This is a genomic window from Hyphomicrobiales bacterium (assembly GCA_002869065.1).
Taxonomy (GTDB): Bacteria; Pseudomonadota; Alphaproteobacteria; order Rhizobiales; family Rhodobiaceae; genus Rhodobium.
Window position 1 is genome coordinate 1 of the sequence record PKTR01000007.1, and the last position, 57,671, is coordinate 57,671.

Genomic DNA, 57,671 nt, shown 5'->3' on the forward strand with positions numbered 1-57,671 from the left:
AAAGGCGGGCGGCTGGGCCATCGGCGGCACGAAAGGCAAGGCGCGTGGCGTCAGGTCGAACGGCTTTGGTGCCATCGCCGGCTTCGCCATAGCCGGAGCCGCCATCGGCCTCGGCTGCTGCAGGAAGGCGGGCGGCTCGGCCATCGGCGGCACGAACGGCAGGGCACGCGGTGTGAGATCAAACGGCTTGGGCGCCATCACAGGCTTTGCCATCACAGGAGCGGCCATCGGCTTCGGCTGCTGCAGGAACGCCGGCGGCTGAGCCATCGGCGGCGTAAACGGCAGCGCCCGCGGCGTCAGGTCAAACGGCGTCGGCGCCATCGCCGGCTTTGCCATCACCGGAGCGGCCATCGGCTTCGGCTGCTGCAGAAACGCAGGCGGCTGAGCCATCGGCGGCACGAACGGCAAGGTCTTGCTGAACAGGAAGCCGGGCGCACTCGCCGGCATCGGCGGTTTCACAAGCGCACCGGTGATCCGCCGCAGCGAAACCCGGCGGTTTGCCGACGCGGAGCGTTTCGATGGCACCTTGAGGAAGCGCTCGCCATAGCCAACCGCAAGGAGAGCCGCCGCCGGCACACCGAACTGCCGGATAAGCGTAATCCGCACCTGCTCCGCGCGACGCTGCGACAGCACCTCGTTGAAGGCCGCCGGCCCCGCCGCATCCGTGTGCCCCTCGATCAGAAACAATTCACCGGCATTCCTGGCAAGCATCGCCTTGATGGCATCCGACGCCGCCTTCAGCGCATCGCGCGAGCGCCGGTTCAGCCGATCGGATCCCGAGCGGAAGAACACCCCCGACAGATCGAGAACCGGATAACGATCCCGCACGGCATCGTTCCTGATGATTTCGGCCAGCATCGCGCCCGGCATCGGCGACGCATTCGCGGCCTTGGTCAGCCCCGCGACGATCGAGCTTGCATCGGCGGTTGCTGCAAAAGCAGGCGCGCACGACGCAGCGGCAATGCCGGCGCCAAGCGCGACCCCATAAAAGACATTGGGAATAAAAACCCGTCCTGTCATACCGTTCCCCCTCGCGTTCACTCTCGGAACGCACGAAAAGAAGATACGGACGCCAGGGCGGCTGGCGCCTGCGAAATAGCGGCAAGTGCGAATAGAACATTACCATCGATTCGTGTCGCCGCGACCAAGCGTCACGAAACACGCCGATGTCAGAACCGGGCCAGCGCAGCTATCTGGCGCACGAAACCCGCCCCCTCTCACTGAAATCTGCGGGGGAAAACGCATCAACAAGCTGAAATATTTGAATGAAAATCGATTAACTGAATTTGGGCTAATGCGATCCCGGCGACGCCGGGACCGCTTGTTTCGTCACCAAAAGACTCAGTCGAGCACCTTCGTCAGCGTGAAGACGCCGCGCATTTCGCCGACGCTGAAACCACGCGCCTTGTCCTGCGGATAGAGCTCGGCGAGCTTTTCCTCGGTCATCGCGTTTACCTCGGCGCCGCCGTGACAGTCGAGACAGACTTCACCGGTCGGGATCGCCTTGACCAGATGGAAGACACGCTTGCCGCCTTCTTCCACGATCCCGGCCTTGGCCATGGTCTCGGCCTTTTCGCCGCCGGCCTGACGGGCGAGGAAATCCTCGATCGCCGCGGCCGTGAAGGCATCGGGGGCGTTCTTCGGATTGCGCAGCTTGTGGCTCGAGCGCGCCACGGTCCAGCCGGAGCTTGCCGAAACCTTGGCAGCGATTTCCGGCGCCTCGGTATTGCACACGCTGATCGCCTTGACCGGCCCGCCTTCCTTCAATGCCGTCTTCAACGCACCCTTCAGCGCGCCGCCGAATTCCATGATCGCCGCCTTGCCTTCCTTGCCGAGCGCCGCAGTGTCCTCTGCAACCGCCGGAACAGTCAGCACCAACGCCGCCACTGCGGCCGCTACAATCTTGCGCATCATTTCTCCTCCAGAATAGCCAACCGGCAGATGCCGGCCACGTCGTGTCCCGCGCGAAGGATACACGGGAATTTCGGCATGCGAAGTCGGCCATGGGGAAAAACGCCGGCGGCATTGTCGCATCAGGCGGCGTCGGGCTGCTCCGACCATTGCTTCCACGTCAAGCTTGGGCCGCCTTCGCTTTGTCCGCCGGCAGCCGCGCGAGCAGAACACCGCCAGCGACGATTAGGATCGAACCGGCAAGCGTGACCCCGGTCGGGATCTCGCCAAAGAAGACCAGCCCGATGAAGCCGCCGAAAATGATCCACGAATAGGTTACCGGCCCGACAACAGAGATCGGCGCCCGACGGAAGCCGAGGATCGTCAGATATTGCGCGAAGATGGCAAACGGCCCGAGCGCGAGAAAGGCGAGAGCCGACACGCTCAACCCGCCCTGCCAGTTGGCGAGTGCAGGCGCCGCCATGATCAGCATCCCGAAGAAATTGACGAAAAAAAGCACCGAGAGCGGCCGTTCCGCGAGTGAAAGCAGCCGGATCAGCACACTTTCGAAGGCAATCAGCAGGGCGCCGAGAAAAGCGAGCCCGGCGGCGGCAAGATAGGCCCTGTCGAGAGCCGGCCCGCCGGCAAAGGCGCCATTGCCGAAGGCGACGATAGCTGCGCCCGCGCCGCAGATCGCGATCGCCCGCCAGTGGCGCGCGGTCACCAGTTCGCCGAGAAACACGATGCCGAGGATCACCGTCAGGAAACCTTCGGTCAGCCCGATTGCAGACGCATCCACCACCGGCATCAGCGCCGTCGCCTGAATAGTGCAGACGCCGCCGAGCGACCCGCAGGCCGCCCGCGCCGCGTGGGTCGCCAGACGCCGGGGCGAAACCCGAAGAACCGGCACGGCGTGCAGGGCCACCAGGAACGAGACCACCGCAAAGCCGCTCACATAGCGCAGAAACAGGATCTGATAGGGCGAGTAGAAATTGCCGGTGAGCTTGCCCGTCGCGTACTGGAAGCTGAATAACGCCGTGCTGCCGGCAACGAACAGGATCGCCGCGAGGTAATTTTCAGAATTCGGTTTTGTCATTCTGCTAGTCTGCACTCCGCACACGCCAAGACTCCGACATTTCCAATGCTGGACTAGCCCTGGCCGCGACCGTACACAAACGCGTTTTTCACGCCCTTGGATGAGAAAAACTTATGCAAAACACATCGAGTGTCGCGGCCACCATGCCCCTGCGCGCAATGCGCGCCTTCGAGGCGGCAGCACGGCTGGGCAGCATCAAGGACGCCGCCGATGCGCTGGGCGTCACACCCGCTGCCGTCAGCCGCCAGATCCAGACGCTCGAAGCCTGGCTGGAAAGCGACCTGTTCCGCCGTAGCCACAACGCCATCGAGCTGACCGAAGCGGGTGCCGCACTGTTCGCCGATATCTCACCGCCATTGGCGGCGCTGGCAGCTGCTGCCCGACGCGCGCGGCGCGGTACGAACGAGGTGGTCGCAGCCATCGGCATCACCTTCGGCACCCGCTGGCTCATCCCCCGTCTCGGCGATCTGCGGGCGCGTCATCCAAACATGCAATTGCGCCTCAGCACCCGCGACACCGGCCTTGCCGAGCCGCCGGACATGGAAGCCGATGTGGAAGTGCGCTACCGGCGCGAACCGGATCGGCACGCTGGCGATGTGCCGCTATTCGCCGATCACAGCATCCCGGTCTGTGGCCCCGCGCTGCACGCAGCCCTCGCCCAAAATCCTGCCGACGACTGGCGGCGCCACCCGATTGTCAGCGCAACGACCGATGATTGGGACTGGCGGAGCTGGTGCCGGGCAGCGGGTGCAGATTTCGACCGGCTCGATGCGGCCCACCGCCTCGACACTGACAACGCCGCGACCGAGGCTGTCATCGCCGGGCTCGGCATCGCACTCGTCACGGTGCCGCTCGCGCTCGACGCCTTGCACAATGGCCTACTTCATCCCGTCCCCGGTACCATCGCGGTCCATCTTGGCACCTATTGCCTCACCACCCGCCGCCGTGAACCGCGCGCAAGTGTACGCGCCTTTGCTACCTGGCTCGAAAAAGCCGCCGCAAAAAGTGCCGCCGAGACACACGAGTTTCTGAAAAAACGCGGCATCACTTGCCTCCCGGATGGTCCGCCGGAGGCTTGAATTCAGGTACCGGGGAGTCTTCGGCGGCCACCGTCACCCGGCGTCCGCAAACGCCGCGAGATCGACCGGCCGGCGCCGCGACCCCCATGTTCCCGGCTCGGCTTCGAACACCCCGGCAACCGTCGTGCCGCATTGCGGACAGACGCCGCCCTCGCCCATGCGATAGGCGCCGATCGTATAGCCGTCGCGCTCGATCAGCCGTTCGCCGCAATGCGGACAATAGGTAGACTGGCGTCCGACATCGCGGACATTGCCGGTATAGGCGTGATGAACGCCGTTCTTCAGCGCGATCCGCCGCGCCCGCGCCAGCGTCGCGAACGGCGTCGGCGGAATGTCGCGCATGCGGTAGTCGGGATGGAAGGCGGAGAAGTGCAGCGGCACGTCGGGCCCAAGCTCCTTCACCACCCACCGCGTCATGACGTCGAGTTCCTCGTCGGAGTCGTTGAGGCCGGGAATGAGCAGCGTGGTTATTTCGAGCCAGACATCGGTCTCGTGGTGCACATAGCTGAGCGTATCGAGCACCGGCTGCAGCTCGCTCTTGGTGTGCATGCGGTAGAATTCTTCCGTGAAGCCTTTCAAATCCACATTCGCGGCATCCATCACCGAGAAGAAATCCGGCCGTGACTCATCCGTCAGATAGCCGGACGTCACCGCCACCGTTTTGATGTTGGCCTCGTGGCAGGCCGCCACGATATCGCGGGCATATTCAAAGAAGATGATCGGGTCGTTGTAGGTGAAGGCGACAGAGCGGCAGCCAAGTTCCTTTGCCGCCCGCGCGACCGTCTCCGGCGTCGCCATCGACTGCATGCGGTCCATTTCACGGCTGCGCGTGGTGTCGTGGTTCTGGCAGAAATTGCAGGCGAGATTGCAACCCGCCGTGCCGAGCGAAAGGATCGCCGTGCCCGGCAGGAAATGATTGAGCGGCTTCTTCTCGACAGGGTCGATGCAAAAGCCCGACGAGCGGCCATAGGTGGTCAAAACAATCTGATCGTTGAGCCGCGCCCGCACGAAGCACAACCCGCGCGCGCCCTCTTTGAGCTTGCAGTAACGCGGGCACATCTCGCATTGCACCCGCCCGTCATCGAGCATGCGCCAATAGTCGGTCGGCACCACACCGGCCCGTTCCGACGGCTCCAGTTGCACGAATTCTGTCATGATGGACCTCCCGCCGCGGTCTTCTTCTCTGGACCGGTCCGGTGGAAATCAGTGCCTCCACCCCCCATATATGGGGAGAAATTCCTTGTTTCCCAACACTGGAACCTGGCGGCGCGGAAAACAAGAAAGAAAGCCGGCCAAAAACAAATTCTGATTTTCGGTTTTTTACCGGTTGGGCATCATTTCATGCCTAGGCTGACGATTATGGCGAACGAAACCGACATCCAGATTGTGAGGGCACCGCAGGTCGCCGGGTACTTCTATCCCGACGATACCAAGCGTTGCGCGACCATGGTCGAGGCCGATCTTGCGGCGGCTGCCGATATCGGGATCAGCCATCCGAAGATCATCGTCGCGCCCCATGCGGGCTATATCTATTCCGGCCCGATCGCCGGCACCGCGTACCGGACTCTGGAAGACAGCGCGGACACGATTTCGCGCGTCGTTCTTGTCGGTCCGGCCCATCATGTCCCCTTCGAGGGCCTGGCGACCAGCAGCGCCGACGCCTGGGAAACCCCGCTCGGCACCGTGCCGATCGATCGCCAGAGCATCCGCAAGCTGCAGGCCGTCGAATGCTTCCATGTCTGCGACAAGGGCTATGCCAACGAGCACAGTCTCGAGGTTCACATCCCGTTCCTGCAGACCGTGCTGAAATCCTTCTCGCTGGTGCCGATTCTCGTCGGCAACGCCACCGCCGATGCGATCTCCCAGGCGCTCGACATCATCTGGGGCGGTCCGGAGACGCTTATCGTAATTTCTTCCGACCTCAGCCACTTCCATGAGGTCAATACCGCCCGCGCCCACGACACCAAGACGCGCCACGAGATCGAAATGCTCAAGGGCGAGTCGCTGACCGGGCGCGATGCCTGCGGCTATCGCGGCATCGCGGCTGCGCTGAAGCAGGCCCGCAAGCGCGACCTGCGCGTCACCGCGCTCGACGTGCGCAATTCCGCCGATACGGCCGGCACCCCCGACCGGGTCGTCGGCTACGGCGCATTCGCGATGGAATACGCGGCCGACGCACATCTCTGCGCCGCCGACCGCACCACGCTGGCAAATGCCGCCTACCGGGCGCTGGAAGAAGCGATCGCCACCGGCAAGCCGCCGGCCCTGCCCGCGGAGACCCCGTCGTCGCCCGCACTGGCCGCCATCCGCGCGACCTTCGTCACGCTGACCATCGGTGGCCATCTGCGCGGCTGCATCGGCAGCGTCGCCCCGCATCGTCCGCTACTCGACGATGTCATTGCCAATGCCTACCGCGCCGGTTTCGCGGATCGACGCTTCTCGCCGTTGACCATGGACGAACTGAGCCGGCTCGACATCGACATTTCGATCCTGTCGCATCTGCGGCCGATCACCTTCGAAAGCGATCGCGACCTGATCGCCCAGCTTCGCCCCGACATCGACGGGCTGGTCATCGAGGACGGTGACCGCAAGGCCCTGTTCCTGCCGAGTGTCTGGAAAAGCCTGCCCGAGGCGGACAGTTTTCTCGCCCGCCTGAAAGCAAAGGCCGGCCTGCCGCCGAGCCACTGGTCGGACAGCCTGCGCGCCTACCGGTTCACAGCCGAGTATTTCGAGGCGGCCCGGCCGGCACCCACCACCGCTACGCCGCAGATCGCTGCGGGCGATCCGGCAGAAACCGCGCACTCTCTTTGATCACGAAGTCGCGTAGCGCTTCCGCCGCCGGCATCATCTTCTTGCTCTTGCGCTCGACCACGAACCACTGCCGCACCACCGGCAGGCCCGTTACGTCGAGTTCCGCCAGCCGTGCATCCGACAATTCATAGGCGACCGTGTGCGCGGAAATGAAGGCAATCCCGAGCCCGGCCATCACCGCCTGCTTGATCGTCTCGTTGGAACCGATCTCCATGCCGACCTGCGGCTGGATGTCGGCTTCCGCCAGCCGCCGCTCCATCAGCATGCGCGTGCCCGAACCCGGCTCGCGCACCAGAAACGTCTCATCGGCCAGGTCGCTCAGCGCGAGGCTGCGACGATTTGCCAGTGGATGGTCCGGCGCTGCGATAATGATGTGCGGATGGTCGCCAAGCACCGTCCGCTCGACCTCCAGACCCTCCGGTGGACGCCCCATCACGGCGATGTCGACCGCATCCGTTTCGAGCGCCGACAGGATCTCGCCGCGGTTGCCGACGATGAGCCGCACATCGATATCGGGATGCGCCCGGCTGAAGGCGCCGAGCGCGTGCGGCGCGAAATATTTCGCCGTGCTGACCACGCCGACTGTCACACGGCCGCCGCTGAGCCCTTGTAATGCACTGATAATATGGCCGCATTCATCAAGCGACGCATCGATGCGCGCCGCTGCATCGAGCAGCGCCTGACCGGCCTCCGTCGGCTGGAAGCGGTCGCCGACACGCTCGATCAGCGGCAGTCCGGCCGCCGTTTCGAGCACCCGGATCTGCGTCGTCACCGCAGGCGGCGTAACGTAGAGAGCACGCGCCGCGCCGGTGATCGTACCGGTCTGCACGACCTGCTGCAGAGCACGCAATTGCTTGAGTGTGAGACCACGCATAGTTTTCACATTTTTTTAAAGGCAGAACACATTTATTAAATTTACTTTCCCAGAACCTGTCGTCAAGGTCTGCCGGCATGGCGCCGAAAAGACGCCTCCTGTCGCGATTGCAATACGTCACATCGTATTTCAGGCAGGAATAAAATATACGCAACGTCAGGGAATGGTCTGGCGACAAGCGGCACGCACGTATTAGCCGGGCCTCCATGATCCGGCATGCGTTGACGGGAGGACGATGAGATGGAAGGCATGGTCAGCCTTAAAGAATATCTCGACCAGTGGGCAGGCGCTGACGAATTGCGCAAGGGCATTGCGCAGACGATCAAGGGCATTGCCGCCGGCGGTCACGCGATCTCCGAGCTGATTTCGGCCGGCCCGCTGGCCGGTGCGCTTGCCGAAGTGCTCGGCGAGAACATCGGCGGCGACGCGCAAAAGGCGCTCGACCTGCGCTCACACGATCTGATGCTGGAAATGCTGGCCGACACGCCGGTTGCCTGGTTCGGCTCCGAAGAGGCCGACGATCCCGTCGCCATCCATCCCGACACCGGCACAGTGGTCGTCGCCATGGACCCGCTCGACGGCTCATCCAACATCGACACCAACGTCTCCGTCGGCACCATCTTCTCGATCCTGCCGGTGCAGCCCGATTCCGATCGCGGCCCGCTGACCGACCTGCTGCAGCCGGGCACCGAGATCCTCGCCGCCGGCTTCATCGTCTACGGTCCGCAGACCGCGCTGGTGATCAGCCTCGGCGAAGGCACGCTGATGTTCACCCACGACCACAACAGCGGCAAATTCTTCATCACCAACGACCGCGTCGACATTCCGCGCGAGAAGAAGGAATACGCCATCAACGCGTCGAACTACCGGTTCTGGGAAACTCCGATCCGGACCTATATCGACGATTGCGTTGCCGGCGTCGAAGGCCCGCGCGAAGCCAACTTCAACATGCGCTGGGTCGCCTCGCTGGTGGCCGAGGTCTACCGCATCATGGTTCGCGGCGGCATCTTCCTGTACCCGCGCGACCGCCGCAAAGGCTATGAGGACGGCCGCCTCCGCCTCGTCTACGAATGCAATCCGATTGCCTTCGTCGTCGAGCATGGCGGCGGTCATGCGACCGACGGCGAGCACCGCATTCTCGAGATGAAGCCGACCGAACTGCACCAGCGCAGCCCGCTGGTCTTCGGCTCCGTCGACAAGGTCGATCTGGTTACGCGCTACCACAAGGAACCGCATGCCATCGCAGAGCGCTCGCCGCTGTTCGGCAATCGCGGCCTTCTGCGCAGCGGCGACTGAGGTCATCGCATTGGATTTCGGCCGCCGCGCCGCGATGTGCGGCGGTCGCAGCAGAATAATCAACGCCTCCGCGAGACCGACAAGGCATGGAGGCATTCCGGGTAGAGAAACTTCGAGGGACGGGAACCATGTCCACCAAGCATCCGATCATTTCGATCACCGGGTCGTCCGGCGCGGGAACGTCGTCCGTCAAGGCGACCTTCGAGCAGATCTTCCGCCGCGAAGGCATTGACGCAGCCTATATCGAGGGCGACGCGTTCCATCGCTTCGATCGTGCCGGCATGAAAGCCGAGATGCAGGCGCGCACCGAGGCCGGTGACCAGACCTTCAGCCATTTCGGCCCTGAGGCCAATGAGCTGCAGAAGCTGGCGGAAGTCTTCCGCACCTATGCGCAGACCGGCGGCGGCGAAACCCGCCACTACGTCCATGACGACCGCGAAGCCGACCTGTACGGCGTGCCCCCGGGACACTTCACCGACTGGACGCCGCTGCCCGAGAACACCGACCTGCTGTTCTACGAAGGCATGCACGGCGCCGTCATCACCGACAATGCCAATGTCGCCGAGCACAGCGACCTCAAGATCGGCGTCGTGCCGGTGATCAATCTCGAGTGGATCCAGAAGATCCACCGCGACAAGGCGGCCCGCGGCTACACCACCGAAGCCGTCACCGACACCATCCTGCGCCGCATGCACGACTACGTGAACTACATCTGCCCGCAGTTCACCGAGACCGACATCAACTTCCAGCGCGTTCCGACAGTCGACACCTCCAACCCGTTCGTCGCCCGCTGGATCCCCACCGCCGATGAATCAATTGTGGTTATCCGCTTTAAAGACCCGCGCGGTATTGATTTCTCCTACCTCCTGTCGATGATCCACGACAGCTACATGTCGCGTGCCAACTCGATCGTCATCCCCGGCGGCAAGCTGGATCTCGCCATGCAGCTCATTCTGACGCCGCTTATTCTGAAACTCGTCGAACGCCGCCGCCGCGCAGCCTGATTCTCGAGGGAGCGAAACCGCAATGAAGACCTTCACCGAAAGCTATGTCCGCGCGCCTGCAAGCGAAGGCGCCGCCGGCACCGCCGTCGACCAGCGCACCATGGCCAACGCCCTGCGCGCACTCGCCTTTGACGCCGTGCAGAAGGCCAATTCGGGCCATCCGGGCATGCCGATGGGCATGGCCGACGTCGCCACCGTGCTGTTCACCAAGTTCATGAAGTTCGATCCGAAGGCGCCGAACTGGGCCGACCGCGACCGCTTCGTGCTGTCCGCCGGCCACGGCTCGATGCTGCTCTACGGTCTCCTGCACCTGACCGGTTATGAGGACTTCACCCTCGAGGAACTGCAGAACTTCCGTCAGCTCGGCGCCAAGACCGCCGGCCACCCGGAATTCGGCCACGGCGCCGGCATCGAAACCACCACCGGCCCGCTCGGCCAGGGCATTGCCACCGCCGTCGGCATGGCAATTGCCGAAAAGATGCTCGCCGCGCGCTACGGCAACGACATCGTCGACCACCACACCTATGTGATCGCCGGCGACGGTTGCCTGATGGAAGGCATCAGCCACGAGGCGATCGACCTTGCCGGCCACCTCGGTCTCGGCAAGCTCGTCGTGCTGTGGGACGACAACTCGATCTCGATCGACGGCGCGACCTCGCTGTCGACCTCGATGGATCAGATGAAGCGCTTCGAAGCCGCCGGCTGGTCCGTGCGCGCGGTCGACGGCCATGACGCCGAGGCCATCGAAGCCGCGATCGCCGCAGAGCAGATGAGCGACAAGCCCTCGCTGATCGCCTGCAAGACGGTCATCGGCTACGGCTCGCCGAACAAGCAGGGCACCGCTGCCACGCATGGCGCACCGCTCGGCGACGACGAAATCGTCGCCACCCGCGAGGCCCTCGGCTGGCCGCATGGCCCGTTCAAAATCCCGGCCGACGTGCGCGATGCCTGGCTCGCTGCCGGCGCCGCCAGTGCCGAAGATCATGCCGCCTGGAGCGATCGCGTCGCCGCCATGTCGGCTGACCAGCGCACCGCATTCGAAGATGCCATGGCCGGCAAGATCCCGGGCACGGCCGACGATGCGCTCATCGAACTGCGCGCCAAGTTCGCCACCGAAGCACCGAAGCTGGCCACCCGTCAGTCGTCGCAGAAGACGCTGGAAGTGCTGGTGCCGGCAATGGCCAACATCGTTGGCGGCTCCGCCGACCTGACCCATTCGAACCTGACCGTGGTCAAGGGCCAGCCGTCGGTCACGCCGAGCGATTTCTCCGGCAACTACATCCACTACGGCATCCGCGAACACGGCATGGCAGCGGCCATGAACGGCATCGCACTGCATGGCGGCATGGTGCCCTACGGCGGCACTTTCCTGGTCTTTGCCGACTACTGCCGTCCGGCGATCCGCCTTGCCGCGCTGATGAACCAGAGGGTCATCTACGTCTTCACCCACGACTCGATCGGTCTTGGCGAAGACGGCCCGACCCACCAGCCGGTCGAGCATCTGGCCAGCCTGCGCGCGATTCCGAACCTCAACGTCTTCCGCCCGGCGGACGCGGTTGAGACCGCGGAAGCCTGGCAGGCAGCGCTGCATGCCGACGGCACTCCGTCGCTACTGGCACTCTCCCGTCAGGGTCTACCGACGCTGCGCGCCGCGCCGACCGACGAGAACCTGACGCAGAAGGGCGGCTACGTCCTCAAGGACGCCGAAAACCGCGACGTCACGCTGATCGCCACCGGCTCCGAAGTCGCTCTGGCGCTTGCCGCCTCCGAGCTGCTCGCCAAGGAAGGCGTCAAGGCCGCCGTCGTCTCGATGCCCTGCTTCGAACTGTTCTACGCCCAGGATCAGGCGTATCAGGATGCCGTTCTCGGCACCGCGCCGCGTGTCGGCGTCGAGGCCGCCATTCGCCAGGGCTGGGATCGTGTTCTCGGCTGCGAGGGTGCCTTCGTCGGCATGAACGGCTTCGGCGCCTCGGCTCCGGCCGGCCAGCTCTACGAGCACTTCGGCATCACGGCGGAAGCCGTTGCCGGCGAAGCCCGCAAGCTTCTCGGCTAAGTCCGTCTGCGACATGCGGAACGCCCCACGGCGCTCCGCCGCCGGCCAACGCGAAACGGCCGGCACGGAATAAATTCGCCAAAACCCGTACCGTCCCGGATTGGACGGATGCGTTTCAGGCGATAGATATGGACCCGATGGGGCGGCCGCCCCGTAACCGACAAAGGGAGAGTAGCGATGGCTCGCATTTCGCTCCGCCAGCTTTTGGATCATGCTGCCGAATTCGGCTATGGCATGCCGGCGTTCAACGTCAACAACATGGAACAGGTGATCGCGATCATGGAGGCCGCCCGCGCGACCGACGCGCCGGTCATCCTGCAGGCGTCGCGCGGCGCCCGCTCCTACGCCAACGACATCATGCTCGCCAAGATGATCGAGGCGGCCGAGATGATCTATCCGGAAATCCCGATCTGCGTGCATCAGGACCACGGCAACTCCGAATCGACCTGCCTCACCGCCATCCAGCACGGCTTCACCTCGGTGATGATGGACGGCTCGCTCGAGGCCGACGCCAAGACCCCGGCGTCCTACGAATACAACGTCGACATCACCAAGCGCGTCGCTGACATGGCCCACTGGGTCGGCGCTTCGGTCGAAGGCGAACTCGGCGTTCTCGGCTCGCTGGAAACCGGCGAAGGCGAGAAGGAAGACGGCCACGGCTTCGAAGGCAAGTTGAGCCACGATCAGCTCCTGACCGACCCGGATCAGGCCGTCGACTTCGTCGCCAAGACCAAGGTCGACGCGCTGGCGATTGCCATGGGCACCTCGCACGGCGCCTACAAGTTCACCCGCCAACCGGACGGCGATATCCTTGCCATGAACGTGATCAAGGAAATCAACCAGAAGCTGCCAGACATCCACCTCGTCATGCACGGCTCGTCGGCCGTTCCGCAGGACCTGCAGGACATCGTCAACGAGTTCGGCGGCGACATGCCGCAGACCTGGGGCGTGCCGGTCGAGGAAGTGCAGGTCGGCATCAAGTACGGCGTGCGCAATGTCAACATCGACACCGATTGCCGCCTCGCCATCACCGGCCAGGTGCGCCGCGTTCTGACCCAGAACAAGGCCGAGTTCGACCCGCGCAAATATCTGAAGCCGGCTCTCGAAGCCATGCAGAAGCTGTGCCACGAACGCTACGAGCAGTTCGGCGCCGCGGGCATGGCCTCCAAGATCAAGGTCATCCCGCTGTCGCAGATGGCCAAGCGCTACGCTGCCGGCGAGCTCGACCCGAAGATCGGCGTCGCCGCGGCCGCCGAATAAGGCTTTACGCAAACTGAGTGTCCCGGCCTTCGGGCCGGGACGCGACGGTCAAAGAACCGGGCTGCGTCCGATTCCCCGGGCGCGGAAGAGAAAATGATGTTTCGCGCCCGCCGACCTGCCACACCGACAGGTTTTAAGGGCGACGATCGGGAGGTGACCCCATGACCAGCGCATTCAAGATCGCTCCGTCCATCCTGTCGGCCGATTTCGCCCGCCTTGGCGAAGAAGTCGCGGCCATCGACCGCGCCGGCTGCGACTGGGTCCATGTCGACGTCATGGACGGCCACTACGTACCCAACATCACCATTGGTCCCGACGTCGTGAAGGCGCTGCGCCCGCACACCGACAAGGTGATGGACGTCCACCTCATGATCGCCCCGGCCGATCCCTATCTCGAGGCTTTTGCCAAAGCCGGCTCGGACATCATCACCGTGCATGCCGAAGCCGGTCCGCATCTCGACCGCTCGCTGCAGGTCATCCGCGGGCTCGGCAAGAAGGCCGGCGTATCGCTCAACCCTTCGACGCCCGAGAACGTCATCGAATACGTCCTCGACCGCCTCGACCTCATTCTGGTGATGAGCGTCAACCCGGGCTTCGGCGGCCAGGCCTTCATCCCGTCGGTGGTCGAAAAGATCCGCCGCATCAAGCAGATGATCGGCGACCGCCCGATCGACATCGAGGTTGATGGCGGCGTTTCGCCGGCAACCGTCGCCGAGGTCGCTGCTGCCGGTGCCAACGCGCTCGTCGCCGGCTCCGCCGTCTTCAAGGGTGGCACCGAAGATCACTATCGCGCCAATATCGAAGCGATCCGCGCTGGCGCGGAAGCCGCTGTTCGATAAGGCGTCGGGGGAGCGTCGGGCGGCCATGCCGACAAACGTCAGCCGCCCGGCTGCCCTCCTCTTCGATGTCGACGGCACCATTGCCGAGACCGAGGACGCGCATCGCCGCGCCTTCAATCAGGCCTTCGCCGATTTCAACATCGACATTGTCTGGGACCAGAAGATGTACCGCTCGCTGCTGGCCGTTGCCGGCGGCAAGGAGCGCATCCGCCACTATCTCAGCAAACACGAACCAGAGCGGATCGCGGCGATTTCCCCGCAGGTCGATGACCTGCACGCGGTCAAGACCCGCCACTTCCGTGATCTGGCCGCCGCCGGCGCCATCGCGCTACGCCCCGGCGTCATGCGGCTGATGGCCGAGGCGCGAACTCATGGCATTCCGATCGCCATCGCGACCACCATGACCCGGCCCTCGCTCGAAGCGTTGTTCACGCCGATTCTCGGCCCCGGCGCGCTCGACCGGTTCTCCGCGATTGCCACCGGCGACCGTGTCGAAGCGAAGAAACCCGCTCCCGATATCTACCTGCTCGCGCTGTCGACCCTTGGCCTTGCCGCCACCGACTGCGTCGCGCTCGAGGATTCCCATATCGGCGTGACCGCCGCCCGTAGTGCCGGCCTTCCGGTGATCGCGACGCCATCGCTCTACACCGACCATGACGATTTCAGCGCCGCAACGACAGTGCTATCCGATCTCGGCGAACCCGGCGCCCCCTGCCGCCACATCGCCGGCAAGGCGTTCCCCGGTGACATCGTGACAGTCGACGCGCTGACCGCCTGGATGGGCGCCTGAGAACCGCCACAAGCCGTGATACACTTCCGCGACTCGCCCCTTTCAGGAGCCTGCCGCGTGTTGAACCATCTTCCTTTCCAGATCCGCCTCGCCGCAATTCTCGGCATCGCGCTCGCCGCGCTCACCTTCGCTGCGCCCGCTAATGCCGCCTCGCGCGACGCGGTCGAACGCGATTTCCGCACCTGGTTGGAGCGAGAGGTCTGGCCGGATGCAAAGGCCAAGGGCGTCTCGCGCGCGACCTTCCAGAAAGCCGTCGGCGATATTCGGCTGAACTGGAAACTGCCGGACCTCGCGCCTCCTGGCTCGAAGCCGAAGCCGAGCGGCGGCGGGCAGGCAGAGTTCGGCAGCCCGGCCCCCTATTTCAGCCAGAAGCGGCTCTCTGGCCTTGCCAGCGCCGGTCGTGCCCGCATGCAGAAATGGGACACGACGCTGACGGCGATCGAAAAGCGCTACGGCGTGCCACGCCGCATCATCGTCGCCATCTGGGGCCGCGAGTCAGGCTATGGCGGCGCGAAAATCCCCTATGACGCGGTCGAATCGCTCGCCACCCTCGGCTTCATGGGCGCCCGCAAGAAGTACTTTTACCCCGAGCTGATCGCCGCGCTGCAGATCCTCGAGGAAGAGCATATCGGCCACGCCCAGCTGAAAAGCTCCTGGGCCGGCGCGCTCGGCCAGCCGCAATTCCTGCCCTCGAAGTTCCTGCTCTACGCGGTCGACTTCGACGGCGACGGCCGGCGCAACATCTGGACCTCGGTGCCCGATACGCTTGCCTCCATCGCCAACTACCTGCGCGCCCATGGCTGGCAGCCGGGCCGCGACTGGGGTTTCGAAGCGGTCATCCCGACCTCCGTCTCCTGCTCGCTCGAAGGCCCGGATCTCGGCATGACGGTTGCCGACTGGGCGGCGCGCGGCGTTACCCGCGTTGCCGGGCGAAAGTTCCCGTCGGGCGAGCTCGGAAAAACCGGTTTCCTGTTGATGCCGGCCGGTCGCGCCGGCCCCGCCTTCATCGCCACGCAGAATTTCTACACGCTGAAATATTACAACGAATCAGACCTTTACGCCCTCTTCATCGGCCACCTCGCCGACCGTTTCTATGGCGACAAACCCTTCGTCACGGACTGGAAACCGGTCAGCGGCCGCTTCCGCCGCGCCGACGTGCAGGTCATGCAGAAACGGCTGATCAAGAAAGGCTACGACGTCGGCGGCGCCGACGGGCTGGTCGGCTTCAAGACCCGCCGTTCGATCGGCGCCTGGCAGGAGAAAAACGGCCGCGCTGCGACCTGCTTCCCCGATTCCGACGTGGTGAAGGCCATCCGCTGAGGGGAAGGTTTTCAGTCCGGAGCCAGTTGGTGCGCACTGCCTTCGCGCCGTGCCCTCCCCGTCACCCCGGACGTGATCCGGGGCCTATTGCCCCTCTCAGCATGGTATGCGGGGAGAGGCTCCTGCACGCACTCTGCCCCACTCACCACCGCTTCCGATCTCGGCAAACGCCATCGGATGCCGGATCAAGTCCGGCATGACGGCGGAAAGGTGATCGACAGAATGGAGCTCCGTTCTATTCGGAAGCGCCTTCCCCCTACCTTTTCGCCCCGAGAAGCGCGGCGGCGATCGCCGAGCACAAGGTCGCGGCGGCGTAGAACCAGATGCCCGGCAGGGTGACGGCCGCGGCCAGTCCCGTCGTCTTGGCGGCAAAGATCGCCAGCGCCACCACCATCACGTCCATCATCGACCATTTGGAGACGGCGGCGAGCGCACCGAGCGAGCGTCCGCGCCCGTTGCCGAAGGCTGTGAAGAACAGAAGCACCAGCTTGAAGGCGGGAAAGACGATTGAAAAGGCGCCGATGACGACCGCCAGAACCCAGTCGTCACCCTCCGCGAGCCCCGAAACGATCTGCAGCAGCGTCGGCGTTTCCTCGAAGAAATAGAGCTTCTCGAACCGCGCCAATGGCAGCGTCAGCCCGAGGCCGAACGAAAACGCCGCAATCAGCAGCAAGAGGGGAAGCACCAAGCGCATGTCGTCTCTCTCCGATTCCGCTTGCGATGATCTTGCCAGACCTTGCCCGCCATGTGACACAACGAAAGACGACAGACCAGCGAGGAGCCGCCCGCATGTCGACCGGAACGCATGAATACGCCGACGATCCGCGCAACGCGAATATCCTGATTTCCGTCAACGGCGATTTGGTGCCGCGCGACAAGGCCGTCGTCTCGGTGTTCGATTCGGGCTTCATCCTGGGTGACGGTGTCTGGGAGGGCCTGCGCGTCGTCGATGGCCGCATCGCCTTTCTCGATGATCATCTCGACCGGCTCTATGTGGGGGCAAAGGCGCTCGATTTCGACATCGGCCTGACAAAGGCGGAAATGGCCGCCCGCCTGTTCGACTGTCTGGACGCCAACGGCATGGACGGCGACGGCGTCCATATCCGCCTGATGGTGACGCGTGGCGTCAAGGCGACGCCCTATCAGGACCCCCGCGTGACGATCGGCGCGGCGACCGTCATCATCATCCCCGAATACAAGAACCCGTCGGACGGCGTCACAGCCAATGGCGTGCGCCTCTACACCGTCGCGCAGCGCCGCACCGCGCCCGACATGCAGGACCAGAAACTCAATTCGCATTCGAAGCTGAACTGCATTCTCGCCTGCATCCAGGCGACCAAGGCCGGCGCCGACGAAGCGCTGATGCTCGACCCCGACGGCTGCGTCGCGACCTGCAATTCAACCCATTTCTTCATCGTCAAGAACGGCGAGGTGTGGACCTCGGACGGCGTCTACTGTCTCGGCGGTATCACGCGCGGCAACGTCATCCGCGTCTGTCGCGAGGCCGGCATCCCGGTCTATGAGAAGCGCTTCACCCTGTTCGACGTCTATGGTGCGGACGAAGCCTTCGTCACCGGCACTTTCGCTGGGCTCGCCCCGGTCGTCGAGGTCGATGGCCGCACGATCGGCGAGCGCACCGACGCGGACGATGCAACAGGGCCGGTGACCCGCCAGCTGCGCGCGCTCTACAAGGACCTCGCGCGGCGCGAGGCACGCGGCCGCTGACGCCATGCTCTCGATCCGCGACCTCAGGACCAAGCTGCTGACCGTCCCCGCGCTCGACGTGGAAGCCGGCGAATGCGTCGCGATCATGGGGCCGTCGGGCTCCGGCAAGAGCCTCATCCTGCGCGCCATTGTCGATCTCGATCCGAACGAGGGAGATATCACGCTCAATGGCGACAGCCGCGCCGACTGTCCCGCGCCTGAATGGCGACGGAAGGTCGGCTATCTGGCAGCGGAAAGCGGCTGGTGGGCGGATACGGTCGGCACCCACTTCGCCGACAAGGAAGCCACACTTCCGTTCCTTGAGGCTCTCGGCCTGAAAGAAGAGGCGTTTTCCTGGGAACTGACGCGGCTCTCGACCGGCGAAAAGCAGCGCCTCGCGCTCGCCCGCATGCTCGCCGGCCGGCCACCGGTGCTGCTGCTCGATGAGCCGACCGCAGCACTTGATCCCGAAAATGCCGGCAAGGTCGAAAGGCTGCTGCAATCGCTCGCCGACGAAGGCACGGCCATCGTCATCGTCACCCACAGCCCGGATCAGGCGACGCGCCTCGCCTCGCAGATCTGGCGCGTCGAGGGCGACAAGCTGTGCCGACAGAACGGCGACCAGGCAAGCGCGGAGACGGCCTGATGGACAGCACCTATCTCCCGCTCACCTATGTCGACGTGGCGATTGCCGCCGGTCTCGTGATCCTCAATGCCGCGCTCTCGATCGCGCTGGAGCTCGGGCTCGCCCGCCGCCTGCTGCTTGCGGCGGCGCGTATGACCGTTCAGCTCGTCCTCGTCGGCCTCGTACTGAAAACCCTCTTTGAGATTTCCTCGCCCTGGCTAACGGCGGCGGCGGCGTTGTTCATGGCGCTGGTCGCCGGGCGCGAAATCCTCGCGCGGCAGGAAACGCCTCTGTCCGGCAGCTGGGGATACGGCATCGGCACCACCAGCATTCTGATCGCCGGCTCGCTCGTCACCATCTTCGGCCTCGTCGTTCAGATCGGGGAAGATCCCTGGTACGCACCGCGCTACGCGCTGCCGCTGTTCGGCATGATCCTCGGCAATGGCATGACCGGCATCGCGCTCGGCCTCGACACACTGACCGCGCAGGCCCGCCGCGAACGCGCCGCCATCGAGGCCAATCTCTGCCTCGGCGCCACCCGCTGGCAGGCGATGCGCCCGTTCATCCGCCGCGCCCTGTCGACCGGCATGATGCCGATCATCAACGCCATGTCGGCGACAGGTGTGGTCTCCCTGCCCGGCATGATGACCGGCCAGATCCTGTCCGGCGTCGCACCGACCGAAGCCGTCAAATACCAGCTTCTGGTGATGTTTCTGATCGCCGGCTCGACGGGCCTCGGCGTGCTCGGCGCGGTCTACGCGACGGCATTGCGCCTGACCGATCCACGCCACCGCCTGCGCCTCGACAGGCTCAGGGCAAAAACCGAATAGGACAGCGGAGACAGACAAATGAGCGACGACGCCATCCGCATCGCCATGTGGTCCGGACCGCGCAACATCTCGACCGCGATGATGCGCTCCTTCGAGAACCGCCCCGACGCCATCGTCGTCGACGAGCCGTTCTATGGCGCCTATCTCGCCGAAACCGGTCTGAACCATCCGATGCGCGAGGAAATCCTCGCCGCCCACGAGACCGACTGGCAGAAGATCATCGACAGCCTGCTGGCGCCGCTGCCCGCCGGGCGCACGGTCTTCTACCAGAAGCAGATGCCCCACCACATGGTGGTCGATATCGGCGACGAATGGCTCGATCCCCTGCGCCACGCGTTCCTGATCCGCTCGCCGGAAGCGGTGCTTGCCTCCTACAGCATCAAGCATGCGGAGGTAGGGCTCTCCGATATCGGCTTCGTCGAGCAGGCAACCATGTTCGAGCGCATCGCCGAGCGCACCGGCAAGGCGCCGCCGGTCATCCTCGGCCGCGATGTGCTGGAAAACCCGCGCGCAGCCCTCACCGCCCTGTGCGGGACCCTCGGTATCCCGTTTCGGGAGGAGATGCTCGCCTGGCCGGCAGGCCGGCGCAACACCGATGGCGTATGGGCCGCGCACTGGTACGGCTCTGTCGAGGCCTCGACCGGTTTCGCGCCGCCGATGCCGGAAGCCGGCTACGACGACCTGGACGACCGGTTGAAAGCGATCGCCGACGAGGCCCGCCCCTATTTCGAACGCCTCGCCGCCTATCGCATTCAGGTCTGACGCCGCCGGGCCGACCAAGCGTCCAGACACCGCCGGATACGCCCATTCCCTTGGCTTTCGCGGCTACGACTGCTACTGCTGGCACTGCAGGGGTGCAACTTGTCTTTCAAAGGGACGGAGACAAACGCATGGAATCCCTGCTTCCTCTTATCATTCAGCTCGTGTCCGGCGCCGTCGGCGGCAACGTTGCCGGCGCGCTGTTCAAGAACATCAATCTCGGTACGCTCGGAAACTCGATTGCCGGCATCGTCGGCGGCGGGCTCGGCGGCCAGATCCTTTCGGCCGTGCTCGGCGGCGCCATGCCGGCTGCCGGCGGCATGGATGTCGGCTCGATCGTCAGCGCGATTGCCGGCGGCGGCGTTGGTGGCGGCGTGCTGATGGCGATCATCGGCATCATCCGCAAGGCGATGGCCAAGTAACCACGGCAAACACAATCACGCGCACAACGAAAACGCCGCCCGAAGGCGGCGCTTTCAGATACGAATGCGGAAAATCACCCGGACGGGATCGTGCCGGACAGTGCCCGGCATTGTCCCGTCCGTGGGATCAGAACGCGGCGCTGGCCTTGCGTCCGGCGATCTCGTCGAGCTGTTCCTGCTCGTGCGCCTCGTGCTCCAGGCGTTCCCGTTCCTGGTCGCGCTCGTGCAGGATTTCGATCTTCTTCAGTTCCTCGACCGCTTCGGCAAGCAGATCCTGCGCGGCCTCAAGCTGTTCATCGAGATCGTGCACCGAGGTGAGCAGATTGTCGCGCCGCTGCCGGGCCGCCTTGGCGAAGGTCGGATAGGCGAAGTGGCTGACATCGTCGATGCCCGCCCGTTCCTGTTCGGCGATGATCTGGTCGTCAAGCTCCGCAGCCATGCGCGCGAATTCCGCCTTCATGGTTTCGATCTGCATCACCTGGCGACGTTTCTCGTCGACCTGGAACTTCTTGAGCCGAATGAGGCTTTCTCTTGATTTCATTACTCAGTACTCCCCGAAATCCAGGCCATGTTACCCCGCAGTGGTTGCCAAAAGGTTGGCAAGCTGCTGATAGCCCTCTTCAAGGCGCGTAACCTCGTCTTTTCCTTGGCCCAAAAACGCTTCGAGCGGCCCGTTGAGGCGGATCGCTTCATCCACTTCCGGGTCCGATCCACTGCGATAGGCGCCGAGTCGGATCAGTTCTTCCATATCCGCATAGGTCGCCAGGAACCGCCTCGCCTCGCGCAGCAGGTCGCGCCATTGTTCCGGCGTCGCACCCGGCAGGGTTCGCGATACCGACTTCAGCACATTGATCGCCGGATAGCGGCCGCGCTCGGCGATCGCCCGCTCCATCACGATATGACCGTCGAGAATGCCGCGCACCGCATCGGCAATCGGCTCATTATGATTGTCGCCCTCGACCAGCACCGTGAAGAGACCGGTGACGGCACCACTCCCGCGCCGGCCGGGCCCCGCCCGTTCCAGCAGCCGCGGCAGTTCGGTGAAGACGGTCGGCGTATAGCCTTTCGACGTTGGCGGCTCGCCGGCTGCAAGGCCGATCTCGCGTTGCGCCTGGGCGAAACGGGTGATCGAATCCATCATGCACAGCACATTCTTGCCCTGATCGCGGAAATATTCGGCGACCGACAGCGTCAGATAGGCCGCCTGGCGCCGCATCAGCGCTGGCTCGTCCGACGTTGCGACGATCACCACGGCGCGCCCGATGCCCTCTTCGCCGAGATTGTCCTCGATGAACTCCTGCACCTCGCGGCCGCGCTCTCCGATCAGACCGATCACCGAGACGTCGGCGTCCGTATTGCGCGCCAGCATCGACATCAGCACCGACTTGCCGACGCCGCTGCCGGCGAAGATGCCCATGCGCTGACCGTTGCAGCAGGTCACGAAGGTATTGAGCGCCCGCACACCGAGGTCGATTGCCGCACCCACGCGCGCGCGTTCATGTGCAGGCGGCGGCGCGGCGCGCAGCGGATAGGCATCCGCGCCCGAGGTCAGCGGCCCCTTGTCGTCGATCGGTTCGCCCATCGCATTGATGACGCGGCCGAGCCAGGACGGTGACGGCCGCACATTGGCTTCCCCGCTGGTGATGATCGCCCGGCAGCCCATGCGCACGCCTTCGAGCCGGCCGAATGGCATGCACAATGCGCGGTCGTCGCGAAAGCCGACCACCTCGGCCAGCATGCGCGGCCCATGCGCCGGCTCGACCGCCAGCCGCGACCCGACACTCATCTCATGCAAGGGGCCGGCAACTTCAACCAGCAGCCCCTGCACGCCGACGACGCGTCCGAAGACTTCGGTCCCGCGGAGTGATTCGATTTCGTTGATGACCGATTCCACGATTTCCCCGAATCAGAATTGCGCTCGATGGTAACGCTTCATTTACGCCTTTCGTCAAACATACCTTACCGAGGGCTTAACAAAGGAGGTCTCCCGGTAACCATCCCATGGCTCCAACTCGTGAGTCATTTGAATCACTTAGAGTGATTTATAAAGCTCTGGAACGCGTCGCTTTACGTTACGAGAATCGTCGCTGAATCAGGACTCTGGGACAAAATGCCGAGAAACCGCCTTAAGGCACTTCCACCGCGAATCAGATTTTGTTAACCATTGTGTCGTAGCGTTTCAAATCAGGTTGACAGGGATTTTTTCGCAAACACCGGGCATCACGCGGCAGCGGGTGCTTGAAGGAATGCGTTTGAGGGGATTGGCATGCGCGTACTGCTAATCGAGGACGACAGCGCCACCGCCCAGAGCATCGAACTGATGCTCAAGTAGGAGAGCTTCAACGTCTATACGACCGACCTCGGAGAAGAAGGGGTCGATCTCGGTAAGTTATATGATTACGACATCATTCTGCTGGATCTGAATCTGCCGGATATGTCGGGTTATGAAGTTCTTCGGACGCTCCGTGTCTCGAAGGTCAAGACACCGATCCTCATTCTGTCCGGCCTTGCCGGCATTGAGGACAAGGTTCGCGGCCTCGGCTTCGGCGCTGACGACTACATGACCAAGCCGTTCCACAAGGACGAGCTGATCGCCCGTATCCACGCGATCGTGCGTCGTTCCAAGGGGCACGCCCAGTCGGTGATCAACACCGGCGAGCTCACCGTCAATCTCGATACCAAGACTGTCGAGGTCAACGGCCAGCGTGTGCACCTGACCGGCAAGGAATACCAGATGCTGGAGCTTCTCTCGCTCCGCAAGGGCACCACGCTGACCAAGGAGATGTTCTTGAACCATCTCTATGGCGGCATGGACGAGCCCGAACTGAAGATCATCGACGTCTTCATCTGCAAGCTGCGCAAGAAACTGGCAGCGGCAACCGGTGGCAAGAACTACATCGAAACGGTGTGGGGACGTGGCTATGTGCTGCGCGAGCCGGACGAAGACGCGGTTCGCGAATCCGCCTGAACGGAGGGCGCGAACACCGAGTTACAAAAACGCCCGTGCCTTCTCTGATGAAGTACGGGCGTTTTCGTTTGGCCACGGTCGGGAGCCCCAGCTGGGGAATTTGCCGCCATTTTTTCAGGGCTTGTTGAGCGAAACTCGAAATTCAACTTGATTACGCCACACTTGTCCCGCTAAATCGGGTTCATCGAATTTCGGCCCGACCGGCTCTCCTGTCACCGTCGAAAACTTCCGGTACAGGATACCTAGCGCTCCCATACCAGAAATCGATCTCACGCTCAGGGTCACGAGGATCAGGAGCATAACTACCTACTTCCTGGAAAGGGAACACTATGCAGAACGGAACCGTTAAGTGGTTCAATGGCCAGAAGGGCTATGGCTTCATTCAGCCGGACGACGGCGGCAAGGACGTTTTCGTCCACATCAGCGCCGTCGAGCGCGCCGGCCTCAACGGCCTCAATGACGGCCAGAAGGTCGCCTTCGAAGTTGTCGCCGACCGCCGCACCGGCAAGTCGTCGGCCGACCAGCTTCAGCTCGTCGACTAATTTTCCGTACCGGTCGGCGTTGCCGACCGAATGACGGACAAAAAACAAAAGCCGCAAGGGATCCACCCTTGCGGCTTTTTTGTTGTTCCGTTCGCCCGCCGAACAGGCGCGGCGCTTATTGGCGCCGCAGCGTCGCCAGGTTCGCGGTCGCTGCTGCCAGACGCGACGTCGCCGATGACGGAGACGACAGCGACGACGCCGGCGTTGCGGCGGGCTTGGCCGGTGCAGCAGCCGGTTTCGCCGGTGCGGCACCGAGTGTTCCCGTCGCACGTACCGCCGGTCGCGGCGTGACCGCACCGCCGGCCTTGCCGTGATTGACCTCATAGAGGCCGCGTTTGTTCTGCGCGGGCACGAACGAGTCCGTGAGGCCAACAACCGTCTCGGCCGCGCCGAGCACCAGGAAGCCGTCATCGGGCATCTGCTTGCGCACCCGGTCGAGGATCTCGACCTTGGTCGGCTGGTCGAAATAGATCAGCACGTTGCGGCAGAAGACGATGTCGAACTGGCCGAGCGAGCTGAACGATTCAAGCAGGTTCAGCTTGCGCCACTGAACCATCGAGCGCAGCTCCGGCGAGATCTGCCACATATCGCCCTGCTGGGTGAAATATTTCAGCAGCATCTGCACGGGCATGCCGCGCTGCACTTCGAACTGGGTGTAGATCCCGACCTTCGCCTTTTCCAGAACGTCGGTCGACAGATCCGTGCCGATGATCTCGACCCGCCAGCCGGCCAGCTTCGAGGCATGCTCTTTCAGGCTCATCGCGATCGAGTACGGTTCCTGGCCGGTCGAGGCCGCGGCGCACCAGATGCGGATCTTGCGGCTCGACGCACGCTCCTTGAGCATGTGCGGCAGCATGGTCTGGTTGAAGTGCTCGAACGGGGTCTTGTCGCGGAAGAAGAACGACTCGTTGGTCGTCATCGCCTCGACGACAGCGTCCTCGAGCGCCTTCGCGCCATGCGACTTGATCTTTGCGACCAGCTCGCTGACCGAACTGAGTCCCTGCTTGCGCGCGATCGGCAGCAGCCGGCTTTCGACCAGATACTGTTTTTCGTTGGCAAGAACGAGACCGGACCGCGTTTTCAAAAACGTCTTGAGGAATTCGTATTCCGCCGGGGTCATTAGCGACCTCCCTGCAGAACGCGCATGATCTTCGGCCCGATATCATCGAGCGGAAGAACATCGCTGCACACGCCGCTATTGGCCGTCGCGCCGGGCATGCCCCACACGACGCTGGACGCTTCGTCCTGCGCAATCACGCTACCGCCGCCCGACGAAATCACGCCAGCGCCTTTCGCGCCGTCGCTGCCCATTCCGGTCAGAACGACAGAAAGCACTGCGCTGCCATAAGCGCGCGAGACGGATTCGAACATCGGATCGACCGCCGGCTTGCAGAAATTCACCGCCGGTCCGTCGTTCAGACGAATGATATTGCCATGGTCGCCCTTGGCCAGAAGCATATGCTTGCCGCCCGGCGCCACATAGATGCGCCCCGCGATCACGGATTCACCGTCTTTGCCCTCGGCAGCAGGACGACCCGCCGCCTTCATCAGATGCTCGGCCAGGATCGCCGTAAACGTCGGCGGCATGTGCTGCGTGACGAGCACGGGAATGTCGCCGATCGCCCGGCCGATGACACCGAACAGCTTGGTCAGCGCCTGCGGACCGCCGGTCGAGGAACCGACCACCAGGATCCTCGGCTTAACGCTCGAATAGGGACGCGTCGCGAAGCCGCCCGAGCGGGCGACCGCGGGCGCTGCGGCAGCCGCATGAGCCGCGGCAGGTGCCGCACCACCGGGGCGCGCGAAACGCGACGTCGGCGCAGCAGCCGGCTGAGCTGCGTGGCCGGCGCCGGCCGGCGCGCCGCGATGCATGCGACGACGACGACCACCGAGCTGGCGGATCTTTTCCAGAAGGTCGCGACGGAAATCGGTCGAGGTGGTGATGCCGCTGTTCGATTCCGGTTTCGGGACATAGTCCTGCGCGCCGAGCGACAGAGCCTTGAGGCTGACCTCGGCGTTCCGACGCGTCAGCGTCGAGGCCATGATGACCACCAGATCGCGCTTTTTCTTGAGCAGCAGAGGCAGTGCGGTCAGGCCATCCATTTCCGGCATTTCGACATCGAGAACGACGACATCGGGGTTGGCGCGCTCGACATCCTCGACCGCAGCGCGACCATTGCGATGGGAGGCGACGACGGCCATTTCGGCATTCTCGTCGATCCAGCGCGACAGAAGCCCGCGAACCACCACGGAATCATCGACGACCATCACACGGATGGGGTCCGTCACAACCCCGGTGGTGGCAGTAACGTCTCTAGCGGGCAAGCTCATCGTGGAACCCCTATCGTCAGATCAAACCGACTTCTTGAAATTTCGCCTCGACGATTTCGCGATCGAAGGGCTTCATGATGTATTCGTTGGCGCCGGCACGAATGGCCCGCGCAATATGGGCCACGTCGTTCTCGGTGGTGCAGAAGACCACCTTGGGTCCCTCGCCGCCCGGCTGCTTGCGCAGATTGGTGAGAAATTCCAGGCCGTCCATGACCGGCATGTTCCAATCGAGCAGGATGGCGTCCGGCATGTCGGCCTTGCACTGATCGAGAGCCTGCTGGCCGTCGGCCGCCTCGCTGATGGAAAAATCCAGATCCTCGAGAATACGCCGTGCCACTTTCCGAATGACGCTGGAATCGTCGACCACAAGGCAATGGGTCATTGACACTTCTCCTTAAGACCGTCTTACGCGGCCATTGACTGTACGAAGCCTTAGGCGGCGACCGGTTCGGTCATTGTTTCAAGCAGTTGAGCGACATCGATGACGACCAGCAACTGACCGTCGAGACGATGGACACCGCTGGAAATCATTGCCCAGCGGGAATCCAGATTGGCCGGACGCGGTTCGCGTTCGTTGACGTCGAGGTCGAGCACTTCGCCGACCGAGTCGATGATCAACCCGTAGGACTCGCCCTTGAACTCGATGCCGACGGCCATCGTGTTGGCGCCGCGCTCGCGCGGCGGCAGGTTCAGCCGGCGACGCATGTCGATCGCCGTGACGATCCGGCCACGCAGGTTGAGCACGCCGGCCACTTCCGGCGAAGACAACGGGACGCGGGTCATGCTGTCGGGCATGAACACGTCATGGACCTGGGAAATGGGCAGCCCGAACAACTGCTCGGCGATCATCACAGTCACATACTGGATGGTCGAGGAACCGCCCGCGGTGTTTTCGTTTGCCTGGCTCATGCGGCCACTCCAAGCTCGATATTCGTGACATCCTTGATCGCCGAGATGAGACCCGGCCGGTCGAATTTCGCGACGAAGTCGTCAAAGCCGACATCCCGCCCGCGTTCGATCGATGACGGCGTGCAGACTGCCGAAACCGCGATGACCGGCAGATGCGACCAGCGCTGATCGCCACGGATGGCCTCGGCAAAGGCGTAGCCGTCCATCTCCGGCATCTCGACATCGGTGACGATGACGTCGAAGCGGCGCCCGTCTTCCATCCGTGAAAGCGCTTCGGCGGCCGACGATACCGTGGTGACGCGATAGCCGGCGGCCTTGAGGACCGGAGCCAGCATGTCGCGGAAGAACGGCGAGTCGTCGACGTAAAGCAGCGACTGCCCTATCGGCATCGCGCGCGTCTCGTTGCGCTGGAACCAGTCCGGGAAGGCGAGCGGCAGGTAGTGGCCGATATCGATCACTTCCGTCGCCTTGCTCTTGATGACGGCGGAACCGAGGATACCCGGCGTGTCGGACTCGACCTCGATCTGCAGGCGATCCTCGACGATGTCGACGATCTCGTCGACGACCAGGCCCATCGAACGGCCGGAGTCGGAGAACACCAGCATCGGCTGCGTGCCTTCCGAGCGGCGCGTCATGCCCGGATTGACGTAGACCAGCGGCATCAGCGAGCCACGGTACTGCACCAGGTCGCGACCGTTCGAATGCTCGATCTTGTCGATATCGAACTCTTCCAGACGCGTGACCAGCGACAGCGGCACCGCTTTCGGCTCTGGCGAACCGGCGCGGAACAGGAGCAGCGAGAGCTGTTCGTAACCGTCGTTGACCGACAGTTCCTCTTCCTTCGTCTCCGCGTCCTCGACGCTTGCTCCGATCTGCGCCGACAGATGCTGCGCCACCCCGTTCGGATCGATGATCATGATCACCGAACCGTCGCCGAGAATGGTATTGCCGGAGAACATCGTGATGTTGCGCAGCATCGAGGTCATCGGCTTGACGACGATTTCCTCGGTGTGGAAGACGCCATCGACGACGATGCCGAACGACTGGCTGCCGACCTGCATGACGACGATGAAACCGGTGTCCTCATCGATCTCGATGTCTTCGGCCTCGCCGGATGCGATGCCCAGCATGCGCGACAGGTGCACCAGCGGCAGCAGCTTGTTGCGCAGCCGCAGAACCGGCGTATCCTTGATCCGCTCGATGCGGTGCTCCGACGTCGCCTGAACGCGGACCAGTTCGACCACCGAAAGCTGCGGAATGGCGAAACGGTCGCCGGAGGCCTCGACGATCAGCGTCGAAACGATGGCCAGCGTCAGCGGGATCTTGATGATCACGGTCGTGCCCTTGCCGGGCACCGACTTCAGATCGATGTTGCCGCCGATCACTTCGATGTTGTTGCGCACCACGTCCATGCCGACACCGCGGCCGGAGACGTTGGTAACATTCGCCGCGGTCGAGAACCCGGCCGCGAAGATGAACTTGTTGATCTGCGATTCCGACAGCTTCTCGAATTCGGCTTCGGTCGACAGACCGTTGGCGATTGCCTTCGCCTTGATCTTCTCGCGATCGAGACCGCGACCATCGTCGGCGACCTCGATGATGATGTGACCGCCTTCATGATAGGCCGACAGGGTGATGGTACCCTTTTCCGGCTTGCCGGCGCGCACGCGATCCTTCGGCATCTCGAGACCGTGGTCGGCCGAGTTTCGGACCATATGGGTCAGCGGATCCTTGATCAGTTCCAGCACCTGGCGGTCGAGCTCGGTATCGGCGCCGACCATGTCCAGTTCGATTTTCTTGTCGAGTTCCTGCGCCAGGTCGCGGACGATGCGCGGCAGCTTCTGCCAGGCGTTACCGATCGGCTGCATGCGCGTCTTCATGACGCCTTCCTGCAGTTCCGCAGTCACGTTCGACAGCCGCTGCAGCGGTACCTTGAACTCGGAGTCCTCATGCCGGCGAACGATTTCAAGCAGCTGGTTGCGGGTCAGCACCAGCTCCGAAACCATCGTCATGAGATCTTCCAGCGTCTCGACATTGACGCGGATCGACTGGCTCGAAACGCTCGCCTTCTTGGCGCCGCCGCCGTCGCGCTTTTCGCGCGCATTGGCCGCCGCACTCGGTGCGGGAGCGTCCACCTTGGCCGCCTCCTCTTCCGGCTCGGGCTCGGCGGGAGCACCAGCGACCGCATCGTTGTCGACCTCGGTTTCCCGGAAGGCGCGCTCCAACTCGTCGAGCGAGACCTCGCCCGGACGCAATCCGCGCTCAAGTTCCTGGTAGACGAGTTCGCCGACACTGCTTGAAGCATCGCCGTCAGCGGCTTCAGCGTCCGCATCGGCGGCCATTTCCGCTTCCGCTGCATCCGCGCTTTCGGCTTCGGCCTCCATGGCGCCTTCTTCGGCCAGCGCCATTCGCTCCAGCTCGACAATCAGGTCGCGGTCGTTGCCTTCCGGCTCGACTCCCTCATTGGCTTCGAGCTCACCCAGCAATTCCTTGATTCGATCAAGAGAATTAAGGATCAGCGACACCGCCGTCGGGGTCACCGGAGCGCCGTCCCGGAACTTGCCCATCAGCGTCTCGGCCGCATGTGCAATCGCTTCCAGCCGGGGAAGACCAAGGAACCCGCAGGTCCCCTTGATCGTGTGCACCAGGCGGAAGATGTTATCCAGGATCTTTGCGTTGTTCGGTTCCTGCTCGAACTTGACCAGTTCGACGTCGACAACATCAAGACTTTCGGCAGTCTCGGTCAAGAATTCTCGGAGGAGATCGTCCATTTTTCTTTGCTCTCGAAAGGGCCAGGGGACACCGGGAGTCTTCTCCCGGGGCTCTCATGACCGAGTTTCGGAGCCAAGAGTTAAGATAAGTTGAAAGACAAACGCCGAAAAAGAATAAATACCCCAATCAATTCGAAACAGATCGTGCAACAACCTCAACGGATTCTCCAACAAGCTCGACCGACAGCGTCATGTTACACGATCGCGCCAGCATTCCGGCATAGACCGGCTGCACGATGTGAGCGTCGAGTTGCTCGAGCTCTATGTCGCCGGCGAGCTTGGCGGCAATGTCGGCGGGAACCCGTGCGTTGGGGCCGGTGCAGACCAGACGGAAATTCGGCGCGCTCGCCTCGCCTTCGATGGTCAGATCGATATTGCCGCCGCGCGGGATCGCCGAACTGGCGATGAGGATGAGATTGAGCAGCAGCTTGACCCGGTTCTTCGCCATCAGAACGCGCTGCGCTGTCCAGGTGAGCGACGGCTTTTCGCCTTCCATCAGGCCCTGAGCGACCTTTTCGGCGTCGCCCGTGTCGATTTCCGCGCCTGCCGACCCCGCCGCGCCGAACGCCAGACGGGCGAACTGCAGCTTGTTGGAAGCCTGCTTGGCGCTCTTGCGGATGAGCTCCATAGCGAAGCCCTCCATCTCACCGCCGCTGTCCTCTTCGAGCACTTCCAACCCGTTATTGATCGCGCCGACCGGGCTGATGATGTCGTGACAAACCCGACTGCACAGGAGCGCAGCGAGATCGAGCGGGGAAACGTCAGTTGCCTTGACCATCACAAAAAGCTCCGGGAATACGTCGAATCAACAGCTCTCGATATGCACAAAGGCATACACAAGGCGCCCGACACTGCAAGCCGAGCAACAATGCCGACGGCGCCGACACGAAGACGAAAGCAGACAGGGATCAGCGCGGAAGACTGTTCTCGAGCGCCGGCCAGCGATGTTCGCCATCGCGGGCGAAGGCACTCGCATCCATCTTCCAGATCGTGCGAGCCGACGGCGAGAGAAAGAAATAGAGCCGCTGCTCATGGATCGTCCAGACATGAGGATTGCCCGGCGCCACGGACCCTCTAGCAACAGCCAGTGCGTCATACCCGCCAAACCGCGGCTTGTAGATATCCGGAGCGGACTGGAACGCCTCCATGTTGCCCTTGTTGGCGAACCGCCAATAGGCACCTTCGAAGGCGATCTCGAAATCCGACGATCCAAGCCGCGGCTCGCCGTCGACGAAATAGGCGACCGGATCATAGCCGTTCAGGGCAAGTCCGGTCATCGGATCGACCACGATCCGCTCGGTGGTGACCGCTCTCGCCACCCCGCCGATGACAAACAGCGCAAGCACGGCCAGCAAAATCCGCGCGCTATGCAACGCCATAGTCCACCCCTGCCGATGGCCGCGACATCCCGGCCCCGTCTTTGCCCGATTTCGACTACACTCTTGCATCGATTCGGCTCCCTCGCCTTCACGATAGACCCTAACCGGGCAACGGTGAGCCTTCGGTTAAGACCGCCGACGGCAGTCGTTCAGCATCGTTGCGATCGACCCCGGCAAACGACGAAAAAAGGACGTCCCGATGCGAAACCGTGTCCGCAGCTCCCTCTTCGCACTGGTGGCCCTTGTGTTGGCCGCGGCGACCTTGGCGCCGGCTCATGCTCAGGGCGTACAGGGCAAGTACTCGACCAACGAACTCGTCGACTCCGGCCACCGTTTCTTCGGCGGCGTGTCCGGCGGCCTCGCGACGCTGATCGAAAAGATCGTGGAAAAATACGGCCAGCCGAACGGCTACATCCTCGGCGAAGAAGGATCGGGCGCCGTCGTCGGCGGCCTGCGCTACGGTGAAGGCACCCTGTTCACCCGCGATGCCGGCCAGCACAAGGTCTTCTGGCAGGGCCCCTCGCTCGGCTGGGATTTCGGCGGTGACGGCGCACGCGTCATGATGCTGGTCTACGAACTGCCCTCGATCGACACGATCTACCGCCGCTACGTCGGTGTGAACGGCTCGGCCTACGCGATTGCCGGCTTCGGCATGACCGTGCTCGCCGCCGACAACACTTACGTCGTTCCGATCCGGGCCGGCGTCGGCGCCCGCCTCGGCGTCAATATCGGCTATCTGAAATTCACTCCGCGCGCGACCTGGAACCCGTTCTGATCGGCGCTCGCCGCAAGAGCTGGATAGTCACGAAGGCTGGCAAGTTGCCGCAGGAATGGGTAGGTTCGCTCGCAGACGCGACGTCGTCCGCGCGATCATCGGGCGGGCGCCACCCGAAAGGGGCCGGAACGGAGACTGAGGCGTGATCCAATCCGCAATGTATTTTGCTCTCGGCTTCCTCGTCTGCGGGTTGCTGGGCCTGATCGTTCTCCATTTCGTCTGGCGCCGCACCGTGCGCCTTACCTCACGCCGCATCCACGCCGCCGTGCCGACCGAGATCAGCGACATCCGCGCTGAAAAGGACCGCATGCGCGCCGAGTTCGCGCTCGCCACCCGCAAGCTGGAAAAGCTGCTCGACGCCGAGAAGGAAAAGAACGTCCGCCAGCGGCTCGACCTGACGGCGCGCGATGAAACCCTGCGGGCCATCGTCGCCGAACGCGACGCGAAAGCCGAAAGCGCCGGCGAACTGCTCGGCCGCGAGGAGGAACTGCGCCGCACCCTGCGTTCCCGCGAGGACGAGCTGCTGCGCAATACGAGCAAGCTGCGCGAAGTGGAGCGCCTGCTCGACCAGCGCTCGAAAGAACTGGAGGCCTACCGCGAAACGCTGCACGGCCAGGCCGGCGGCCGCGAAAAGGTCGAAGCGCTGTCGAAGGAAACCGACACGGTTTTGCGGCTGCAGCAGGAGCTCACCGAACGGTCCAGCGAGCTGGAAACCCTGCGCAAGCGCCTCACCGAGCAGGAAGAGGAAAACGCGACGCTACGCATCGGCCTTGTCAATCAGGACCTGACGTCCAAGGCAGCGGCACAATCCGAGGCATCCGAAGCGCCGAACGCGCCTGCCGACAGCACCGCCGAGGCCATGCCCGACAAGCTTGAGCAGGCCAGCCTGTCGGCCCGTATTTTCGAACTCGAGGCCCGCAACGCGGAAGCCCATGCGGAAATCGAGCGCCTGACCATCGAACACGAACAGACGATGGCCATGCAGACCAGCGGAAGCGATCCGGCGCTTCAGGCGCTGCGGGGCGACAAGGCGATGCTGGAAAGCCGGCTCGCGGATCTCGCCGCAGAGCGCGACCGGCTGCTTGCGGAAAACGCCGAGCTACGGGCCCGCGGTTCGCTTGCCGCCGGACCGGCCGACATCGAGATCGCGGCCGAGAGCGAAACCCTGCGCGACGAGTTGAAGGACATCGCGGCAAGCGTGGCGCATATGACGGCGCTGATCGAAGGCGAAGGATCGCCGATCACCGCCCTCGTCGACCAGGCCGGAGGCGATGTGAGCGCGGCCAGTATCGCCGCACGCATTCAAAAGCTGCGTGACAAGGTCGACGCCGATCGCAGCGCGTCCGCCGGGTAGAGCGGAAACCGATCGCCGCGCGCCTCGGCACCGCCACCAACAGGCCTACCACTCACCCTCGGTCGGGATATTCAGCACCGTTCCGCAATGCTTGCAGTGGACGGAATCCGGATCGTGCCGGTTCAAGCCGCATTGCGGACAGGCGTAATTGACCTTGTGCGGCCGGAAAATCGTCTGGACGAGCCGCAGAAACAGCGCCACGCCGAACACCATGATGACCACCGCGACCGTGCGTCCGAGCGTATCCTCCATGGTGATATCGCCGAATCCGGTGGTCGTCAGCGTCGCCACGGTGAAATAGAGCGCATCGAAATAGTTGTTGATATCGGGGTTCCGACGCGCTTCGACGACGTAGACGATGGCCGTTGTCACGAACACGAAGACAAACAGATTGATCGACGACTGGATGATCTCTTCGTTGCGGCGGAAGAACGCGGAAATCTTCCGCAGTTCGTGCAGCACGTGATAGGAGCGCATCAGGCGCAGCATCCGCACCACGCGCAGGAAGGCGAGGTTATCGAGCAGAAGCGGCGCGATCAGCGAGAAGATCACGACAAGATCGACCAGCGAGGAAAACCGGAAGAAGAAGCGGAGCGGACGGTTCGCAACGATCGCACGGGCGACGAAGTCGATCATCAGGATACCGGCGATCGGCAGATCGACCACATGGATCGAGGCATTCGGCTCCATCATCGACGACACGATGAAGAAGGCGACGGTCACCAGATCGAAGCCAAGCAGCAGAAACCGAAAAACGCGTGCTTTGGTGTCGGAGCCGTAGTATAGCGCGCGCAGCGCCCCGCGCAGTCCGCCGACGCTGTCACCATCCTCGTTGTTTTCGCTGTCGGCCATCCACGTCCCAACCGTTTGCCGTAGTGTTCCCCGCCTCCGCGCGTCAAAGAGCGGAATCGGATCCGTGAGACAGAAAAGACGATGGATTGCGCCCGGTTTCAACCCCGGGCAAACGGCTTAGCGGGCGAGGTATACCCCGGTCCCGACCGGGCCAACGCCGGGCGGCACCGGAACATCAGTTGCGCCATAGTTGGTATTCAGCACGAGATTGGGCGAGGATTGCAGTTCCAGCCGCTCGGCGACGATCGCCGTATAGGCCGACTGGTCGGCAACCGTGTTGGTCGCATCGATGATCAGAACGCCCTTCGGCAGATAGATCGTGCCGAGCCCCTTGTCCTTCAGCGAATTGGAATAGACCGAACAGGTCGGCGCCGTCAGCCGGGCCTCATCGTCGAGCAGTACCGTGGCGCTCTTTCCGTCCTGCAGTCCGATGACGCAGATGCGGCCGCCGCCGGCGACGCGCGCCCGGGCATAGACCGCGACGTTGAAAGCGTCCTGCGCGATCATCGACGCGAAATTGGCATCCACCTTCTTGGTAAGCCGAACCTCGACCGCATCGCCACCGCTGCTGGTACGTACCGACGAGTCCTGCGTCTGATCCTGAACGACTTCGGCCTCGATGGTCAGCGTACCGTTGTCGTCTGCGGCGTTCTCTCGCGCATAGGTTTTCGCGACCGCGATGACCTGGTGTTTGCTGGCGTTGGCGAGATAAAGTTCCTGCGTCGCGGCAAGCGCGGCAGCATCGGCCACCGACTGCAATTGCGACCGCTCATTGACCGCATTTGCGAAATCGAGCGCGAACACAGCCCCGGCCGCGAGGACCGGAATCAAGAGACTGAACAGAACAGTCATGTTACCGCGTTCGCAATGCAAGAAGCGCATCATTTCAGGCCAAGTCCCGATCTCACAATTCTTGTTGTTGGCCCGATCAATACTCTGAAAGAATGCAAAAACAGCTAAATTTTTGGGTTTATTTTCTCCTAAGAACGGGCGCTCAGCGCCGATCGCGAGCCGCCCCGATCGCCTCCGGAACCATCGTGAAAATGGATTTGGAAGAGTGGCCCGGTCCTAGTCGACGACCGTACGCGCAGCCGGGAAATGCAGCGACACGACCGTTCCCTCGCCGACCACGGATTCCATTGCCAGGTCGGCACTGTGCAGATCGGCGATCCGTTTGGCGATCGGCAGGCCGAGCCCGAGGCCTTCCTTGACTCGTACCAGCGGACCGTCGCCCTGCTGGAAGGGTTCGAAGCAGCGGGTGATCAGTTCGGGCGCGATGCCCGGCCCCTTGTCATCGACCTCGAAGACCAGCCCGCCATCTTCGGCCTTACTCGCGGCAACGCGGATGGCAACGCCCTCTCCGCCGAAACAGATCGCGTTGTCCAGCAGATTGGAAAGCGCCATTTCGATCTGCGAACGATCGCAGGCAAGCCGCACGCCGTTGGTCGTGTCTTCAATCGTGATTTTCGCACCGGTCTGGGCAGCAAGGCTGGTGACCGCCTGGCAGGCACTGTCGATCAGCTGGCGCGGCAGATAGTCGTCCTCGTAGAGATCGACATCGCCCGACAGCATTTCGGCAAACCGCATGATATCCGACAGCGTCGAATAGAGCCGCTGGCCGGCCTCCGCGATATGTCCTGAGTATTCGCGGATCGCGTCCGGGCTCGGCGGGGTGATGCCGTCATCTCCGAGCAGTTTGGAAAAGCCGAGAATGGCGTTCATCGGCGTATGCACTTCGTGGCGCATCATCTTCAGGATATTGCCACGCACCTGCGAGGCTTGCTGCGCCTGGTCGCGCGCGTCGCGGATATCGGCTTCGGCGCGGCTCATGCGCATGACGTAACGCAACTGATAGCGCAACAACTGCCAGTTCAGGGGTTTGGTGACGAACGAGGTCGCCCCGACCTGGTAGGCCCGATCGATGGCGCCCATATCCTCGCGGCCGGTGATGACGACAACCGGCAGATTGGCGAACCGCTCGTCGGACCGAACGCGCGCGATCAGGTCGAACCCGTTCAGCCGCGGCATGTCGAGGTCGACCAGAAGCAGGTCGCAGGCACCGGTGTTGAGCTTGTCCCAGGCATCGAGACCGTCGAGCGCGGTGCGCACCGAGACCGTGCCATCGTTCAGTTCCATCGCCGCGAATTCGCACAGAATGGGGTCGTCGTCGGCAACGATAAACGTCGCCGGCGCTTCGGAAATCGCCACCGCTTGCGGCTGAAAACCTTCTCTCTCCGCTGTCATGGATCCGCCAAGCGAAAACACCATTTCCCCGTCCTCCATGGCCGGAGCATGCCACCAAGGAGTAAAGGCGCGGTTAGCCGCCGCGATTAACCGGATTCTAAGCCGCCGGCCCTATGGTCGTCGCAAATGGGACGAACGTACCGTGGCCGCCAATCGGCGACAGGCACGGCAGCATCAGGAAAGACGGACGCGTTGGCTAAACGCAAGCAACGGAGCACCCTTGCCCGAAAACTGCTGCTGATCGTCGTCGCCGCCGTCGGCTCTGCGACCATCATCATGACCGGTGTCTCGATCATGCGCGAGACAGCCGGTTACATGCATGCCAAGCGCGACGAACTGACCGCCGCCGCCCAGGTTTTCGCCTCCGCCACTGCCGAAGCCACACTGCAGAACAACCGGTTTTCCGCCTTGCAGTCGATGCGCGCCATCGCCCGCATCCCCAATCTCGATTTTGCCCGGCTGGAAACCGCCGACGGCGCGACACTGGCGGCAGTCGGCACAGCCGCAGTGCTCGAACGTGACCTCGATCTTCAGGCCGACGCCGAACAGCACGACTTCCTCGGCCTGTTGACCAGCCGGCGCATCAGTGTGTCGGCACCGGTGATCAAGGGCGGCAACGAGATCGGCCGCCTGACACTGGTCGCCAGCAACCAGGACCTGATCAGCCGCCTGATCGAGAACATCACGACGATCCTCGCCGCCGCGGCAGTGGCGCTGGCAATCGGCCTGCTGATTGCCTCGCGCCTGCGCCGGACGATCACCTCGCCGATCAATGCGCTGGTCACCAGCATGAACACCGTCCGCGACACCCACGACTACGATGCGAGCGTTGCACTCGGCAAAGCCAACGACGACAGCAGCCGCGAAATCGCCAACCTGATCGACGGCTTCAACACCATGCTGTCGGAAATCCGCACCCGCGACCAGCGCCTTGCCGAACACCGCGAACACCTGGAACAGGAAGTCGCCGAACGCACCGAGGATCTCTCGCTCGCCAAGGCCGCCGCGGAATCGGCGAACCACGCCAAGTCCGAATTCCTCGCCACGATGAGCCACGAAATCCGCACACCGATGAACGGCGTGCTGGTGATGGCCGACCTGTTGAACGCGACCGACCTGCCGCCGCGCCCGCGCCGCTATGCCGAGGTCATCGCCAAATCGGGTCGCAGCCTGCTCGCCATCATCAACGACATCCTCGATTTCTCGAAGATCGAGGCCGGACGCCTTGAGCTGGAGGAAATCCCGGTCGATCTCGTCGATGTCGCCGAAAACGTCATTGGCCTGTTCTCCGAACGGGCAGCCTCGAAGGGCATCGATCTCGCCGCTGTCGTGGCGCCCAACGTGCCTACACGGATATCGGGCGATCCGACCCGGCTCGGCCAGATCCTCGCCAACTTGGTCAACAACGCGCTCAAGTTCACCGAACACGGCTATGTGCAGTTGAGCGTCGAAACGCTCGGCAGCGCGCCAGGCTCCATCGCCATCAAGGTCAGCGATACCGGCATCGGCATTCCCGAGGACAAACTCGAGACGGTCTTCTCCGCCTTCTCCCAGGCTGATCAATCGACCACCCGCCGTTTCGGAGGCACCGGCCTTGGGCTCGCCATCACCCGTCGGTTGATTGATGCCATGGGAGGCGAGATCGTCGTCACCAGCAAGCTCGGCGAAGGCACGACCTTCACCATCACGCTTCCGGTGAACGCACTGGCACCGAAGGACGCTGCACCCGCCCTGCCCGCCATGACCGTCTTCTACGCAATCGATGGCAGCGCGACCCGCAATTCCCTCCTTGCCAGCCTGCAGGCACTTGGCTGCAACAGCATCGGACTTGCCCCCGACGCGCGCCTGCTGCCCGGCAAGGCAGACCTTGCGATCGTCGATGCCGCCTGCGCGGATAGTGGCCTGACACCCCGCCTGCGCAACAATGCAAAGGCGATCGTTCACCTCTCCCGCCTCGGCGAAACCATCGGCGACCGCCTGCTTGCCAAAGGAACGGTGGACGCGCTTCTCCACCCGCCGCTCGCACGCGCCGACCTTGCGGGCATGCTGCAACGCCTGGCCGCCGGTGAAGACCTTGAAGGCGCCGCCCATACGACAGCCGAGAACACCCTCGCATCCTTCGTCGGTCGGCGCATTCTCGTTGCCGACGACAGCCCGGTGAACCGCGAAGTGGCGATTGAGGCCCTGACGCGGCTCGGTGCCGAGATCGACACCGCCGCCGATGGCCGCGAAGCCTTCGCAGCGGTTCGCTCGAACGACTACGATCTCGTGCTCATGGACGGCAGCATGCCGAATATGGACGGCTTCGAAGCCACCAAGGCGATCCGCGCCTGGGAGCGGGACATGGAACGCAAGCGGCTACCCGTCGTGGCGCTCACCGCCCATGTCGTCGGCGCCGCCGCGGAAGCCTGGCGCGGCGCCGATATGGACGACATCCTGCACAAGCCGTTCACGCTCGAAGCGCTCGCCGCCTGCATGGCCCGCTTCATCGAGCCGTCCGCCGGCCACGCACCGATGCCGGTGGATGTAATCGACGAGCCCGCACCAGCCGTGCCGGGTCCCTCGGAGGCCGCCACCGCCGACATCGGCGAGGACGACGAACTGCCGGTTATCGATCCGACGACCCGCGCCCGCCTCGACCAGATGGCCGCCGGCGGCCGCGGCGACTTCGTCGAACGCGTCTTCTCGCTCTATCGCGAACACGCCTCGACGACGCTGGAACAGCTCCGCCCGCTCAGCGAAACTGAGGAGCTTGAGGAAATAACTCGCCTCGCCCATTCGCTGAAGTCGATGAGCTACAATATCGGCGCCAGCCGCGTCGCCGATCTGTGTTCGGGCATCGAACGACGCTCGCGCGAAGAAGGCAGGTCGATGACCGCCGGAGAATTCGCCCAGCTCTCGACCTTCGTCGCCGAAGTCCTTGCCGCCATCGGCGGCGCGCCGGACAAAGCCGGCGAAGCAGACGACCCGCGCGACATGCGCGACATCGCCTGACGGGCATCCAACGCACTGGCATCGGCACCCATACAAAAGGCCGCCCCTTCCGGAGCGGCCTTTCCTGTTTCGCCAGACTATTCGAACAGTCTGATGGCCGTTCGAGCAGTCTGATGGAGCGGTGCTGATCACCGCCGAGATCGACTGCGGCAGGCGGCCCCGCCGCAGTCAAATCACGCTGCGCTTACGGGCAGACCCAGACCGGGCCAACGGCAACGCAGCCACGACCACGCCAACCCGGAGGCGGGCGATAGAAGCGACGGCCGCACGACCGCGGACGGCAACGCGGACCGACGTGGCGGTGCATGGCGCGATAGCCCCAGCGCGGCACGTAACCCCAGCGGCAACGACGATTGCAGCGGTGGACCTTCGTCACACCCTCGTCTTCCAAGATCGACAGGACAGAAGCCGCCGGCGCCTTGGTCACACCCGGACTGACCGGCGCGGCGGCAGCCGGCGTAACGGCTCCGACCACGACCGCCAGCCCCAGCATCAGAAACAATGACCGAATAAAGGACATTCATCCCTCCTTTGGGCAAAAGCCCGTTCACTATGTCACTTGCGACGCTGGCAGTCGCCATTCGCAAGATGTTTACGGGCCAATCTTAAACCCGATCTTTCCGACCGACTGTGACGCCGATCACTATCCGACCCCCCGGATCCCTTTGCGTTGCCGTAATGCGCTTATTCGACGCCGGTTCCCTCGTGCACGAGGTCATCGAGCAAGGCGTTGACCGCGTCGAGCGCCTCTTGCGAGCCATCGGCATTGCCGCCCTGGAGCAGCTTGTAGCCGGCATAGACCATGCCCGGCTCGTCGGCGCGCTCGTAGACAAAGATGCTGTAGGGGCAGAACGCGATATTCACCGGATCGGCTTCCATCGCCTTGCGCGACACCACCGCCGAGCAGAATTGAAAAACTTCGGCGTCCGAATAGACCTTAACGGTCGCGCCGACGTCCTCGGCCGTGCGGTTCAGCATCTCGCCAACATGCGCAACGTAGTCGACAACATAGCCGCGATTGATGATGGCATCCTCGATGTCCTGAGCCACGACATCGAACTCGCCTTCGACACTGTAGAGGATAATGCCTTCAGGCGATTCAGCGAGCGCCGGCTGAGCGGCGAACATCACGGCGAAGCCCAGGCCACCAACAAATGCGCTGACTGCGGCCTTGAATAAATTCCTCATCTTCATCGGACTTCCTCCCGTATACGCGTGAAGAGGTGACGTTACGATAACGCGCAACATGCCGAAAAGTCACGCAAAATTCTGAAAGAAAGATAATGCGGTGCGGCATCGGCGCCGGTGCTTCGCCACGCGCGGCGCTATTCCGCAACAACGCGTCCGGACGACGAAGCGTGCAGCGCGTCAATCAGCGATCGAGCCTGGCGATGGCACTTGTGCTCGATCAGCCAGGTCAGCAATTCTCCCGGACGGGACTGCATCACGTCCTGCGATACCGGAACGATATCGAGCTTGCGGACACCATCGCCGAGCGAGACGATCAGCTGGCCTTCGCTTACTTGCAGGCTGTCCGGCAGAACCAGGCTGTGCTCGCCGGCCTTCCACTCAAGCGCACCCAGGCGCCCGTTCTGGTTACGTGCGGAAACAGTCACCGCCTCATCGGCCGCGCGGCGCCACAGCTCGACGTGATCGACCGGGCTGCACCGCGGCCCGGAGCTGTCGACGCTGACCTGCCAGACGGTCGGCTGCCCGGGGATATCGGCGCCGGCTTCCGGGCGGCGCGCGGCGCCAAGAGCCGTCGACTGACCGTCCGGTCCGGTCAGGAAAATGCTCACGGCACCCCAATCGCCATCAGCTCCTTCCTCGACCTCACCGAGGTCGAGCGGACCGTCATGCGGCCCTTCGATATGCAGCACCTCGCCGTCCTGACGGATGAGCGTCACCGAAGCGCCATCGGGAATTTCAAGAATATCTGCGTTGCCGATTTCATCGCCCGGATGGACATCGGGGCCGCCATCGGTGACGGCGATGACAACGGCGCCGCCTTCGGCGCGTGCCAGACCGCATGCGGAAAGCGCGAAAAACAGGATCGCCAAAACCCTGAGAACACCTGCCTTCATTGCCGGTACTCCAAATTCCGTCGCCCTGTCATCATCACATCGTGTCACTTGTCGGCCAACACAAGTGTGACGCCCTGTTCGCCCCGCCGCAAGCGCCCATCATGCATCAGGGTAAGCGGATCCTCCGGATTTTTCGTAAGAACCTGTTGGAAAAGCGCATTCGCCGCCGCATCTTGCCCAGCAAGCGCCGCATAGCCCGCGCGATAGACATCGAGCCATTCCGTATCCCCGCCATCGCTGGATACGGGCGTGAAACAGGCGATCGCCGCCACGCGGCCCTTCAGCACCAGCTCGGCCGCCGGCTGGAACACATGCGTTCCGTCATCGGCAACGACCGCGTCGCTAACCAGAATGCGGGTGCCGAGATAACGGTTTGCCCCTTCGAGCCGCGCGGCCGTGTTCACCGTGTCGCCAACACCGGTGTAGTCGAAGAACCGCGAACCGCCGAAATTGCCGACGATCGCCTCGCCCTTGTGAATGCCGATGCGGGTGGCACCAATCGCCACGCCGCGCGCCGCGAGTTCCCGGCGATGCGCTTCCGAGAACCGATCGATAGCGAGCGCCAGATCAACCGCCCGCGTTGCCTGATCTTCCTGCTCCGCCGGTGCGCCGAAAAAGCCGATCACCGCGTCGCCGACGATCTTGTCGATGGTCGCGTCGGCCTCGGTGAACAGGCCGCAAATCGCATCGAGATAGGCATTGAGGATTGCCGCGACCTCGTTCGCCGGCAACCGTTCAGACAGCGCCGTGAAGCCTTCAAGGTCGGTGAAGACATAGGTGACGACGCGCTTCTCGCCGCCGAGCGTCAGTCCGAGCCGGTGTTCAATGATGCGCTCGACCACCGCCGGGCTGACATAGCGCGAAAAGGCCGACTTGATGAAGCGATGCGCCGACCAGTCCCGGTGCCAGTGAACCAGTGACAGGATCGCGGCCGACAGGATCGCGGCGGCCGGCGGCGCGAGAAGCGGCACGACCAGCCCACCGGCGACCAACAGCCAGATGCCGAGAGCGACGTAGCCGAACACCAGAACCGCAAGCCCGGCGACCCGCGTCCAGGGCCTAAGCGTCAGCACGAACAGCAGGCAGGACAGCACCGCAAGCGCCAGCGTCGTCAGCACACCGCCGAGACGCGGCAACAGCGACAGACGCTCGCCGGCAAGCACCTGTGCCAGCATGTGCGCGTGGATACCGACACCGGCCAGCGCCCCGGCCTTGGTGCCGAGCGGCGCGACGAAGGGAGTCCCGTGCCGGTCGGTCTCCGGCAGATCGGTGCCGATCAGCACGTATTTGCCCGCGAACCACGTGTCGGGAAGCACATTTGCGGCATGCGCCGGATAGACCGGGAAGGCAAAGGGCGCGCCAGCCCCGTCGGTGCGGTAGACGATGCGCTGGTCGAGCGGGGAGGAGTGCAACATCGCATCCGCCGCCATCGCTTCGGCGAGCGAGGGCACCCGCTCGCCCGCGACGACCCGGCCCGTCGACAAACGCCGCACGATGCCGTCGATCTCATCGCGGCGCAGCGCCACCAGCCCCTTGCGACGCTCGCCGAGAAACGTCTGCAGAGCTGCCCCCTGTCGTTCGGAAAGCCCATCCTCGGTGGTGGCGAACCCCATCACCACCGGCGCCTTCGCCGCATCGATGGCGGCACGCAGCCGCGCATCCTTCTCGGCCTCGCTCTTTTGATCGACAAGCACATCGACGCCGATCGCGACAGGCCCGGCGCGATCGATCCGCGCGATCAGGTCGGCGAGAAAGCCGCGATCTATCGGCGAGCGATAGGGCAAGGTCGCCAGCGTGTCCTCGGTCACCGCGACGATGACGATATCGCCGCCGCCACCGGCGCCGAGCGCACGCGTCATGATCCGGTCGACGGCGACCAGCTCAAGCCGATGGACAGCGATCAGCGCGACAACGACCGAGAACAGCGCGACGACAACCGCCAGCGCCCACAGGCGGATCGAACGGCGGGGTACTGGACTGGCTTCACTCACGTCGCATCAGGGCCTGTCGAAGCGCACGACCCGCGACTGGCTGCCATCCTTATAGGTGAGTTGAACCGACAGGAACGGCACGCCCTTCGGCAGCGTAACCCACAGCTTGTTCCAGTCGCGCGGAATGGCGTGCGGATCGCTCGGATTGCACTTCGGCATCGCGAAGGTTTTCGAGACCTCATCCGTGCCGAGACCGTAGCGCACTTCCGAGATCGCGCAGCGATAGCTGATCAGGTGGGTGAAATAGGCCCGCTTCTTGTCCGGATAGGCGATCCAGGCCGATGACAGGCGCTCCAGAATGTCCTTCTGCCCGGCAACCAGCGCCATGTCCGGATCGAAGACGACGTCATAAGGCCCGCGCTCCTCATCCCGGATATCGCGATACTTCACCTTGATGGTCATCTTCTCCGCATTGCCCGGCAACTCGAACATCGGATAGGCGAGCGGCTGGCCGGTCTGCGGATCGACATAGCCCTGCATGAAACCGGTCGAGCGGAACTCCTCACCCGGTTTCGCGACGAAGATTTCCTTGGCGCGATCGGCGATCGAAAGATTGACCATCCAGCCCTGATTGCTGCGCGTCGGCTTGATCGTGACCGGACTTTCCAGCGCCGCCTGATTGAGGAACGACAGCGCGGCGAGCCGGGTCTTGGCGTCCTCAAGCATCTCGGCGGCCATTTGCTGGTCGATGAAATAGCCGAGGAAGTTGCCGCCCTCGACCTCCTTCATGAAGGCGGTGAGCAGGCGCAGCTCTTCCTTCTTGTCGGTCATCGACTGCTGGCCGAGGCGGGCGGCGGAATAGTCGCGGCTGAGCTCGTAGAGCGCCGGCGAGAAATCCGGATGCGCTTTGAGGAAACCGGTCAGCGCCGCGACACGCTCCTCTCGCTCGGCAAGCAGGATTTCGGCGAATTGCAGCGTCGCATCGCGGCTGCCCTGGGTGATGCCGTTGTAGACCTGGCGCGCGCCGGCGCGGCCTTCCTGCACGGTCAGGAAATTCTGGAACCGGTAATGCGGATCGACCTGCGGCATGCCGAAGGCGAAGTACTTCATGTAGTCCTGCCGGGCCTTCGGATAGTCGCCCTGGATCTCGCGCAACCGCGCATTCGAGTAGAACTCGTGCGGCCGCTTCGGCGTCTCGACGATGGTCGCGCGGCTGGCGAGCTGGGCGAACAGCTTTTCGACCTCGCTGTGGCCCGCCGTGCCGCCCGCCCCCGGCAGCGCCGAAATGCGCGCTTCGGCGAGCGCGGCAAAGGCACCCTGCGGGAACACTTCGAGATAGGTCTGGATCTGCTCGGCCGAACCGCTGTCCTTGACGTCGTTCCACAGCTGCAGTTCGAGCTGCACCTTCGAGGCGTCACCCGACGCGGCTTCGGCAGCGGCAATTGCGGCCGGCGAATCCGCCGGCAGGAACACAACATCGTCGGTCAGCGAGGAATGGTCCCACGGCACCTGCTCGCCGCTGGTCGCCTCGACGACCGCGCGGCGCACATTCTTGAACGCCGCCTCGATGGTGATGCCCGGGCGCAGGATTTGCTGGGCGATTGCCGCGCTATACGGGCTGTTGAGCCCCTTGCCGTCGGTCGCCGTGCTGCCGGGAGCCGTGGCAAAGGAAATGAAGCTGCCGCGCGGCGTCGCCCGCATCAGCGCAAGACCCTGCGCCTGTGTGGAAATGCTGCGGCTGAGCGCGGTGTTGCGGCAGGCGTCGAGCACCACGACGTTGACGCCCTTGTGCGCGCCTTCCAGCTTGCCGAGCACCCAGTCGACCGAAAGCGCCTCGAACTCGGCATCAACCTCGTCCTGAAGCTGTGCGCCGAGCGGCGCGAGATAGTTGACCCCGCCCGCCTGAAAGCCATGGCCGGAATAGTAGAACAGCCCGGTGCTGCCCGGCCCCGCCGCCGAGAGTTTCTTGCCGAAGCTTTGCACCGAGCGCTTCATGGTGCGCAGATCGGCGTTGAGCACCAGATCGACCTCGAAGCCCGCCTTTTTCAGAGATTCGGCGATCAACGCCGCATCATTGGCCGGGTTTTTCAGCGGGCCGAGCATCTCGCCTTCGTAATCGGCATTGCCGACCACCAGCGCGAAGCGATCCTCCGCATGCGCGACCGCCGCGGCGGACAACGCGAAAAACACGACGAATAGGCGCAGTACGCCGGCAAGCCTGGCGGGCATGGCTGAAATTCCCCTTCTCGGTCGTCCCCGCTGCAATTCGACCCGAAAGCTGCCGGAGCGTCAACGGACATTTGACCGATAGACGAGCTTCAGAATGCACGAGCGGACGAAGGAACCGCTGCCTCAACACGCTAGGCTGGTCATTTTATCGCACCGCGGTACGCCCGGTTGATAATTTAGGATTTGTTAACTAACGTTTTTCGTGCAGTAGGAAATTATGCATCCTGCTCTTTGTGTTTTGCGTAGCGTAGAGTTTTCCAATGACGATTGTCCGCGCCTCCACCAGCTCGACCAATACCGAAGGCAACAATCATTCGGACCTCATCTCAATATCGGGAAATGGCAGGTACGTAGTTTTCACGTCGGAGGCGACCAATTTGATCGCAGGCGACACCAACAACAATGTTGATATATTCCTTAAAGATTTAGCGACAGGTGAACTAAAAAGAGTATCGGTCGACGAAAACGGCGAACAACTCAGATACAGTTCCACAAATCCGTTCATTTCGGTCGACGGACGATACGTGCTCTACGAAACCACCACATCGATAGTCACCGAAGACGTTAACAAAAATTCTGATATATATTTATACGACACCCAAACTGAAAATGTAGAACTAATTTCCAAAGATAACAACGGAATAGTTTCAAACGGCCACTCATATGATGCGTCAATTTCCAATGATGGAAAATACATTCTTTATACTTCCAGCGGAACAAATATTATCGACAATGATATCAACGAAAATAGTGATGCATTCATTTACAATAGAGAAACGCGAGAAGTTGAACGAATTCCCGTTCCACAAGACATTATCGCGGTGGGCCACGCCGTCCTTCAGGCTTCACTTTCGGGCGATGGAACGGTAATTGTCTTCCGATCTCTGCTCGACAATATCGACCCAAAAGACACAGATACAAATGCACTAGAAGATATATTTGTATACGATCGAAAAATTGGTGAATTCGAAAGAATATCAGTACGATCCGACCACGAAGACGCTAATGGGAAATCATACACGCCGTCGATTTCGCACGATGGAAACATCATTGTTTTTGAGTCTGAAGCGACAAATCTTGTCGACGGAATTACAGAATCCAACCAGATATATGTCTACGATCGGACTACCGACTCTGTCGAATGCGTCTCCCTTTCCGCTGACGGAGAACCTGCCAACCAACGTGCCACGAATGCTTCAATTTCAGCAGATGGACGCTACGTAACTTTTGAGTCGAATGCCTCCAATCTCGTTGATGACGACACCAACGGAAGCACGGACGTTTTTCGCTACGACCGAAACACAAACATAATCATTCGAATTACCGTCGACGAAAACGGCGATCAGATCACAAACTACACTCCTGGCACCGACGCAGTCATTTCCGCCGACGGGAGTACGGTCGCGTTTGAAAGCTCTGCGCCAATACTTGCCGACGACACAAACCATAGAACCGATATCTACGTCGTCGGCACGCTTGATTTCGACACTGCACCAACAATTGGCAATCTCGATGGCGACCGCCTGAACTACGTTTCAGGTTCGGGACCTGCCCTTCTCGATCAGGGATCGGATGCGACTGTGACTGACGATGCCACCGATTTTTCCGGCGGGCAGTTGTCCATATCGATTTCAGCAGGCGCCGACTCCACAGAAGACCGGCTTGCCATAGAAGACAGCGGCACGGGCGCCGGTGAGATCGGCACCGGCGGCGGCAACTTTACGGCAGGAAGCACCGGGACCGTCACCTACGCCGGTATAGCAATCGGCACATATACCGTCGGCAATAGTAGCCCCGACTTGACTGTTGACCTGAACGGCAACGCAACCCAGGAAGCCGTTGCAGCACTCATCGCGGCAATCACCTATGAGAACACGGACACCACCGATCCGACGACGGGTGAGCGCACCGTCCGCGTGGTCCTGACGGACACCGATGGGCGCACCAGCGCCGACAGTGATGTCACCGTAGACGTTCAAAAAGCCAACACAGCGCCTGTCGTTGACAATGGCATCAGCAATCAGACGACGACCGCGGGAGAGGCGTTCACTCTCACCGTGCCAACAAATGCATTCCGCGACGACGACGTCGGAGACACCCTCTCCTATTCCGCCACCCTCGAGTCCGGAGATGCGCTGCCGTCATGGCTAACCTTCAACGGCACAACATTCTCAGGGGCGCCGACTTCCACGGATGCTGGGTCCTATACGATTGCCGTCACCGCCGATGACGCCAACGGTGGACTGGTCACGACGACATTCACACTCACCGTCGAAACGGCCGGTGGTGGAGATGACACCGTGACAGGTGGCGGTGGCGGAGACGACACCGTGACCGGCGGAAATGGAGATGACACCGTATCCGGCGGAGATGGTGACGACACCGTTTCCGGAGGCGACGGAGACGACACTGTTACCGGAGGCGGGGGTGACGATACCGTCGATGGAGGTGACGGGGACGACGCAGTGTCAGGAGGCGATGGAAACGATTCAGTCGGTGGAGGCGGCGGCGATGACTCTGTTGCTGGCGGAGATGGAGACGACACCCTCGGCGGCGGAGATGGGGACGACACTGTCGCAGGGGACGACGGAGATGACGCCGTCACAAGCGGAGCCGGAGACGACACTGTCACTGGGGGCGATGGCGATGACACTCTCGCGGGAGACGATGGTGACGATTCCGTCGCAGGTGGAAGCGGCGATGACTCCGTTGGTGGTGGCGACGGAGACGATACCGTCACTGGCGACGGAGGAAACGACACCATTGATGGCGGTAACGGTGACGACACGCTATCGGGTAACGACGGATCGGACACGATTTCAGGAGGGAATGGGAACGATGTCGTCAGAGGGGGCGAATGTTCCGACTTCATCGTTGGCGGCCGCGGCAACGATTTGTTGTTCGGAAACCGTGGAGACGATCAAATCTTCGGTCAAAGCGGTCGCGATACCATCAATGGAGGAGCTGGAAACGACACGATAGCCGGCCAAAACGGCGACGACGTCATTCGCGCAGGCATCGGCGATGATTCCATTTCATCGGGAGACGGCGATGATCGGAGTTTTGGTGAAGGTGGAAACGACCGAATTTTCGGGAATAAAGGCAATGACTTGCTGAACGGAGGAAGTGGGCGCGACTTTTTGAATGGTGGCGACGGCAACGACTCGCTCTTGGGTGGCGATGATCGAGACAGGCTTCTCGGTGGAGACGGAAATGACAATATCCACGGCGGCTTCGGAGATGATGTCATCTTCGGCCAGCGCGGCGACGACTCCCTTGGGGGAAACGTCGGCGACGACAAGATAGATGGTGGGATGGGTAGCGACACCCTGTCTGGCGGCGTCGGCAGAGACACGTTGATCGGCGGAGCCGGCAACGATTTCCTTTCCGGGGGCATCGGACACGACGTAATCCGGGGTGGCATTGGCCACGACACCGCTCTCTATGCCGGAAGCGTCGAACGGTACCAAATCACAAAAGTCCGAGGAGGCATCAAGGTGACCGACAAGGAAGGCGATCTTGGTACTGACATCGTTACGAACGTCGAAAGCATTTCTTTTTCTAAAAGCGGAGTTTTCGATATCGACGAATTTCTTACATGATGAAAACATATTTATATTAAAATTTCACGACCCGAAAGCTGCCGGAGCGTCAACGGACATTTGACCGATACGGTAAAACCTGTCGCAACGCGCCCAAACGGAACCCGGCGCGGCGGTTTTCAATTGCGCGCGCTCCCCTTCCGGCCTCCTATGTGCTGACGACGACAACCAGAACCGCGAGGACGCCGGCCATGATCGAGGAAGCCCGCCAGAGAACCGAGCGGCTGCAGACGCTGATGGCGCAGCACGGCGTCGAGGTCGCGCTCTTCACCGACGAGAGCTCGATCGCCTATCTCGCCGGGTTCTGGGGCTACCTCGGAATCGAATTCGGCCGCCCGACCATGCTGGTGATCCGTCCCGACGAGGAGCCGACGGTCATCACCCCGCTGATGGAATCGGAGATGGTCTCGGAAATGACCTGGGTCTCCGACATCCGGGTCTGGGAGGATATGGGCCAGCGTAGCTGGGCTCGCGTGCTCGGCGAGACGCTCGGTGATCGCGTGGAGAGACTCTGGGTCGAAAAAGCCACCCTGCCCGCCATCCTGCGCAATTTCCTCGACGAGACCTTTCCGGCAACGGCGCTCGCCGACATCTCCCCGCTGCTCGGCGGCATGCGGATGATCAAATCGCCGCTTGAGATCTCGGTGATGAAGCAGGCCGGTCAGATCGCCGGCGCGATGATGCGTGCCGCCCATGAGTCGCTGGCTGAAGGAGCGCGCGAATACGAGTCGGCGCTGGCCGTGATCGACGCCGGCACCCGCGCCGCCGCCGGCTTCCTGACCGACCGCGGATGGGAGCGCTTCGTTTCGCCGATGATCCACAATCTGCAGATCATGCAAAGCGGCCGCGACACTGCCATGGTTCATCGACGCGCCAATGTCCGCGCGCTGGAACGCGGCGATCCCGTCTATTTCTGCTTCTGCAACATGGCCCAGTTCAAGCAGTACAAGCTCGGCTTCGACCGCATGTTCCACATCGCGGAAATCTCCGAGGAAGCCGCCCGCGTTCAGCAGGCCGCCATCGACGCCCAGCAAGCGGCCATCGCCGCCATCCGCCCCGGCGTGCTCGCCGAGGATATCGCCGCCGCCGCCAACGACGTCTATCGCGAGCGCGGCTACACGACCGGTTACCGGACGGGACGCTCGATCGGCGTCGCCTATCTCGAAGCGCCTGAACTCAAGGCCGGCGACAAGACCATGCTGCAGCCCGGCATGACGTTTGCCGTCGACGGCGGCATCTCGATCGACGGCGCGCTCGGCGGCCGCATCGGAGATTCCGTCGTCGTCACCGAAACGGGTTGCGAGTTCCTCACCGACTATCCGCGCGAGCTGCTGATCACACCGCATTGAGCATCGCGCCTCCACAGTCCGCGCGCGCTTCTTCGATTGTCGACCGCGACAAGTCGTGCTCTAGTCTGCGGATCGGGCGCTTGTGCTCCGAACAAGAACTGCCGGCGGCGCCAAACGATCCGCCGGCCGCCTTTCCGGGATCGACAGCGATCCTCATCAACCGGAAAGAGTCCTAGGGAGATATGCGATGAAGAGATTTGCTGCGGCTTGCACCCTTTCCCTGATGGTGGCCGCCGGCTTTGCCATGCCGGCCTCCGCCTTCGAACCGACCAACAGCGAGTGCATCGCCCCGGCCGGTGCCGGCGGCGGTTGGGACTTCACCTGCCGCCAGGTCGGCAAGGCCCTCTACGATCTGAAGATCGTCGGCAACCCGGTGCAGGTGACCAATCTGTCGGGCGGCGGCGGCGGCGTTGCCTTCGCCGAAGTGGTCGGCAAGCGCAATGACGACAACGACCTGATCGTCGCCGCGTCCTCCGCGACCACGACCCGTCTCGCCCAGGGTGCCTATCCCGGCGCCAATATGAGCCAGGTCCGCTGGGTCGGCTCGATCGGCGCCGACTACGGCGTCATCGCGGTCGCCAAGGACTCGCCGATGAATTCGCTCACCGATCTGATGGACGCCATCAAGGCGGACGGGTCCAAGGTCGCCGTCGCCGGTGGCTCGGCGGTCGGTGGCTGGGATCACCTGAAGGTCCTGATCGCCACCAAGGCGTCCGGTATCGATGACGCCCGCGCGGTCAAATACGTCGCCTTCGAAGGCGGCGGCGAAGCCGTGACGCAGTTGCTCGGCGGCCACGTTCAGGCTTTCTCCGGCGACATTTCCGAGGCCAAGGGCTTCGTCGACTCGGGCGACATCAAGGTGCTTGCCGTGCTCGCCGAAGACCGGCTGCCGGGCGAGTTCGGCGCCTTCCCGACGGCCAAGGAACAGGGCATCGACGCCATCGGCGCCAACTGGCGCGGTTTCTACGCCCCGGGCGGCATGTCCGACGAGGCTTTCGGTTTCTGGTCGACCGCCATCAAGACGGTCTACGATTCCGACGAATGGAAGAAGGTCATGGCTGACAACGGCCTGATGCCGCTCGATCTTCAGGGTGACGCCTTCACCGCCTTCGTCAAGGGACAGATCGAGGCGACCGAAGCGCTCAGCCGCGAAATCGGTATCCTCCAGTAAACAGCAGGATTCGGCCGGGCGTGTCGCGCCCGGCCGAATTCCGGTTCACACGCCCGGACGAACCTGCGCCCGGCGCGTGGCGCCACTTCCGCGGAGGTCTCACGATGAGCGACCGGATTCTCGGCGTTGTCTGCATCGTACTGGCGGCGTTGTACGTCTACTTCGCCTCGAAGACGCAGATCAGCTTTCTTTCCGATCCCGTCGGACCGAAATTCTTCCCGTACCTGATCGGCGGCGTATTGGCGCTCTCGGGTCTCTACCCGATCATCCGACCCGACAAAAAACCCGACTGGCCGCCACTCGGCGGGATTCTCGAGATCGTCTTCGCCGTGGCGGTGATGATCGCCTACACCTACGCCTTGCCGGAAGTCGGCTTCGTCATCTCGACAGCCGTCGCCGCAGGACTTCTGAGCTGGCGGCTCGGCGCCGGACTGTTTGCCGCAATCATCGCCGGCATCGGCATCGCGGTCAGCATTTTCGTCATCTTCCGTCTCATCCTCGGCCTCAGCCTTGCCGTCGGACCGTGGGGATTCTGACATGGACACCCTCAGCTACCTGGCCGACGGCTTCGCCATCGCCCTCACCTGGCAGAATATCGGGCTCGCCCTGCTCGGCTGCTTCCTTGGCACCATCATGGGCGCTCTGCCCGGTCTCGGCCCATCGAACGGCGTCGCGATCCTGATCCCGCTTGCCTTTACGCTCGGCCTGCCGGCGACGCCCGCCCTGATCCTGCTGACCTCGGTCTACTACGGCGCCATGTATGGCGGCCGCATCTCGTCGATCCTGTTGAACATCCCCGGCGACGAACCGGCGCTGATGACCACGCTCGACGGCTACCCGATGGCGCGCGCCGGCAAGGCAGGCGAAGCGCTCGCCCTGTCCGGCATCGCCTCCTTCGTCGGCGCCTTCTTCGCCACCTGGGGGCTGGTCCTGCTCGCGCCGCAGCTGGTCAAGGTCGCGCTGCTGTTCGGTCCGGCGGAGTATTTCGCCCTCTTCACGCTGGCCTTTGCCACGCTCGGCGGCATCGCCTCCAAGAACCAGGCGAAAGCTGCCATTGCAGCCGCCATCGGGCTCGGCATCGCCATGATCGGCGTCGACCACCAGACCGGCGTGCCGCGCCTGACCTTTAACGAGATCCACCTTTACGACGGCATCGACTTCCTCGTCGCGATCGTCGGCCTGTTCGCATTGTCGGAAGTGTTCCTGTTCCTCGAACACAAGGGCAATGGCGACTTCGACGCCAGCAAAGCAAAGCTCGGCCGCATCACGGCGCCCTGGTCGATGATCCGGCATTCGCTCGGCTCGATGGCGCGCGGAACCGGCCTCGGCTTTATCGCCGGCGTGTTGCCGGGCGCCGGCGCGTCGCTCGGCTCGTTCATCGCCTATACGTTCGAAAAGCGACTGAAGAACAAGAACAACACCTTCGGAAACGGCGATCCGCGTGGCGTCGCCGCCCCCGAGGCTGGCAACAACGCGGCCTCCGGCGGCGCGCTCGTGCCCATGCTGGCGCTCGGCGTGCCCGGATCGGGCACCACCGCCGTGCTACTCGCCATGCTGATGGCGCTGAACATCACCCCCGGCCCGCTACTCTTCACCCAGAAGCCCGACGTGGTATGGGGCCTGATCGCCGCGCTCTTCATCGGCAATCTGATGCTGCTCGCAATGAACGTGCCGATGGTCGGCCTGTTCGTCCGCGTCCTGCAGGTCCCGTCAAAATACCTCATGCCCGCCGTCGCCATGATCTCCTTCGTCGGCATCTACGGCATTTCCGGTTCGACCTTCGATCTTCTCGTCATGATCGCGTTCGGCGTGCTCGGCTATGTGCTGCGCAAGCTCGACGTGCCGCTGGTGCCGATCATCCTCGGCGTCCTGCTCGGCAACGAGATGGAGAAAAACCTGCGCCGCGCGCTGACCATCTCCGACGGCGACTGGTCGATACTTTGGGGGTCGTGGCTTGCAATCGGTATCTGGGTATTCGCCATCGCCGGCTTTCTCGCCCCGCTGGTCGTCGGCCGCTTCTTCCGCGTCAAGACGATCAACGACCGTGCCGAGGAACGCGCCGACACTGACTGACGCCGATCCGCCACAGCACAGAAAACCCGGCGCATCGCAGGACGCGCCGGGCTCACAAGCTTTCTGGACGGCGATACCGGACTAGTTGCGGTTGTCGAACCTGATTCCGGCCTGCACTTCGCGGATGGCATCGCGCACCAGCCGCATGGCGCGCACCCGGTGTCCGCCCTTGTCGGCGGTGGCAAGCTGCAGGTGCGCTTCCGCATCTTTCAGCTTCTCAAGCGCCTTGCGCATCTGCGGCTGCCGCTCCGCGTAGGAGGCCGACGCGCCGAGCGCCAAAGCCGTCGCGGCCGCCGCGACAACCAGTACGAATTTCCGCTTTCCGTTGTTCATGTTCATGCTCCCTGCTTTCCGTTGGTCCGGGGGCGCACCCCTGATGAAAACCTCGACAATTCAAGAAATTGGCAGAGAAGCCGGACGCCGTCCACTAGGATTATTTGCCACATTCCGCAACGAAATCGACCTTTCGGGTGGCGGCTTCATAGTCTAGGCTTTGCCATCGCCGGACCAGAGGGGGGAGCACGGCAAACCATGAGCATTATTCAGACTTGGGCGCGAGCCCGGGACATTTTCAATGTCAAAACGGTCTCTCTGGCGATCCTTGCCGCGCTCGCGACCGGCAGCGCCGCAAGCGCCTTGGAGCCGGTGAAATTCGACCGCGCCCGCGCCTATCTGATCTGGGAAGACACCGGCAATCTGTCGAAGAACATCGCCCGCAAGAAGGAGCAGATCATCGCCAATGGCGAGGAAGGCTCATCGACCCAGGTGCTGATCGACCTCGTCGTCTCAGGCGAAAAGAACACCGTCTATCCGAACCCGCCGATGCTGATCGTCTATGTCACCAACCCTTACGAGGAACACGGGCCAATGATGGTCGACAAGGGATGGTCGATTTCCTATGTCGGCCTGAAGGGCGAGTCGGTGCGCTCGATCATCGTCGACCACGACTGCAATCCCTTCGTGCTTCATGCCCGCGTCGATAACGGCGAGACGATCGGCAAGGAATACGAAAAGACGTTCAATCTGACCTGCGGGGATTGAGGCACGACGATCCGCTGGCGAGCCGATCGCAGTTATCAGTATCTAGGAAATCTGGCGCCGGAGAGGTGCCGTACCCATATACGGCAAACTCGAACGCGAAGCATTCGCAAGCTCGAACGAGCGCCGGCCGAAAAGGCCGCCCCATCGGAGCGATGAGCATAGCGAATTCGCGTGAGATAGGTGAATGGCACCCCCAAGGGGACTCGAACCCCTGTTTCTGCCGTGAGAGGGCAGCGTCCTAGACCGCTAGACGATGGGGGCGCAAAGGCTTGGCTGGCAAGCAGCAGCGCCGGAAGGCGGATATAACGCCGATGGCGCTTCGGCGCAAGAACTCTCCGCGCCTTTGTGCGAAAAACCCGCTCTCGGATCGCACCGGGCGCGCGGAAAACCCTTAGCGCTGTCCGATCAGATCGACCTGACGCTGAACGCTGCCGGAATTGACGTCGACGACGAGAACACGCAGGCCCTTTTCGGTGCGCAGCGTGATCGCCATGCGGCTACCGTCGAGGCTGGTGCCGACGATGTCGCCGGTCAGTGGATCCTCGATGAGCGCCTCGATATTTGCCCGCGTCGCCCAGTCGGGCTCACCATCGTCCTTGACCACCCGGTAGATGATAGCCGACAACACAGCCGTCAGGCCGAGCCCCATGATCAGGCTCGAGACCAGCAACAGCCCCTTGAGCTTCGCCTGCAAACGTTCCGCGGCGGGATCGAGCGGCTTTTCTTCTTCGTCTTCGAAATTGGGATTGGACATGACGGACGAGCCTCGCCGGGACGCGGAAAGCGCAATAGACGTTACGGTTGATGCCGATGCCGCCGGCATGCGGCTCGATGCGTTTCTGGCCGCCAATGCGCCCGGTTTCAGCCGCAGCCGCACCAAGGCGCTGATCAAGGACGGCCATGCCTCGATCGGCGGCGCGACGATAGTGGAGCCCAACCACCGGGTCAATGCGGGTGACACCGTGCGCCTCGTCCAGCCCGAACCGGAGGACGCCACGCCGCGCGGCGAGGCGATCCCGCTCGACGTCGCCTTTGAGGATGACGACCTTATCGTCGTCGACAAGCCGGCCGGCATGGTGGTGCACCCGGCCGCCGGCAACTGGACGGGAACGCTGGTCAACGCGCTGATCGCCCATTGCGGCGACAGCCTGTCCGGCATCGGCGGCGTGCGCCGCCCCGGCATCGTCCACCGCCTCGACAAGGATACGAGTGGCCTTCTGGTGATTGCCAAGAACGACATCGCCCATCGCGGCCTTGCCGAACAATTCGCCGACCACGGCCGCGAGGGGCCGCTGCAGCGGCTCTATCTGGCGCTTGTCTGGGGCAGCCCGCGCAGCGCCAAAGGCACGGTCGACGCCCCGCTGGACCGCTCCATCAACAACCGCATGAAGCGCACCGTGGTGACCTCGGGCGGCAAGCACGCCGTCACCCACTGGCGCGTCATCGAACGCTTCACCCTTGATGGCGAGAGTGATCCGGTCGCCTCGCTCGTCGAATGCCGGCTCGAGACCGGCCGCACCCACCAGATCCGCGTCCACATGGCCCATATCGGCCACCCGCTGGTAGGCGACATCGATTATGCCGCGGGCTTCGCCACCAAGGCCCGCAAACTGCCCGACACGGCGCGAAATGCCGTCGAGGCACTTGGCCGGCAGGCGCTGCACGCCGCCATTCTCGGCTTTCGCCACCCGGTTTCCGGCGAAATTTTGCGCTTCGAGAGCCCGCTTCCGGCCGACTTTTCCGCGATTCTCGACGCTTTTCACGAAAGCGTCAGCTAGTTTCGGCCTGTTTTCGCCAAAATCATCCCTATATTGGCAATGGCGGTGGCCGCAAACGGCACCGCGGAAGGATTGCCGCCGAAGCGGGATCCAGAAAAAGAAGGGGATTGATATATGGCTCGGACTTCCCTTCCGGCGATTGCCGCCGGCGAGAATGGTTTGCAGCGCTACCTGACCGAAATCCGTCGCTTTCCCATGCTTGAGCCGCAAGAAGAATACATGCTGGCCAAGCGCTACCTCGAACATGATGACAGCAGCGCCGCCCACAAGCTGGTGACCTCGCATCTGCGTCTGGTCGCCAAGATTGCGATGGGCTATCGCGGCTACGGCCTGCCGATCGGCGAAGTCATTTCCGAGGGCAACGTCGGCCTGATGCAGGCGGTCAAGCGCTTCGATCCCGAACGCGGCTTCCGTCTCGCCACCTATGCGATGTGGTGGATCAAGGCCGCGATCCAGGAATACATCCTGCGCTCGTGGAGCCTCGTGAAGATGGGCACCACAGCCAATCAGAAGCGCCTGTTCTTCAACCTGCGAAAGGTCAAGGGCCAGATCCAGGCGCTCGACGAGGGCGACCTCAAGCCCGATCAGGTCTCGGAAATCGCCACTCGCCTCGGCGTCAGCGAGGAAGAGGTCATCTCGATG

50 protein-coding genes, 1 tRNA gene and 1 pseudogene (1 of these 52 running past the window's edge) are annotated in these 57,671 nt (G+C 63.1%); 27 read left to right on the forward strand and 25 right to left on the reverse strand.

What is annotated here, in order from left to right; translation table 11 throughout:
- The 3 genes from C0606_16890 to C0606_16900 all read right to left on the reverse strand — a co-directional run.
- The coding region (locus C0606_16890; protein PLX35779.1) for a hypothetical protein at positions 1–1,020 on the reverse strand (1,020 nt) is incomplete at its 3' end.
- A 321-nt stretch (positions 1,021–1,341) separates the two neighbouring features.
- Entirely contained in the window at positions 1,342–2,061 is a 720-nt protein-coding gene (locus tag C0606_16895; GenBank protein PLX35780.1) for a glutamate synthase, read from the reverse strand.
- Between the two features lie 10 nt (positions 2,062–2,071).
- Positions 2,072–2,986, reverse strand: coding sequence for an EamA/RhaT family transporter (locus C0606_16900; GenBank protein PLX35781.1), 915 nt, complete (start codon positions 2,984–2,986; stop codon positions 2,072–2,074).
- Positions 2,987–3,099: 113 nt separating this feature from the next.
- On the opposite strand from C0606_16900, the gene C0606_16905 reads away from it, so the two are divergent.
- Positions 3,100–4,065, forward strand: a complete 966-nt coding sequence (locus C0606_16905) for a hypothetical protein (GenBank protein ID PLX35782.1) — start codon at positions 3,100–3,102, stop codon at positions 4,063–4,065.
- 33 nt (positions 4,066–4,098) lie between these two features.
- On the opposite strand, the gene amrS is transcribed toward C0606_16905, so the two are convergent.
- Positions 4,099–5,220 carry an AmmeMemoRadiSam system radical SAM enzyme gene (gene amrS / locus C0606_16910; protein ID PLX35783.1) on the reverse strand — a complete coding sequence of 374 codons (1,122 nt, stop codon included), beginning with the start codon at positions 5,218–5,220 and terminating at the stop codon, positions 4,099–4,101.
- A 186-nt stretch (positions 5,221–5,406) separates the two neighbouring features.
- Here amrS and C0606_16915 point away from each other — a divergent pair, with 186 nt between their 5' ends.
- Positions 5,407–6,876: an extradiol dioxygenase gene (locus C0606_16915; GenBank protein ID PLX35784.1), complete on the forward strand. Its 1,470-nt coding sequence runs from the start codon at positions 5,407–5,409 to the stop codon at positions 6,874–6,876.
- Here the strand turns inward: C0606_16915 and C0606_16920 are convergent.
- Positions 6,824–7,750, reverse strand: coding sequence for a LysR family transcriptional regulator (locus C0606_16920; GenBank protein PLX35785.1), 927 nt, complete (start codon positions 7,748–7,750; stop codon positions 6,824–6,826). The genes C0606_16915 and C0606_16920 overlap by 53 nt on opposite strands.
- A gap of 240 nt (positions 7,751–7,990) precedes the next feature.
- Here C0606_16920 and C0606_16925 point away from each other — a divergent pair, with 240 nt between their 5' ends.
- The 7 genes from C0606_16925 to C0606_16955 all read left to right on the forward strand — a co-directional run bounded on the left by C0606_16925 (position 7,991) and on the right by C0606_16955 (position 16,312).
- Positions 7,991–9,046, forward strand: coding sequence for a class 1 fructose-bisphosphatase (locus tag C0606_16925; GenBank protein ID PLX35786.1), 1,056 nt, complete (start codon positions 7,991–7,993; stop codon positions 9,044–9,046).
- 128 nt (positions 9,047–9,174) lie between these two features.
- On the forward strand, positions 9,175–10,050 hold the full coding sequence (locus tag C0606_16930) for a phosphoribulokinase (GenBank protein PLX35787.1): 876 nt from the start codon (positions 9,175–9,177) through the stop codon (positions 10,048–10,050).
- Positions 10,051–10,072: 22 nt separating this feature from the next.
- Complete coding sequence (gene tkt / locus C0606_16935) at positions 10,073–12,103, forward strand: transketolase (protein PLX35788.1); 2,031 nt, start codon at positions 10,073–10,075, stop codon at positions 12,101–12,103.
- A gap of 177 nt (positions 12,104–12,280) precedes the next feature.
- Positions 12,281–13,363, forward strand: a complete 1,083-nt coding sequence (locus C0606_16940) for a fructose-bisphosphate aldolase class II (protein PLX35789.1) — start codon at positions 12,281–12,283, stop codon at positions 13,361–13,363.
- A gap of 161 nt (positions 13,364–13,524) precedes the next feature.
- Positions 13,525–14,202, forward strand: a complete 678-nt coding sequence (locus C0606_16945) for a ribulose-phosphate 3-epimerase (GenBank protein PLX35790.1) — start codon at positions 13,525–13,527, stop codon at positions 14,200–14,202.
- Between the two features lie 25 nt (positions 14,203–14,227).
- Positions 14,228–14,992 (forward strand): haloacid dehalogenase, encoded by a 765-nt coding sequence (locus C0606_16950; GenBank protein PLX35791.1) that lies wholly within the window; start codon positions 14,228–14,230, stop codon positions 14,990–14,992.
- Positions 14,993–15,073: 81 nt separating this feature from the next.
- Positions 15,074–16,312 carry a lytic murein transglycosylase gene (locus tag C0606_16955; protein ID PLX36005.1) on the forward strand — a complete coding sequence of 413 codons (1,239 nt, stop codon included), beginning with the start codon at positions 15,074–15,076 and terminating at the stop codon, positions 16,310–16,312.
- Positions 16,313–16,568: 256 nt separating this feature from the next.
- On the opposite strand, the gene C0606_16960 is transcribed toward C0606_16955, so the two are convergent.
- The gene (locus tag C0606_16960) at positions 16,569–17,006 is read right to left on the reverse strand and encodes a paraquat-inducible protein A (GenBank protein PLX35792.1); all 438 of its coding nucleotides are present in this window, start codon (positions 17,004–17,006) and stop codon (positions 16,569–16,571) included.
- A 95-nt stretch (positions 17,007–17,101) separates the two neighbouring features.
- On the opposite strand from C0606_16960, the gene C0606_16965 reads away from it, so the two are divergent.
- The 5 genes from C0606_16965 (at position 17,102) to C0606_16985 (ending at position 20,652) form a co-directional block, all read left to right on the forward strand.
- Positions 17,102–18,037 (forward strand): aminotransferase class IV, encoded by a 936-nt coding sequence (locus C0606_16965; GenBank protein PLX35793.1) that lies wholly within the window; start codon positions 17,102–17,104, stop codon positions 18,035–18,037.
- Between the two features lie 4 nt (positions 18,038–18,041).
- On the forward strand, positions 18,042–18,662 hold the full coding sequence (locus C0606_16970; GenBank protein PLX35794.1) for an ATP-binding protein: 621 nt from the start codon (positions 18,042–18,044) through the stop codon (positions 18,660–18,662).
- Positions 18,662–19,471: an iron export ABC transporter permease subunit FetB gene (locus C0606_16975; GenBank protein ID PLX35795.1), complete on the forward strand. Its 810-nt coding sequence runs from the start codon at positions 18,662–18,664 to the stop codon at positions 19,469–19,471. Before C0606_16970 ends, C0606_16975 begins: the two co-directional genes overlap by 1 nt.
- Positions 19,472–19,516: 45 nt before the next feature.
- Positions 19,517–20,233, forward strand: a complete 717-nt coding sequence (locus C0606_16980; GenBank protein PLX36006.1) for a sulfotransferase family protein — start codon at positions 19,517–19,519, stop codon at positions 20,231–20,233.
- Positions 20,234–20,361: 128 nt separating this feature from the next.
- On the forward strand, positions 20,362–20,652 hold the full coding sequence (locus C0606_16985; protein ID PLX35796.1) for a hypothetical protein: 291 nt from the start codon (positions 20,362–20,364) through the stop codon (positions 20,650–20,652).
- A 127-nt stretch (positions 20,653–20,779) separates the two neighbouring features.
- On the opposite strand, the gene fliJ is transcribed toward C0606_16985, so the two are convergent.
- Together fliJ and fliI are read right to left on the reverse strand one after the other, a co-directional pair.
- Positions 20,780–21,193 (reverse strand): flagellar export protein FliJ, encoded by a 414-nt coding sequence (fliJ, locus tag C0606_16990; GenBank protein ID PLX35797.1) that lies wholly within the window; start codon positions 21,191–21,193, stop codon positions 20,780–20,782.
- A 30-nt stretch (positions 21,194–21,223) separates the two neighbouring features.
- Positions 21,224–22,546, reverse strand: a complete 1,323-nt coding sequence (gene fliI / locus C0606_16995) for a flagellum-specific ATP synthase FliI (GenBank protein ID PLX35798.1) — start codon at positions 22,544–22,546, stop codon at positions 21,224–21,226.
- A 372-nt stretch (positions 22,547–22,918) separates the two neighbouring features.
- Here fliI and C0606_17000 point away from each other — a divergent pair.
- Positions 22,919–23,620, forward strand: a pseudogene (locus tag C0606_17000) (DNA-binding response regulator).
- 329 nt (positions 23,621–23,949) lie between these two features.
- The gene (locus tag C0606_17005; protein ID PLX35799.1) at positions 23,950–24,162 is read left to right on the forward strand and encodes a cold-shock protein; all 213 of its coding nucleotides are present in this window, start codon (positions 23,950–23,952) and stop codon (positions 24,160–24,162) included.
- Between the two features lie 115 nt (positions 24,163–24,277).
- Here the strand turns inward: C0606_17005 and C0606_17010 are convergent, their stop codons facing one another.
- The 7 genes from C0606_17010 to C0606_17040 all read right to left on the reverse strand — a co-directional run bounded on the left by C0606_17010 (position 24,278) and on the right by C0606_17040 (position 31,552).
- Positions 24,278–25,282: a chemotaxis protein CheR gene (locus C0606_17010; protein PLX35800.1), complete on the reverse strand. Its 1,005-nt coding sequence runs from the start codon at positions 25,280–25,282 to the stop codon at positions 24,278–24,280.
- Positions 25,282–26,430 carry a chemotaxis response regulator protein-glutamate methylesterase gene (locus C0606_17015; protein PLX35801.1) on the reverse strand — a complete coding sequence of 383 codons (1,149 nt, stop codon included), beginning with the start codon at positions 26,428–26,430 and terminating at the stop codon, positions 25,282–25,284. Before C0606_17015 ends, C0606_17010 begins: the two co-directional genes overlap by 1 nt.
- Positions 26,431–26,509: 79 nt before the next feature.
- On the reverse strand, positions 26,510–26,875 hold the full coding sequence (locus C0606_17020; GenBank protein ID PLX35802.1) for a two-component system response regulator: 366 nt from the start codon (positions 26,873–26,875) through the stop codon (positions 26,510–26,512).
- 50 nt (positions 26,876–26,925) lie between these two features.
- Complete coding sequence (locus C0606_17025; GenBank protein ID PLX35803.1) at positions 26,926–27,402, reverse strand: chemotaxis protein CheW; 477 nt, start codon at positions 27,400–27,402, stop codon at positions 26,926–26,928.
- On the reverse strand, positions 27,399–30,173 hold the full coding sequence (locus C0606_17030; GenBank protein ID PLX35804.1) for a hybrid sensor histidine kinase/response regulator: 2,775 nt from the start codon (positions 30,171–30,173) through the stop codon (positions 27,399–27,401). Before C0606_17030 ends, C0606_17025 begins: the two co-directional genes overlap by 4 nt.
- A 127-nt stretch (positions 30,174–30,300) precedes the next feature.
- Entirely contained in the window at positions 30,301–30,951 is a 651-nt protein-coding gene (locus C0606_17035; GenBank protein PLX35805.1) for a histidine phosphotransferase, read from the reverse strand.
- A gap of 130 nt (positions 30,952–31,081) precedes the next feature.
- Positions 31,082–31,552, reverse strand: a complete 471-nt coding sequence (locus C0606_17040) for a hypothetical protein (GenBank protein ID PLX35806.1) — start codon at positions 31,550–31,552, stop codon at positions 31,082–31,084.
- Between the two features lie 199 nt (positions 31,553–31,751).
- On the opposite strand from C0606_17040, the gene C0606_17045 reads away from it, so the two are divergent.
- On the forward strand, positions 31,752–32,327 hold the full coding sequence (locus C0606_17045; protein PLX35807.1) for a DUF1134 domain-containing protein: 576 nt from the start codon (positions 31,752–31,754) through the stop codon (positions 32,325–32,327).
- Between the two features lie 157 nt (positions 32,328–32,484).
- Complete coding sequence (locus C0606_17050; GenBank protein ID PLX35808.1) at positions 32,485–33,681, forward strand: hypothetical protein; 1,197 nt, start codon at positions 32,485–32,487, stop codon at positions 33,679–33,681.
- Positions 33,682–33,726: 45 nt separating this feature from the next.
- Here the strand turns inward: C0606_17050 and C0606_17055 are convergent, their stop codons facing one another.
- The 3 genes from C0606_17055 to C0606_17065 form a co-directional block, all read right to left on the reverse strand.
- A complete protein-coding gene (locus C0606_17055) occupies positions 33,727–34,533 on the reverse strand; it encodes an ion transporter (protein ID PLX35809.1) in 807 nt (268 codons plus the stop codon).
- Positions 34,534–34,650: 117 nt separating this feature from the next.
- On the reverse strand, positions 34,651–35,418 hold the full coding sequence (locus C0606_17060; protein ID PLX35810.1) for a hypothetical protein: 768 nt from the start codon (positions 35,416–35,418) through the stop codon (positions 34,651–34,653).
- 183 nt (positions 35,419–35,601) lie between these two features.
- Positions 35,602–36,801 (reverse strand): hypothetical protein, encoded by a 1,200-nt coding sequence (locus tag C0606_17065; GenBank protein ID PLX35811.1) that lies wholly within the window; start codon positions 36,799–36,801, stop codon positions 35,602–35,604.
- 102 nt (positions 36,802–36,903) lie between these two features.
- Here C0606_17065 and C0606_17070 point away from each other — a divergent pair, with 102 nt between their 5' ends.
- A complete protein-coding gene (locus C0606_17070) occupies positions 36,904–39,771 on the forward strand; it encodes a hybrid sensor histidine kinase/response regulator (protein PLX35812.1) in 2,868 nt (955 codons plus the stop codon).
- A 684-nt stretch (positions 39,772–40,455) separates the two neighbouring features.
- Here the strand turns inward: C0606_17070 and C0606_17075 are convergent.
- From C0606_17075 to C0606_17090, 4 genes are all read right to left on the reverse strand, one after another.
- A complete protein-coding gene (locus tag C0606_17075) occupies positions 40,456–40,899 on the reverse strand; it encodes a DUF302 domain-containing protein (protein ID PLX36007.1) in 444 nt (147 codons plus the stop codon).
- 197 nt (positions 40,900–41,096) lie between these two features.
- Complete coding sequence (locus C0606_17080; protein PLX35813.1) at positions 41,097–41,855, reverse strand: hypothetical protein; 759 nt, start codon at positions 41,853–41,855, stop codon at positions 41,097–41,099.
- Positions 41,856–41,899: 44 nt separating this feature from the next.
- Positions 41,900–43,846 carry a hypothetical protein gene (locus C0606_17085; GenBank protein ID PLX35814.1) on the reverse strand — a complete coding sequence of 649 codons (1,947 nt, stop codon included), beginning with the start codon at positions 43,844–43,846 and terminating at the stop codon, positions 41,900–41,902.
- A gap of 6 nt (positions 43,847–43,852) precedes the next feature.
- Complete coding sequence (locus C0606_17090) at positions 43,853–46,015, reverse strand: hypothetical protein (GenBank protein PLX35815.1); 2,163 nt, start codon at positions 46,013–46,015, stop codon at positions 43,853–43,855.
- 260 nt (positions 46,016–46,275) lie between these two features.
- On the opposite strand from C0606_17090, the gene C0606_17095 reads away from it, so the two are divergent.
- The 5 genes from C0606_17095 to C0606_17115 all read left to right on the forward strand — a co-directional run bounded on the left by C0606_17095 (position 46,276) and on the right by C0606_17115 (position 54,210).
- Positions 46,276–49,617, forward strand: coding sequence for a hypothetical protein (locus C0606_17095; protein PLX35816.1), 3,342 nt, complete (start codon positions 46,276–46,278; stop codon positions 49,615–49,617).
- A 191-nt stretch (positions 49,618–49,808) separates the two neighbouring features.
- A complete protein-coding gene (locus tag C0606_17100; GenBank protein ID PLX35817.1) occupies positions 49,809–50,966 on the forward strand; it encodes an aminopeptidase P family protein in 1,158 nt (385 codons plus the stop codon).
- Between the two features lie 187 nt (positions 50,967–51,153).
- Positions 51,154–52,137: a C4-dicarboxylate ABC transporter substrate-binding protein gene (locus C0606_17105; GenBank protein ID PLX35818.1), complete on the forward strand. Its 984-nt coding sequence runs from the start codon at positions 51,154–51,156 to the stop codon at positions 52,135–52,137.
- Positions 52,138–52,241: 104 nt separating this feature from the next.
- The gene (locus C0606_17110) at positions 52,242–52,673 is read left to right on the forward strand and encodes a tripartite tricarboxylate transporter TctB family protein (GenBank protein ID PLX36008.1); all 432 of its coding nucleotides are present in this window, start codon (positions 52,242–52,244) and stop codon (positions 52,671–52,673) included.
- Between the two features lies 1 nt (position 52,674).
- The gene (locus C0606_17115; GenBank protein PLX35819.1) at positions 52,675–54,210 is read left to right on the forward strand and encodes a tripartite tricarboxylate transporter TctA; all 1,536 of its coding nucleotides are present in this window, start codon (positions 52,675–52,677) and stop codon (positions 54,208–54,210) included.
- Between the two features lie 81 nt (positions 54,211–54,291).
- Here the strand turns inward: C0606_17115 and C0606_17120 are convergent, their stop codons facing one another.
- Positions 54,292–54,543, reverse strand: coding sequence for a hypothetical protein (locus C0606_17120; protein ID PLX36009.1), 252 nt, complete (start codon positions 54,541–54,543; stop codon positions 54,292–54,294).
- A 198-nt stretch (positions 54,544–54,741) separates the two neighbouring features.
- Here C0606_17120 and C0606_17125 point away from each other — a divergent pair, with 198 nt between their 5' ends.
- Positions 54,742–55,251: a hypothetical protein gene (locus C0606_17125; GenBank protein PLX35820.1), complete on the forward strand. Its 510-nt coding sequence runs from the start codon at positions 54,742–54,744 to the stop codon at positions 55,249–55,251.
- 185 nt (positions 55,252–55,436) lie between these two features.
- On the opposite strand, the gene C0606_17130 is transcribed toward C0606_17125, so the two are convergent.
- Positions 55,437–55,512: transfer RNA gene (locus C0606_17130), tRNA-Glu, on the reverse strand.
- A 130-nt stretch (positions 55,513–55,642) separates the two neighbouring features.
- On the reverse strand, positions 55,643–56,005 hold the full coding sequence (locus tag C0606_17135; protein ID PLX35821.1) for a hypothetical protein: 363 nt from the start codon (positions 56,003–56,005) through the stop codon (positions 55,643–55,645).
- Between C0606_17135 and C0606_17140 the strand changes: the two genes are divergently transcribed.
- Positions 56,004–57,029, forward strand: a complete 1,026-nt coding sequence (locus C0606_17140) for an RNA pseudouridine synthase (protein ID PLX35822.1) — start codon at positions 56,004–56,006, stop codon at positions 57,027–57,029. The two genes, C0606_17135 and C0606_17140, sit on opposite strands and share 2 nt — an antisense overlap.
- A gap of 114 nt (positions 57,030–57,143) precedes the next feature.
- Positions 57,144–57,671: the 5' portion of an RNA polymerase sigma factor RpoH gene (gene rpoH / locus C0606_17145; GenBank protein ID PLX35823.1), read on the forward strand. It continues 378 nt past the right edge of the window; only the first 528 of its 906 coding nucleotides appear in the window; it begins with the start codon at positions 57,144–57,146; the stop codon falls past the right edge of the window.

What these genes read in the sequence shown, in the direction of transcription:
- C0606_17060 (PLX35810.1), bottom strand. Translation starts at nt 35,418, where the DNA reads ATGATGCGCTTCTTGCATTGCGAACGCGGTAACATGACTGTTCTGTTC.
- C0606_17035 (PLX35805.1), bottom strand. Translation starts at nt 30,951, where the DNA reads ATGGTCAAGGCAACTGACGTTTCCCCGCTCGATCTCGCTGCGCTCCTG.
- C0606_17095 (PLX35816.1), top strand. Translation starts at nt 46,276, where the DNA reads ATGACGATTGTCCGCGCCTCCACCAGCTCGACCAATACCGAAGGCAAC.
- C0606_17020 (PLX35802.1), bottom strand. Translation starts at nt 26,875, where the DNA reads ATGACCCATTGCCTTGTGGTCGACGATTCCAGCGTCATTCGGAAAGTG.
- C0606_16920 (PLX35785.1), bottom strand. Translation starts at nt 7,750, where the DNA reads ATGCGTGGTCTCACACTCAAGCAATTGCGTGCTCTGCAGCAGGTCGTG.
- C0606_17030 (PLX35804.1), bottom strand. Translation starts at nt 30,173, where the DNA reads ATGGACGATCTCCTCCGAGAATTCTTGACCGAGACTGCCGAAAGTCTT.
- C0606_16895 (PLX35780.1), bottom strand. Translation starts at nt 2,061, where the DNA reads ATGGTCGGAGCAGCCCGACGCCGCCTGATGCGACAATGCCGCCGGCGT.
- C0606_16985 (PLX35796.1), top strand. Translation starts at nt 20,362, where the DNA reads ATGGAATCCCTGCTTCCTCTTATCATTCAGCTCGTGTCCGGCGCCGTC.
- C0606_16960 (PLX35792.1), bottom strand. Translation starts at nt 17,006, where the DNA reads ATGCGCTTGGTGCTTCCCCTCTTGCTGCTGATTGCGGCGTTTTCGTTC.
- C0606_16965 (PLX35793.1), top strand. Translation starts at nt 17,102, where the DNA reads ATGTCGACCGGAACGCATGAATACGCCGACGATCCGCGCAACGCGAAT.
- tkt (PLX35788.1), top strand. Translation starts at nt 10,073, where the DNA reads ATGAAGACCTTCACCGAAAGCTATGTCCGCGCGCCTGCAAGCGAAGGC.
- C0606_17055 (PLX35809.1), bottom strand. Translation starts at nt 34,533, where the DNA reads ATGGCCGACAGCGAAAACAACGAGGATGGTGACAGCGTCGGCGGACTG.
- C0606_16925 (PLX35786.1), top strand. Translation starts at nt 7,991, where the DNA reads ATGGAAGGCATGGTCAGCCTTAAAGAATATCTCGACCAGTGGGCAGGC.
- C0606_16950 (PLX35791.1), top strand. Translation starts at nt 14,228, where the DNA reads ATGCCGACAAACGTCAGCCGCCCGGCTGCCCTCCTCTTCGATGTCGAC.
- C0606_16945 (PLX35790.1), top strand. Translation starts at nt 13,525, where the DNA reads ATGACCAGCGCATTCAAGATCGCTCCGTCCATCCTGTCGGCCGATTTC.
- fliJ (PLX35797.1), bottom strand. Translation starts at nt 21,193, where the DNA reads ATGAAATCAAGAGAAAGCCTCATTCGGCTCAAGAAGTTCCAGGTCGAC.
- C0606_16980 (PLX36006.1), top strand. Translation starts at nt 19,517, where the DNA reads ATGTGGTCCGGACCGCGCAACATCTCGACCGCGATGATGCGCTCCTTC.
- C0606_17050 (PLX35808.1), top strand. Translation starts at nt 32,485, where the DNA reads ATGTATTTTGCTCTCGGCTTCCTCGTCTGCGGGTTGCTGGGCCTGATC.
- C0606_17040 (PLX35806.1), bottom strand. Translation starts at nt 31,552, where the DNA reads ATGGCGTTGCATAGCGCGCGGATTTTGCTGGCCGTGCTTGCGCTGTTT.
- C0606_17120 (PLX36009.1), bottom strand. Translation starts at nt 54,543, where the DNA reads ATGAACAACGGAAAGCGGAAATTCGTACTGGTTGTCGCGGCGGCCGCG.
- C0606_17005 (PLX35799.1), top strand. Translation starts at nt 23,950, where the DNA reads ATGCAGAACGGAACCGTTAAGTGGTTCAATGGCCAGAAGGGCTATGGC.
- C0606_17065 (PLX35811.1), bottom strand. Translation starts at nt 36,801, where the DNA reads ATGGTGTTTTCGCTTGGCGGATCCATGACAGCGGAGAGAGAAGGTTTT.
- C0606_17135 (PLX35821.1), bottom strand. Translation starts at nt 56,005, where the DNA reads ATGTCCAATCCCAATTTCGAAGACGAAGAAGAAAAGCCGCTCGATCCC.
- C0606_17125 (PLX35820.1), top strand. Translation starts at nt 54,742, where the DNA reads ATGAGCATTATTCAGACTTGGGCGCGAGCCCGGGACATTTTCAATGTC.
- C0606_16970 (PLX35794.1), top strand. Translation starts at nt 18,042, where the DNA reads ATGCTCTCGATCCGCGACCTCAGGACCAAGCTGCTGACCGTCCCCGCG.
- C0606_17025 (PLX35803.1), bottom strand. Translation starts at nt 27,402, where the DNA reads ATGAGCCAGGCAAACGAAAACACCGCGGGCGGTTCCTCGACCATCCAG.
- C0606_17100 (PLX35817.1), top strand. Translation starts at nt 49,809, where the DNA reads ATGATCGAGGAAGCCCGCCAGAGAACCGAGCGGCTGCAGACGCTGATG.
- C0606_17110 (PLX36008.1), top strand. Translation starts at nt 52,242, where the DNA reads ATGAGCGACCGGATTCTCGGCGTTGTCTGCATCGTACTGGCGGCGTTG.
- C0606_17105 (PLX35818.1), top strand. Translation starts at nt 51,154, where the DNA reads ATGAAGAGATTTGCTGCGGCTTGCACCCTTTCCCTGATGGTGGCCGCC.
- C0606_16915 (PLX35784.1), top strand. Translation starts at nt 5,407, where the DNA reads ATGCCTAGGCTGACGATTATGGCGAACGAAACCGACATCCAGATTGTG.
- C0606_17140 (PLX35822.1), top strand. Translation starts at nt 56,004, where the DNA reads ATGACGGACGAGCCTCGCCGGGACGCGGAAAGCGCAATAGACGTTACG.
- C0606_17080 (PLX35813.1), bottom strand. Translation starts at nt 41,855, where the DNA reads ATGAAGGCAGGTGTTCTCAGGGTTTTGGCGATCCTGTTTTTCGCGCTT.
- C0606_17045 (PLX35807.1), top strand. Translation starts at nt 31,752, where the DNA reads ATGCGAAACCGTGTCCGCAGCTCCCTCTTCGCACTGGTGGCCCTTGTG.
- C0606_17115 (PLX35819.1), top strand. Translation starts at nt 52,675, where the DNA reads ATGGACACCCTCAGCTACCTGGCCGACGGCTTCGCCATCGCCCTCACC.
- C0606_16900 (PLX35781.1), bottom strand. Translation starts at nt 2,986, where the DNA reads ATGACAAAACCGAATTCTGAAAATTACCTCGCGGCGATCCTGTTCGTT.
- C0606_17090 (PLX35815.1), bottom strand. Translation starts at nt 46,015, where the DNA reads ATGCCCGCCAGGCTTGCCGGCGTACTGCGCCTATTCGTCGTGTTTTTC.
- C0606_17010 (PLX35800.1), bottom strand. Translation starts at nt 25,282, where the DNA reads ATGACCCCGGCGGAATACGAATTCCTCAAGACGTTTTTGAAAACGCGG.
- C0606_17075 (PLX36007.1), bottom strand. Translation starts at nt 40,899, where the DNA reads ATGTTCGCCGCTCAGCCGGCGCTCGCTGAATCGCCTGAAGGCATTATC.
- C0606_17070 (PLX35812.1), top strand. Translation starts at nt 36,904, where the DNA reads ATGGGACGAACGTACCGTGGCCGCCAATCGGCGACAGGCACGGCAGCA.
- C0606_17015 (PLX35801.1), bottom strand. Translation starts at nt 26,430, where the DNA reads ATGGTCGTCGATGATTCCGTGGTGGTTCGCGGGCTTCTGTCGCGCTGG.
- C0606_16940 (PLX35789.1), top strand. Translation starts at nt 12,281, where the DNA reads ATGGCTCGCATTTCGCTCCGCCAGCTTTTGGATCATGCTGCCGAATTC.
- C0606_16905 (PLX35782.1), top strand. Translation starts at nt 3,100, where the DNA reads ATGCAAAACACATCGAGTGTCGCGGCCACCATGCCCCTGCGCGCAATG.
- C0606_16930 (PLX35787.1), top strand. Translation starts at nt 9,175, where the DNA reads ATGTCCACCAAGCATCCGATCATTTCGATCACCGGGTCGTCCGGCGCG.
- C0606_16975 (PLX35795.1), top strand. Translation starts at nt 18,662, where the DNA reads ATGGACAGCACCTATCTCCCGCTCACCTATGTCGACGTGGCGATTGCC.
- amrS (PLX35783.1), bottom strand. Translation starts at nt 5,220, where the DNA reads ATGACAGAATTCGTGCAACTGGAGCCGTCGGAACGGGCCGGTGTGGTG.